A 54,135-nucleotide genomic window follows, 5' to 3' on the forward strand; every position below is an offset into this window, starting at 1 on the left:
CTAAACGAAATAATATTCCTAGAAAATCACTGGATTATCGAACACCTTTGGAAGTATTTTTGAGTTACGTAAGTATTGATGATCTGTCTAACTTAATTTGACAATTAAGAATATTATTTATTTATTTATTTATCATAGTATTCTTTTTATAGAGGTGATTAGATGAAAAAGAATAGTGCTTGGTTAAAACCTTGGAAAATTATGTTGGTTGTTCTCGCTTTTTTTGCTAGTTCCTTTATTGCAAAAATGGTCTTTTCTTTATTTTTTGTACACATGTAATAACTTTGAGCCGCCCATAATCCTTATCCAAAGAACGCTTTCTTTTAATGAGGCCGTAAAGTATTCAAATGGTTTGGTGTATCCTTAGCAGTCTTTTTTTTATTCTCGCTTTCGCTACTTACGAAGTTGACAAGAAGAAGTAAACAGATTACATCAGCAAAAGGTAACTCTTGAGTTGCCTTTTTATTTTTTCAGATCAGAATAGTTAATTGCGATGATCATCTCTTTTAATAGAAAAATATTTGGTGAATCGACTATTTTCATTTGAACTTACTTTCATCCGATAACAACATCTAACAGACTACAAGATTTGTTCAGAATATTCAGACTAAAGTATCGATTATTGCTTTATCCTTATGGATGTTATTATGACAAAAATACACGAATAAAAATGGCTCAACCGCCTATATATTTCAAACTTATTTGAGAACTGATCCAGTGACTGGAAAATAAAAAAAAGACAACTCATCGAGGTTTCAAAACTCGGCAAGAAGCTACAGCTTGATTGGTCTCATTTAACTCTATAAACAATATATGCGACTATCATTTTCGATAGTAATGTACCATTTGATCATTTTTTCAATTGACATTCATCTTCAAAAAAAGAGATGTCCCCAGCGAAGGAAAACATCTCTAAATCGTTGGTAAACCAACGTTCTAACCTTGTTAGAATTATTCCGCAGCGTTCGCGTCTTTGAGACCGTATTGATAGCTTTCAGAAATTCTGATGATAACTGATACAACTTAATACTGTGTCTACGACCTTTTACTAGATTTAAATTAACCTAAAAAATGCCATTAAAGCTTACTCGGTATGGTCAAAAAATCATTGTCAGTATATTGAATCTCTATCGGAATTATATTTTCGATAGATTTTTTTAGACCTAGTTGTATGCAGTAAATTTTTAAAGAGCTTCAAAATCCTTTGACAGAAATGGATTGAGCAATGTTCCAATAGGTACTTTTTAATGAATCTCAGCACGTTTTAGAGTTCTTATACCTCAAGACATACAAAACATACGTGAATCAGGTCTACATTGAAATAACTAAAGTTTGAAAAATATATTATATACCATCACACATCTCAAGTAACCCGTTCAAAAAGCTAATTTTTTATCTAATAACGGGCTGAACTTCCTGACAAACTGTTAGTACGCACGGTTATACTACAAAAATAGTTTATCATACTTTCATTAAACAGAATTTCCATAGCATCAATTAAAAAGGGAATTAAACTTAATTTTTGCCTACTTAAGTTACAGTTTCAATGTCTTCCTTCTTTTGCTAGGCTAATTTTGAGGTGATAAAGATGTACAAAAATAACTTGAAGAATTTAATGTCGGAAAAAAACATTAGTAATCACAAACTAGCAAAGGAAACTTCACTATCTCGTCAGACTATTAGCAAAATTAAAAATAATGAATTTCATGATATTTCTGTTAATGTATTGACTGAACTGCTAGAATATTTTGACGTGTCTTTTGATGAATTTGGAACAATTTATTCTCGTGAAGAATGTTTGCAAGCATTAATACCTGATAGAGGTTTTACTAGTGGAAATTTAGATTTATTAGAATCTTTACTATCTAAAAATCTTCATATTTCTTGCAAGTATCACCCTTATTCCTCCAAACAATGTTTAAATATTTATTCCAAAGGATATTTCAAAAAATTTTCTTTTTCAGGAAATATGCGAATCAATACCACTTTATATGGACTAACATTTGAAATAACAGATTTTGATTTATATAGATTAAGCAATAATTTTGTGTTCAATGATTTTTATGAGCTCTATAAAAAATTCATTATTCAATTGGAGCATTATGCATTAACTTTAGGATTCACTCAAATTGTTATAAACGTTAGCTCTTATACTGATAATGATTTAGAAATACACATAGAGCCTAGAACAGTAAATTCAAAAGATTTAGAATTTTTGGTAAATAGTTATAGATATTCTACTAGAGAAAACGAATTAATTAAAACATCAGTCATTAAGCAATTAGGCTATATAGAGCATAGTTATACTGAATCCCACAGAAAAAGAAAATATGAGATAGAGAAGATAGACAATTATGTAGATCGTTTAACCCATCTAACCTTTTTTGAGAAAGAGTTAAAACGTATCTCTATATTTTCAGAGAAAAATATATCTTTTAATCATGGTTCAAAAAAATTTATCAAACCATTAAATTCTGAAATTATCCCCAAAGAAAAACTCGAAAAAGATAATAAACGGCGATTGGAATGGTTATGATAGCATTTCTTTTAGCGTTTCTCTATGCTATACTCATTTTGGCAACTTGCCCCCAAAGGGGGTGTGTTCTATTGGAAAAACTACTATCGTTGGTTATTGCGCCTATCTTTGTAGGTTTAGTTATTCAACTAATTTCTCATTGGTTGGATGAGAAAGACAATGACTAAGAGCAAGTTGCTTCTAACCCACACATTCGAAGTCGCAACGAATGTAAAAGAAAACCACTCTATTCGCAGTAGAGTGGTTTTTGTGTTCCATTGGTAAAATTACTATCGCTTCGCACCATCATATTAACAAAAATAATGTGGAAAATCAAATTTATTTGATTAAAAATTTGTCCTTCCTATTTACAACATCTATCTCGTTTGTTTTCACAAACGGTGGGTATATTACGCTAAGGCACTCCGAGAACTAGTTTAGATACTTGCTATTTTGTAAGTTTATCGAGGCACAAAAAAAACTACATGCCCAGTAGAATAAGTCAGCAGCGACGTTAGGAGAACATAGTGGCTGGTGACCTATTTTATAGTATTGTATGGGTAAATCCGGGTATTTTTTAAAGCATATATTGATAGCTTTCAGAAATCTTGGTGATATAACTTAATACTGTATCTATCACTCTTTTACAAAATCTAAAGTAGCTACAAAATACCAGTAAATTTTACTCGGTATAGTCAAAACGCAAAAAAAGCAGACTATCTGTAAAAGATAGTCTGCTAAACCTTGAATTAACAATGTTTTGATTATTCCGCAGCGTTCGCGTCTTTGAGACCGTATTATCTGTTTCGCTGTGTTCTATTGATTCTTTATGTTAATTATTGATTGATATTACAGTGTTTTTATCGATCTAACTAATTCTAGTAACTCTCTGTTTTTCTTATTAAACGCAATCAAAACGCAATCAAATTCCGCCAGCTTGTCGTACATATAATGAAAGAAAAAAATATACATATAAAACATTCTAGTTAATTATACTCTTGTTCTCTTTACAAAAAGAACAAACGTTCGTATACTCCTTTTAAGGAGTGATTACAGTGAGATTCATTAAACGTGAGAATTTCGGTGATTATATACGACCAGCAAAATTTTGTTTAAAGAATAAACTTTATGGATTTGAAAAAGCATCTCACGAAATTATTATTATAGAAGGAATGGATTATAATTGGTGGATTTATAATAGTGATCGCTACTGCATGGCATTCCCGACCAAGGACATTGATCATGTTTTATTATTTGAAAGAGATTTTCAAGCTCGTCTACCTCTCTCGCATAACGGAGAAAATTATCTTCTAACAGATTTTAAAAAAGCAAAACGTCCTATAAACCCATACACTGGAAAGGTATCTTAATATGAACATAATTAGTCTATATGAACAGGGCTATATTTCTTATTCAGAGTTTGAACAGGAATTTCCTGACAGTATATCTGAATCTCAAGAGTGCGTTTTTGGAACTCGTTGCGTAGAGTTTTATGTAGGCATGACTTTAGGAAAAACAAATACTAGATATTTTATACAACCATATGGAGGCGATCACCATGAAATCATTGAAAGGTGTAGTTTCGAAGATACGAGTGCTGAAAATGTCGAGGACCCCTTTGGTCCGTTTCTCTCTTGACGGTGTGAACTGTCTGATTGCTGCACATAGTTTGAGTTTTCTAGCCGACGTGGATGAAGGAATGCAGATCGTGGTTGCTGGTGAGTATAATGATCGGAAGCAATTTGTTGTGAGGAAGTATTCGGTCATTGGTAAAACGAAGATTATGATTGAATTTGAAGCAATGAAAAAAGACCTTAGCTTGGGCTAGGGTCTTTTTTTGAACTCTTTTTCTTTAGCTCGATAATTAAGTATAGAAAAATCATCAATAATCCGATTATATGTTCCAGCACTATAAGCTCTATCCCAAGGACCATCTGGAACATGTGAAATTGATACTAACTCACTTGCAGATTTTGTCCAATACAATTCAATAACTTCCTTAAGCGTAGCTAAAATATCTTTATAGTTTTCATTCATAGCTATTTTAGCTAGTGCCATGGGAACTGTTATTTCTTGCAGATAAAGAACAGGATCGCTCGCTTCTTCTATCCTATTGCGTCCAAAATCTTTATATAAATGATACACTTCTTCTACCACGGGACCATACTTATAAGCTACAATTTTTTCAGGAAAAAGCTTTCTTTTGGTTTTTTCTAAATAAGTTGCGTAAGTAAAATAAATCAACTTTTGTAATTTTAGATTTGTAACCGGTGATAAAGTCAAGAAAAGTTTCGCGATGTCAATCGCACTAATTTCTTTATCTTTCTTAAGTAGTTGCAAAAAATCATCTGCACTTTTCGCAATATAAACATCCTTAAAAAAAGAATCCTTCTCGTATACACTCTCCCAAGAAACAGAATCAGTAGTTAATTTGTGAATACCAAAATCAATTTTCCCTAACATCTCTTTACTTTTTTCCAAAAAGTTTTGTATAACGGTTTTATCAAGACTATCGTTAGATGAATAATGCCATCCAATTCTTGTCCCGCCTTCATAATAGCTAGCTATTGCAATAAAATGATAAGCCATTAGTCATCTCCCTTTCTTAATATTCCTTCTTTATATTGCTTAGGCCATGTAATATAGCCTCGCTTAGCTTTGTGCTCAGCATGTGATTTTTCATTAGTTTCTGAATGTTTTTTATTCCATATCTGTAATTCCCACGGAAAAAAAAGATTATTACCATTCTTGAAATATAAGTGGGTTCCTACATAGCCTTGCTTACTTCTATTATACCATCTCATTAGAGAGAATTCATCTTCAATGGATTCCATAAATTTTTTGAATTCTTCAGTTTCACAATTAAAATCATCTATAATCAATCGAAAACCCAACAAATCATTTAAGCACTTTTGAAGAGATACTTTGCCATCAGCATGATCTTTACAATAGTAAAAAAGTTTGTTTTGGACGGATTCTTTTTGCTTAAGTCTTATTCTCCCGTCCCACAGTCTGTATTCATGATCAAAGTCAGAGTATGCTATAACAAAATTTAATTTCTCATAGTATTTTTCTATATGCAGAAGAAAATCATCAGATATTTTATTCCCAATTACAACATCTTTTACTTGGATTTTCCTCAAATTCCAGTTATTTTGTTGCATGAAATGTTCTTCAGAAATGGATTTATGTAATCCGTTTATATCCATTATGCTACTTCTAAGAAGCTCAAAATTCATAATTAATCTCCTAAACATATTCTTTAAGAGATTAACACTAATGCAATGTATTGTAAAGGGAATTAATAGCCTACGTTGTTTGAATATAACTACTAGAATCAGCTACAATGAATTTGCAAAACATACTCATGGAGAAGAGTAGTCCAATTAAATGATGATATTTTATGTCGTAACTTAATGATCAAAAAACAATTTCATCTCAATGATTACTCAAACTCAACAAATTTATGACGATTTTCTAATCAATAATATCTATTAAGTAAGAACAATGATAAAATAAATACGAAGAGTACTGGTCGCAGTCCAGAAAAACTTCCCCAAGTTTTCTGTGCCAGTACTCTTCTTAGATTAATGCATGTTGCAGGATAACCTTATGTGAAAAAAAACATTTTTGCAAATGATATGAATTCAAGTTAATTGAAGCCCGCTTATGCGGGCTATTTTTTTACCATGGAAGTTTATTATTGTTCAATGCTCTCTGTAATGCCTTAACCATATCGGATTTCGGACTGATAATACCATCAACTGTCGTTCCTAATGCTTTTTGCATCGCTTTGATTGTTGCTTCACCACATAGACCATCAATTACACCAGAATAATATCCTCTTGCTTTGAGGCCCATCTGGATTGCACGGATCACGTCGGATCCGATCAAAGTAGTATCAAATTCTGCAGAATAGATATTTTGATTGTATTTTTGCTTGTACTGATGACTAATCACTTTATCTCTAGTTGTATTGTAGTATTCTTGCAAACGTAGAGTGACGAGTGGTCCCCATTGTCCATCGATTGCCAATTTGATCATTTGTGTGCTGTTATCAGTATTCACATCTGCATTGCCACTAGCTACAATTCGATAGAAATGGTGCGTTAATCGAGTGCTCATATAAGAATCATGGCTGTCTGTGTGAATTCCATTCCAATAATAGCTGCAATGGATAAAACTCTTATTGCTCAAAAAGATTCCTGTATGCCCTTCTGATCCATGAGAAGCCCCAGGAGTTCCAGCTATAAAGATATCCCCTCTTCTCACTTCTGCACGACTAATTTTCTTGAGCACTGTTCCATTCATGGCAAATAGCGTTTCTGTATTTCCCATTGTTCCGGCCGGTAAGAATCCACCAGCAATCATAGAAAAAAACACTGCAGAAGAACAGTCGTAGCTTTTAGGGCCTAATCGACTTGTCATGGAATAATTGACTCGCCCTTCCTTGCTTGCCATCCATGAAATCATGTTTTCGATACTCATTTTTTATTTCCTCCTTTTGACAATATTTTTTTGCTATAATTTCCTTATCAGTCAGTGGTCGGCTGAAGTAATTGATAAGGAGGTGTGTTTATATGGTCAAGAAATATGATCTTGGCAAGTCATCAGACATGAGAAAGTTTACTCGAGATTTAGACAGAGATATCAAAAAGGAAGTTAAAAAATCAATGCTATCTCAAAAACATGAAATCGAGTGTCCTCATTGTCAAAAAGAAGTTTCAGTTCCAGCAGGACATTCACTATGTCCAAGTTGCGGAGAAGAAATCAACTTAACTTTGAACTTCGACTTCTAAATTAAATTCTTCAATCTTTTTCAATGTCTCTTGTAATTGCTCAGACTGGATTGTTGCCTGTTTGAGCAATTCTTGAAATTCATCAATATTTGTTTTAACCTCTAATGTTACTTCCATGTTTATCCCTCCAAATATTGTATTAAAAAAGAGCAGCCGATTGGCTACTCCTTCTTGTCTGTAAATTCTTGGCCATCGCCGTAATCAACCGTATCGCTTTTTGGTTGATCATAAGTAAGCGCCTGTTGGCTATCCGCGATACCTGTAGTTGTTGGATCATTAACGATACCAATAATCACCAGCACTGCAAATACTGTGTTTACTACAACAATCAGTTTATTGACCAAGTCACCAAAATCGTACTCAAATCCAAATACTGCAGCAATTGCTTGCACTGCTAGTGCTAGTGCTGGAATAACTGCCAACCAAAAAGCCTTACTTTTCAAACGTAATTTCCAATTAATATTGTTCATGTTTATCTACCTCCAAAAAATTTTATTAATTCTAAGACGAATGCGAATACTGCCCCTGCTGACGCACCAATTCCAAGAATCATTTTCCACATATTCGTTTTGTCGAGCATTTTTAGTTCATACTTGCGTTCATCAGACTTTTCATTTCTTTGCAATACTGCACGAAGGATTTCCGCATTTTGTTCGCTTTGCCGTGTGTTTTGCTCACGTAAGAAACGGTTTGATTCATCAACTCGTGCTAGACCTTCATTCATCGATTTTTGCATTTCCAGTGTAACGTCATTAAGACGCCCCAACTCTTTGTCATGCTGTTTTAACCGCTCCTCATGTGCTTGGACCTGCTTTTCTATTTCCACATATGCCACCTACTTCCCTGAAATAAAAAGCAACCGACTATTAAGCCGATTGCTCCTGATACTACATATCCGATTATTTGGTTCCTTCTGGCTTTTTTGCTTCGTCAACAATTTTTGCAACATCTTCTCGTAAAACATCTGGCACACTTTCGATTGTGCGTTTTCCTTCAATTACGTGTGTTGCATATAACATTTTCAACGCTGAAAATTCCATTTTTCACTCCTCCTTTACTTTGAAAAAACATAATCTGATATTTCCATAAAAGCAGTTTGGACCATCTCAGATTCCTCTTGCATAGATTTTACTGTCTGTTTCAACTCTTCATTTTCTTGTTTCAATAAATCTAACTCTGACGGTTGGCTCTCGGAATTTTCATCTACAATAGACTGAATAAATTCGCTCATTTTTTCTGGATCATCATCGAATTCTTCTAAAACAATAGAAAAGAGCTCATCCATTTCCTCTGTGGTTGAACTCTTTTCTTTAATAACATGCTTGATATACAATTCTTTATATTTTTCTTTAGCTGTCATCGTCTGCCTCCTACACGTCTGCCGCTGAAAAGACTCCAGCTATATTGAAAATATCATTTGCATTATTTGTTAAATATCCAAAGTCGCTTCCCGTCCAGCCTAATCGATAGCTAATTGATATTTCACCATTCGTATCGATAGTGACCATGAATATTGTCGTTCCAGCTCCTTTTCCTAAATACTTTACTTGCATTTGAGGTCTAAATCCTACCGGAAGTACACCTACAACATAAGTATTGTTTGCATTTGGTAGTGTACTATTATTTTTAAAGGCTCCACTCACTTGGACCATACGTCCTAATCTGGTTGCGCTAGGAAAATTACCGCTCGATGGACTTGTTGAATATTGGGACCAACCGCTTGCTGCAGGAATTCCTGTTTTTCCTATATTATATAGATCCTGAAAAGTTAGATTACCACCCAGCCCCCGGCTATCGGTCATTGTAAATCTGTAAGGATTTATAGAAAGATACCTATCTGCTTTCATTTTTTGCGACCCGTTAAATACGACAAATTGAAGATCTTCATGGCTGAATTGTGAGAAACCATTATTTTGAATTTCCCCAGTGCTTTTTACATACGTTTGGAAGTCATTTCGGAAGTACCCGCCTGACATAGAAAGCCGGCCTTTTCGCCAAACCGTACTTCCTTCAGCTATTTGATAATCGTAATCAGAATACAATCCATCTCCTTGGATTTCTACTCCGTTTATTATTCCAGCAGTGATTTTGCCTAAATCAGCACTCAATGCATCCAGAGATTCAACTGCTAATGTTGCACTAGCATATTTCTTTTTTTGCCAACCACTCTTGTATGTGTATACCGCAATAATTTTATCACTTGTTGACGATTCAGTTTGAAACCATGTGGCTCCTTCTGTGGTATCGCTAGGCTGAGTAGGTTGCATATAGGCAACGCCCATAATGCCACGATCGCCTTTCGGTCCTGCTGGTCCCTGTGGTCCTTGAGGTCCAGTTGGCCCTGTATCACCTTTATCTCCTTTAATCAAAGACCAGGAGTAATCAGCAGCGTTGGTGCTTTCATTAGCAGTTATTTTGTTGTAGGCTAATCCAATGTAAGTCTTACCTGTTGGACTATCAGACATTCCTGCGCCAGTAGCTGATGTGGCATACTTAATCCACGTATAAAGTGTTTGTCCATTATCTCCTTTGGGTCCCTGCGCTCCATCTGATCCTTTGATCAATGACCAAGTGTAGTCGGCATAGTTTGTCGATTCGGTGGCTGTTGGTTTGTTGTATGCCAATCCGATATAAGCCTTTCCTGTTGGGCTGTCAGACATTCCACTTGTTGGCGTATCTGCATACTTCAACCAAGTGTAATAAGTTTGACCATCAGACCCTTTAGGTCCCTGGATACCTTGATCCCCTTTTTCACCCATTTTTGCTGCAGAATAACCTGATTCATTTGTTCCATCTGTATATGTCCAAGTGGTTTTGGTCCATAAAAAAGATCCTGCTGGTACAGTAGGTATTGATGTAGTCCATCCGGTAGTTGGTTTTACAGTTCCAGAAGTTGAAGATACATATTCAATTTTCGTGCTTGAAATTCCTACGCCATCTTTTCCCGCAATTCCGTCAGTTCCGTTGTTACCATCTTTTGCATTGTATGAAACAGTATAACCAGTTTCTGTTGAAGAATCCGTGTAAGTCCAAGTAGTTTTAGTCCACAAATACTGACCCTTAATTAATGCCGGAACTTGAATTGTCCATCCAGAAGTTGGGGCTGACGTTCCACTTGTAGATTGAGCATAAGTAATATTTGTATCAGAAACTCCAACACCATCTTTCCCTGCGATGCCATCTTTTCCATTTTCTCCGTTCATACCTAAAATTCTTTGCCACGTATAATCAGCAGGATTTGTGGATTGGACATCATCAAATGTTGTGTAAGTTCCTACATATGAAGGATATGCATTGATAAAGTCGTCGCTAGGAGCCGGAGTGTAAATTGTAGGCGATGTGCTAAATTCAATCTTATTGTCTCCGACATTTGGATAAGAGGCTTGAAAGTAGTAAGCACCTGTTGGGACGGTCCAAGAAAATGATTTCTTCCCAGATTCTGCTTTGCGTTCTATATAATTCTTGTCTTTGTCTGCCCAGCGCCAACGGAAACAATATGTTGTACTTGGATCTTCTGTTTGCGTGAAATACAAAACATCTCCGGGCTTTACCGAAATATAGTCTCCCATAAGATTACTATTCGGATCAGGATAGGGCGCTCCAGTCGTATGAATATTTGTATTTTTTATTTCAGTTGAATGGACAATCAAATTTTCATTTGGATATGGAATCGTAAATCGATCGGTACCATCTGGGTTCCAAGAGTAAGCTTGATAAATATGTGCGTCTTGCCCATCTTCGCCTTTGACAAGTTGCCACTTATAGTCTTTTGGATCGTTTGATTCAGTTGCGGTCAATTTGTTTGTAGCTAGTCCAATATAATATTTTCCAGTGGGATCATCGGTCATGTTGGTTCCTTGATAATCATCCGCATACTTTAGCCATGTGTATGTTGCCTGACCATTCTCACCCGGCGGACCAGGAACACCTTCCCCCACAAATTTTACCCAGAGTCCCCGATAATCTGCAGGATTATCACTGGCTGTTGGCACACCTAACACTTGCTTAATCGCAATATAGGTTTTTCCGGCTGGTAAAGCACTGATTCCGTTACCTTCCTCATCATCTGCATAACGTATCCAAACATAAGTAGTGGCTTGCTTTAACTGATCAGCTAACTCTTTAAGCGATTGACTAACTCCGCCATCTTGAATGAGGTAGTCTCCCAATGTAGCTTTATATTCATTAGTAGAATAGCATCTCGTAAGTTCAAGAACTCGAGCGCTCAAGAACAGTTTTTCATTCTCGTCTACTAGATAAATCGTATCGCCTATCTTTACGTTGTCTGGTAAATTTGCGATGTCAGTTTCATAATTGATCGCTGGTTGACTTGCTTTTTCTAGTTCACGTATGACGTTATCACAAAGTGTTTTTTGATCAGTCGTTTCGTAGGCTTTGACACGTTGGATATGTCCGGCATTCGGATTTGGATTATTATTTGATAGTAATCGACTCCATATCTTCACTGACTCCATATCCTGCATGACACCAGTTGTCTTGTTTAACAAGAATCTTCCATTTGGATCTTTGTAGTTATACCCTTTTAAGTTAATTGGTTCATTCTTGCCTTCTGGCGTACCACCAGTTGCCACAATAGCTGTACATAGATCATAGATATTGGCTTTGGTCACAATATTATTGATATCTTTATCCATATACAAGGTAATTCGTTTATCTGCTCCTCTTTTTTTATGAACATCCACGTATCGCTTAACAACTTGTGTTCCTGTAATTTCAAATGAAAAACTCAGTTCTGCATTATCAAACTGAGTAGCTAACGAGAGTAAACGAGCGAGAATCGTCTGACTTTCACTCTCCCATTTTAACGTGCGACTGAGATTACTGATTTCATTGATGCCAATTTCAAAACCAGTATCTCCGGCAAACAGTTTGAAATATTCTGCAAATGTCATCGCTTTGGTTGCACTATATGCATCGACCAATCCATTGATCAGATCCATTCCTGCATCTTCTGCTCGAATGAAATGTTCGCCCACTTTCGGATCATGTTCAATTTCCATGATTGTCATAAAAATTGATTGACCATTTTCATCTTTATACAAAATATAGTTCCCATAGTTGGCCATTGATTTGACTTGATCTCGTTCTTTAGCCGAAAAAATAAGCGTCCCCTCAAACGTTCGAGAGGCAGCGCTTATACTAAGAATATCTTGATCATTAAAAATTGAAATTGGTGCATCAGAACTGGTAGAGGCGATTCCCAATAAATTAAATTTTCGATCTGTAAAGTAAAAATCCATTAGATATATGCCCCCCTTAGTTCTACTTCAAAATCAAAAATATTTGCCCAACTACTAGCAACGGGTAAGAATGTTGTTGTCCCTGGCTCCACCGCAAATCGTTCCCAGGTATTGCCCAATGCATGAAGTTTAAAGTTTTCAAATCCGTTCAAAAATACCTTGCGATTTAAAACATCAATTTCCAAAACATCCCCATCATCAAATAGATTGGGTATATTAGTAAACGTTGTTTCGTTATCCCAATAAAATTTACAATCAGTCCATGTCATATATAGGGCATGCTCATTAGTCGGATCATCGCCCCATTTCTGAAACCAAGTGCAAAGTCCATCAATACCCACACCAGAAATTTCAGGTAAAGTTGCTGAAAAAACCTCCGCTTTTGAGGCAATAATTCCTTCACCGCTAAAAGCCTTCCACTTGGAAAATTTCCATTCCACGGTTGTATCACTCGTTCTTTGAATCTGAATCTCCCAGAAGCGACCAGTCCATTCTTTTCGGTCAAGTGTCAAACGTTTCTGAACTTTATCAAAACAACTGAATTCTACGATAAGCTCTTCTCTGACTCTTGAACTATCACGTATAACACAAGAAACAATACTTCCCAATGAACTATTCTGCAGAGTAAATGTCAAACGTCCGGAAGTAGTCTTAGTAGGTTCGAAGTCAAATCGACTTCTATATGTGAAGTTCCCGGTATCTAGATTGCTTGTATTTTTGGGAATGTCAGTATATAAGGTTGGTCCTGCCCAAACACCATCATGATTCTCTGGCCAGATTGGCATCACAACATCGGCTCTTGTTGTCCAATCAACGTCCCCACCGATTTTGTTTGGCGTATCTGGATTTCCTCCATAGTTTGGGTAATCCGGTTTTGCCTTAGGACTGTTCAACTCAAATTTACTAGCATTATTCCTCATTGGAATACTGATGATTTTATCTGTTCGTTGCCCTTCAATCACATCAAGCTCTTCTGCATTACCAAATTGCAGAATACCGTCGTCTGGATTGACAACACCCACAAGACCATTTTCACCGTTCATAGTTGCCCTGAGAATTGGCCAAGCTTTATATGTTCCGTGATTTGTCACAGCAACATAATCGGCCAATTGAGCGGTTGGTTCGGCAAAATCTGCGAGCTTTTCCCCTAAGTTAAACTGCGGCTTTGAATAAGAAACTGCACTTCCTAATGCTAAACAGGTGATCAGATTTAGTGCCTTGGTATTTGGATTTGAAATAGTAAAATGAATATCTAGATTTTGGAAATTGCCCAAATTTAAAGCGGCAGGTTTCGCTTCATGAGAAGCAAGAACCTTACCGCCTGCATAATCTAATTCTTGAATCACCGCAACCGCACTTTTTGATCCGTTTGTATCTCCTTGCAATGCCTTATCTATTCTTAGTGCTACACGTCCCCAAACCTTGTCTCCTTGTTTCAGCTCAGATAAATTCCGCGTTGTACTGTTGCTATTTTGCATGATATAAAAGCCGTTGTACGTTGTACTTTACTTCACCTTTATCAGCAATAGTGTTTGTATCACTTAGATCAGCACCCAAGATATTATGAGCACCGTTCGTTTCATTTAATCGAGCGGTCCATTGTTTGTAATACTTATCTTTCTTTCGAAATTCCGGATCTAAAACTTGATTCTCTGCACTATCAATCGAGATATTAGAAAATATCCGAGGATTAACATCATAAGAAACGCCATCTGGTACAATCCAATTGATCGTACCCTTACCAGCTCTAACAATATCATCAATTTCGACATCGCCAGTTGGGATTGCATACCAACATTTATCTGGTTCATCACTAAAAATTAATGGTTGAGGTCCTTTTTGAGCAACGATTTCTGCAAGTATGCGCCTTTTTTTGTTTACATTTCCTACTAGTGCGAATCCCATTGGAATTGTTCTTCTACCGATCGATCGATCAACATATTTTTCACCATCAGACCGACCAACTTTTTGTGTTTGATAATCAATTTCTGGCAATAATCCTCTATCGAGAGAGGTAACTATCATATATTTTGTAATATCATAGCCTGCATACGTAACTGTTACCACGCAATCCCCTCCTGATTTCTCTTTTGCCTACGTTGCATCTTCTGAATCTCTTCCCAAGTGAATTTAGCTGTAGCTTTCCCCATTTTTCTGCCTTCTATTTCAACTGTCACAGGTATTTCAAACACGCTTCCATCTGCAGAAGAACTTACTGCTAATTCAGGTGTATATGTCTTACTGGCTAATTGACTTGCCGCTATTGAACTATTTATTCTGCTTGCTTCAAGAACCATCTGGCCTGATGGACTAAACTCATTACTGATTCTTTCAGCCATTCCTGAAACACTTTTTTGTACGTTTTTAAAACTTTCTTTTAAGCTATCATTAAATCCGCCCATAATTGCTTTCCCTGCTGGTATCAACAATTTCTTGTCATAGCTGATTGGCCCTTTATGTTCCTTTATCCAGTCAGCAATACCACCAACAAAATTTTTAACGCCTTCCCATGCTGACTTTAGTCCACCGAGAAACCCATTCATGATTGCTCGTCCAGCTCCACTTAAACTTATATTTTTCAAACTGTTAAATACATTTTTTACACCATTTACAACATTTTTAATACTGCCAGCAACACTTGAAACTACACTCTTCATGCCATTCCAAGCTCCAGAAATACCTGAACGAAGAGAATTACCTGCACTTGAAAGCCCGCTGAAAACGGATCGGATTCTGCTTATAACGCTACCAATGACATTTCCTACAGTTGAAATGACTGATTTAATTCCATTCCATGCAGCACTAATTATACTTTTCAAAACGTTCCCGGAAGCCCCTGCACTTGTAAAGAAAGATTTTACTGAAGTAATAACAGAACCTATACTTTTTCCAACGGTGGAGATAATCGCCTTTATATTATTCCAAGAACCAGTCAAAATTGACTTGAGGGATGTTCCTGCACCACCAAGATTTGCAAAGTAGCCAATAACTGTTCCAACCCATTCTGCAACTTGAGTTAACGCTGGCACACATGCCTTAAAAGCATCTACTAAAAATGAGATTACTGGTGTCAAAAATCCTATAGCAGTAGTTATTGTATCAAATGTAGCAGATACTCCAATCAGGATTCCTTTAAATACACCTCCGAGAAAGGCCCCAACCACTTGTAAAACTGGCATTAATGCATCCGAAAGAACTGCTATCAACGGTTGAGCTGCATTCCACATTTTCACAAAAGAATTGACGACCATATCGATTGCAGGACTGACAATGCTCAACATTGTACTGAACGCATTTGTAATTGCTGGGATAATTGCAGAAATTAAAGCCTGTAATCCACTAAAATCAAGTTTAGTAAATGCCGTAGCAATTGTACTAATAATCGGAGTTATTAATGACACAACAGTTTGAAACAACTGGGGTAGCTGACTAAAAGCTGTTCTAAATGCTTTGATTATAGGGTCAATTGCGTTTCGAACATTTCCCAACAACTTTGACAAACCTCCATCGATCCCAATTCCTAATTGTGATAACAATGCTTCTCCACCTTCGAGAAACCTTGGACCAGCTTCTTGAAACAAGGTAGAAAACACTACTGGCAGACCCTTCAAAATATTTCCGACCATTGGAATGAAGTTATCGAATAAAAACGTTGAGGTGGTTTGTGCTAATGCTTGAAGAGAAGGTATAATATCTTCCCCTAAACTGAGCTTACCTAATACATTAGAAAAAGCCGCCCTCATTGCCGCAAATGAACCACTAAATGTTTCAGATGCTTCTTTAGCTGTTGTTCCAGTAATACCTAGTTCTTCTTGAACTGCATGAATCGCACTATAAACATCACTCAAATTGTTGATATCATATTTAACACCTGTTAGCTTAGTGGCATCAGCAAGAAGTCGTTCCATCTCCGTTTTTGTTCCGCCATATCCGAGTTTCAAGTTATCCAACATAGTATAGTTTTGTTTGGCAAAACCTTGGTAGGCATTCTGAATATCGCCCATATTTGTACCCATTTTATTAGCATTGTCGGACATATCAACCATTGCCATATTTGCTTTTTCAGCTGCCTTTTCAGTATCACCACCCATAGATTGCAATAAACTTGCACTGAAACTTGTGACATTTTCCATATAATCATTTGCTGATAATCCAGCAGTTTTATATGCCTCATTGGCGTACTGCTTGACTTTATCTGCACTGCCCTTGAAAAGAGTCTCAATTCCTCCTAGCGATTGTTGCAAAGCGGCACCCTCTGACAAAGAAGCAGAAATACCTTTAGTTATAAGTTCGCCAATTTTAGCCGCTGCAATAATTCCCCCGATCGTCGCAACTAGCTTACCGCCAATTAAATTTCCAGCACTTTTCCCTGCTGCATCAGCTTCGCCAGACAATTGTTTTGTTATGGATCCGCTGATTCCCTTGGCAGAAGGCATGATTTGTACAAAAGCTTGTCCTAATTCTATCGCCATTATTCTTCACCCCCATTCGTTGAATCTCCAATCAGTTGTTTTCTCATACGAGTAAAATCCTCACCAGAATCAAATATGATTTCTTCTTTCTCACGCGGATTATTTTCGGATAATTTATGTAATATTGACTCAGGCCGATTTACATTTTTTTGTCCATCTTTAGTTTTCGTCCAAAGCAAAAGCCTTAAATTATCACTAATCCCTGCCAAAAGTAGAGTGTCTAGAGGTATTTTTTGTCCACTTAGCTTCATTTTTATTCTGGACGTTTCTCTCAAACCGCAAGAAAAAACAGCTACCATAGAAGCTGGCAGCTGTTTATAATCATAAATTTGATAAGTTTCAGCCAAATCACAAACTAGTGCATCTTCATCTACACTAATCATTCCGGCGAGGATTAAGAGTTTTTTGTTTGTGCTTGGTTTTGAAAAATATCCCCCAATTCTTCTATCATCTTTTCAGCTGGAACAATACCATCTTCATCACGTACATGCTCTTTTAATGCATTGGCTTGCTCTTGTCCAAGCAAAAGTTTTAAGGCTTTGGGAATAAGTGTAGGATTTTCGCCAACTTCGTTAATTACTTCTAAAAGTTCATAATTATCTAATCGTTTTTTTTCGATAGAATACTTAAACCCTGAATTTGTTTCCCCTTTAATCATTGACCTGAACCTCCTGTACTAGCTGCTGGTTTCTGAATGTATTCGAAGTGAGTATTTCCCTCATCATCAGACGGAATAGCAGTAATAGTTGTTTCATAACCTACTGCATCTGCGTCTGTATAAGTAATTTCACCGATTTCTGATACTTTTGCGGTCGGAATAACGATTCTTTTCAAGTTGCCGCCTTTTAGGATCATATCAACAACAATCGCATGTTCTTCTAATTCTTTTGAATTAGCTTTGATCGTAATTCCAGTATCTAAAGTACCGGACACATTTGTTGATCCATAGACTTCTTTAAGTACCTCAACGTTTGTTGCTTCAATCAACGTATACGTAAAAGTGTCTTCTTTTTCGGTTTGTACCGAAGCAACAGTATCCCCTCCCCAAGCTTTAATATTTTCATTTGATGGAGTATTTGAGTTAGTCATACCGTCTTCTGAAATGTAACCCAAAGGTTTAAAAGCAGCATTCAATTCTTCTTTAGCATTCTTGGGTACTGTTGTTCCCAATGGTGCCGAATAAATAGCTCCACCTACCTTGGGTTTAGCTGTTGATACATTTTTTGCATCTGACATTTTATTACCTCCTAATAATGAGTGATATCAAAAACAGCTTGATATCGGTATTCTTTCGTAGTTGTATCCGTATAGTTATAATCACTGTTCAACTTGATTCTGCTAATTTCATCAAGTGTAATCAATTCTTTTAAAACTGCCTTTAATTCAGCATTCAACACAGCTGCTTCATATAATGTTGGTGCATAGCTTTGAAATGCATACGTTGAAGAAGAAATATGATTACTTTCACCACTACCAGTCTTTTCAAATAGAACATAGCTTTCTGGCATCTTCCCTTGTTTTTCTAAAAAAGATGGCACAGACAAATGACTATCAAGAAAATTCTTGATCACAATTTCAATCATTTATCGCACCGCCTTTAAGAGGGTATTATTTTTCATATTGTCTTTTTTTGCTTGGTATGTATCCGCATATACCATCGCATTCGCTCTCGTTTTACCTACATAAATATCTTGTTTGTAACCTTCGCCAGCTCTATTTCTCACACCAGTTGCTTTCTCTTCTAATACACCTTGCATCTGATTGGACTTCATTAGAGCTGCTACTCCACTCCGGTTCAACTTGAATTTCATCTTAGCCATAACGTTCCACCATTACTTTCTTATTCCAATCAAGTGGGATTAAGTCTTCGATACCCTCTGTAGGAAAGCCAAAGGTTTTCCATCGTTTACCAAAGAATTTTACTTCTTTGTCTTCCCAATCATTAGTATCTCCTTTCGGGATTGCTAACGTATATACAGCTTTTTTTCCAGTTAAAGTAAGTTGGTTGACAATATCATCAGTGGAAGTAGGAGTAACTAAGACATTTTCAACATCAATATCTGCTTCTTCGTAGATTGGATTCCCGAATGGATCAGTTCCCGTCTTTGTCAAATCCACCAATTGAATTGTTATTCCTTTCAAAATTGCCATAAGGTTCAATCACTCCCATCTGTTGCCGTCTTAAACCAAGGCGGCTCAATTCGCTGTTTTTAATAAATAAACCGCCACCCGGCACAAGGTACGATCCAGAAACAGAATAACCCAGTGCTCCTTCTGCATACTGGGTCATAGGCTCCTGATCAGTTGATGTCATTAATGTTCTAGCTACAACATCAACAGTTACTGATTTGACAACATTCAAAAAGTAATCTGGTTTCATACTAATCATATTGTCCAAATCTTTACCTACCTTATCAGCTTCCATTCGTAAGGAATCAGAAACGACATCAAGTAATTCAGCAGCACGTGTAATTTCTTCTGGCTTAAGGGCACGCCATAGGTTTGACAAATCATCAATAGTTGCAAAGGCTGCCATGAAATCACTTCCCTTGCATCATCAAATCGTACAATTCTTGTTTTTTAGAGCTAGGGTTATACTTGATGCCAAATGCGTCTAATTCCTGCATGATTTGTTTTTTAGTAATGCCTTCTAATCCAGCCACTTGTTCATCTTTTTCATCGGCTTGTTGTTCTGGAGCATCAACTGGCGTTTTAGTTTCATCAGCATTATTTTCAGTTTCTTCTTCATTAATCGCTTTTGGTTCTTCATCAGTTTTTGGCTCATCTGCAACTAAGACCCAATCGCCACCAGAAACAACACAAGGGCTACTGAAAGTAACCCCTGTTTTTGTGTTTTTATATTCCATTACTGTCCGCCTCCTGCAGGTTTGATCACACGTGCAAAGCTACTTCCATCCATGATTCCCCAGCCTAAATAGGTTTCAGAACGTAAGTATACTTGGTTATAATTTTTCAAATCTTTTCCGCTGCCATCAGGATCACCATATTTGATAACTTCTAGTGGAATTTCTTTTGCATATCCCCATTTGAACATGGAGGCAAAGTCACCAATTATAACCAAGTCATTCCCTCCGTTAGATACTGTGCGATTGATATCAGTTGGGATTCCACGAACAGCTCCCGGATTTGCACCCCAGGCTAATTCTGGAAATTGTTTAACACCGTTCACTTTATAAGATGCTAAGGCAGCTGAAAACTGCGGATCCATCGCCATACCCGAAATTGCACCTTCCGCACCTTGTACCATTGAAGCAGCCGTTTCAATGTTTACATCTGGATCTGCTGCATTAAAGTCAACTGTTTGCGTTACTTTGCTGTCAAAATGATTGGTACCAATGACTGCAGATGCCGTACCGGAACGAGGATTGATGCCATGAAACGCCATCAAATCTAACCCACGTGCTAATTTACGAGCATAACCATCATTGAACGCTTTGACAATATCAATTTTGTCTTCATCTGAAGCATAAATAAATTCATCAGAAATCCGAGCGCCATATTCAACTTTGATTGGTACAATTGTCAATGGTGCAATTGAAATACCACCATGGCTTTTTTGCCCATTTTCTGCAACGATATCAATTTCAGAATCCATAGTGAAAGTGAATTCTTTTTGACCGTTAAATGGAATCGGCTTTTGTTGAGATAAAGCTACTAAAGAACTTTTTCCTTTCACTTTGTTAATAAGGTCTGTAACTAATTCTGGATCAAATAAACTTCCTTTTGATAATGTTGACATAATATTACTCTCCTTCTAAATTAAGATTTTCAATTAGATTTTTATAAGCGCCATCTTTTCCTTCACCTAAATTATTTTCAGTATTTTTCAAAGGTGGCGGCGTTTGTTTCTTACTTACAAAACTCGCTAACCGTTCTGCATCAGCTTTGATACTTTCTTCATCATCTCCAACCAAGCGATCCGCTAAATCAATAGGTAATCCATTTTGCAATGCAATTCTTGTACGCAAATTCACTGTTTCTTTCTCAGCGATTTGTTTATTAAGATCAGCTATTGTTTGCTCATGAGTCTTAGCGGCATTGTTTGTTTCTTCGATTGTGGATTTCAAAGCATCTACTTCTGTTTCTAATACAGCATTACGTGTTTTGATCTTATCGTAATCAGCGAGCTTTCCTTTTTCACGACTCAATCTCTCCTGAATAATTCGGTCCAGTTCCTCTTGTGTTTCAATTGCTTTGAATGTCATAATACAAACTTCCTTTCTCCTGCTTGCCCGGCAGTTCGGTAATTTTGTGTATTAAAAAACGACTACCGCTAAATAGTCGTCTAATACCTTTTTTGTTGTTTTTTCTTAGGCTTCTTAATACTACAAGCCCAATGTGCTAATAATGCACTATCCATTAAACAGATATCTCTATCTTCAAATTGCGATTTATAACCAAATCCACCATTGCTGCCGATATTACGCTTCTCGCTATTCGTTACTACTGAACTTAGAGAAGGTTGATCTTTGTGGCAAATTGTTTGTTGAAATATCCCTTGTTCCCATAATGAATTGGCAGTAATGATTTCGGATACTTTTGGAAGGATTGGCGCTTTGAGTTTAAAATCTTCCATTTCTTTAGTTAGAATATTTTGACCACCGGCACCGTCAATGACCACTGCATTCACGTTAGCGTTTTTTAAGAAATTAATGATCCATTGATTGCCATTCCTTACAGACACACAATCAATTGTTTCAACGAATATTTTTCCCGATAAAGTTTTAACCGCAATACTCATTGCAACATTCTGGCCATCATTCCCATACTTGATACCAACATACAGCGGACCCTTCAATACAGGTAGAGCTGCTACTTTTAACCTTGACCAATCACCAGCAGAAATAGCAGATTTTTGATTGTACTTAGGCCAGTACCCTAAACGCTGTATGTTATGATCGAGTTTGTCATCACCAAGTTCCGCTTCAATCTTTCTTTCGGTCAAATGATAACCTAATGAAGGATTGGAATTGTACCAAGCGTCAACATCATGGATATCTTTCATATCCTCTACTGACCATTCGGCCCATCCAGAATATTTCGATTTACCGAATAGCGTAGTATCGCGATAACCCGTAAAAACAGTTCCACTCGAAACCGGCGTAGGTGGTGTACCACACATAATTGTTTGGGGGTTGTCACTATCAGTAACAGTATATTTTAGGGCTGATTCTTGTTCTTTGGTGTATTCTTGGGCTTCATCAATCACAAGAAGGTCGAATCCCTCACCAAGTCCACCACTAGATGTCCGTGTTCTGAATTGAATTACGCCTCCGGTTTCATACAATTCAATCATTTCTTGCCCTTTGGCTTTAATTGAATTGAAATCTGCGCCTTCGTTTTTTCTTCCCTCGACATACCCCATCATTTCCATGTACTTTTTCATCTTTTTAAAAGACGAATGAGAAGTACTAATTCGATGCGCTGTATGTAAAACACTCTGACCTTTTTCCAGCGCATATATTTCTCGCATATACACGATTTCAGTTTTCCCGTTTCGCCGAGGAATAGAATACCCATATTTTTGATGAATCCATAAGCCGTCTTCATCAACTGCCATGATTGGTGCTAGCAAACTCCGTTGCCATTCATATACTGATAATCCGCTTCGTTCATAGTAGCTAATCGCTTCTTGAGATAGAGTTTCATCAAATGGAATAATTACCGATTGAGTAGGATGTTGATTACCAAATTTCACTTTAGTAGTCATAAACTATCCCCTTTCAATCTCGATCGTGCATGATAACCCTGTCGCTGGGAGATATTGGATCACGCATCCTTTCTCAAATTTATGTTTTTTCTAGCTTGAATTTTCTGATCCTTATGTGGATCAGTCCAAGCTTTTGACCATACATTTTGTTTTCGACCATCGCCCGGATTATATTCAACAATACATTTACACCTTTCGTGCCTTCGGTAAATATCATCTGGTAAATCATAATAATCAAATGATCCAGCTAAACTTCTGCACCAATCACAAGCATGGCCAACTAAGGTTCTGTTGATTCTTGGTCTTAGTCCAGATTTCGCGTGGAAATCTACATTTGCTTTAATAACATCGTCAACAACACTTTGACTAAAATTAACGACTGGTTCCCCTAATACCCACTTAACAGAATCGAAATCTTCTGCTGCAGATATTTTATTTACTAGACCATTTACCCTATCTTGATTGAAATCAGGTTTCTGACCTTTAATTTTAATTGCCGCTTCTTTGTTTAATTGCTCTTGAACATCAATAGCAAAATTTGAAATCAAATCGTAATTATTTTTCAGCGTTTCATTAAGTAACCGATCAGCAATATTAAAATACATTTTCCCGTCAGGAAGAATGTCAATGCTGATATTGCTGCCTAATACATTTGCTAATATTTCTCCAATTTCAATAGCAAACTCATTTACATTTTTATATGTGGCCTTACGATTTCTGAGCAAAGAAAAAGCAGACTTCAACTTCTGGCTGTTGATTGTCTGCTCACTAAATTCATTTTTGATTTTATTAAGTAATGCGGGAACAATGTCGTTATCCATTACTATCGCCACCTTTTATTCCAGTTAAATCTCTAATTATTTCGCTATTGATATAACCTGGAATTGCTTGATTCAATTTAATCGCACCATCTCCAATTAATGTTAACGAGTTGGCATCAGCTTCAAATAATGGTTCCCATTTAGGAATTGTTTTTGCAAACTGATATCTAAAATAAGGGTAGTCATCACGTAAACAAGCAGCAATAAATGCTACGTTCAATATTCCAGATCCTAACGATCGTTGTGCTTTACGTCCAGCTAGCCTTAAGTTTTCATGACTAGCCCGAATCGCTTCAACCGATGACGGATTATCAGAAACAAATCCTAAATCATCCAATGTAAGTCCTGTCTCACCTGCAAATCCAGCAGCTGCAGTTTTTAATTGTTCTGTGAAAGGTGTCATGCTTGAAGTTGTGAACTGTCCCACTGTTGGAACATTGTCGCCTTCTCCAACTGTAAATTCGAGCATCGCTGAAATGGTTGCCTTCCAAGTATCCAATGGTTCTGAATCTTGATCTGTTCCTAAAACATATTTTTGCGGAAATGAGTAAAATTCTGCGGTGATATCTGCACGTTCTAGTGTACGTTTTGCGTATGACTGGTAATACATACCGGATCGTGTAATACGAGAACGACCAAATGGCCGAACTGCATCTGGGCGGTGAATCACAGGCACTAATAACGGATAGTCGAAACTATGTTCGATAGATTCGTCTGGTATATTTTCATCAGCATAATAGTAATAAGTTAAGCCAGGCAGAAAATATGCTTCGATAGATGGCTTTCCATCTTTATCTCTTTCGAGAACTGCATACCCCTCAGTTAGCAAACCAGTAATTGGATCAATTATGCCTGTTGCATTGCTTGCTTCAATAATTTGCAGACGAGGAATATCACCTTCGCCTTTTGAAATATAAACGAATGAACAAGAAGCAATCAACGATGATAAAACCAAGCTATCAAAAAAGACATCCGGGTTATTTGCTTCAAAAATTTCGTTTACTTCAAAATCATCATGTTCAAATTCACGAAAAACTAAACGATCAGCCAAAGCATCCACCCCTTTGGCGCACCACCCTAAAACTGATCGATACCTTTTTCTTATTTCAGGTGGAATTGTGATTCCGAAGCTTGATTCATTCTTCTTCATATCGTATTGTCTATACCTTAAATCAACACGAATTTTATGTGTAGCTAGCTTGTTTCTTAGGTACTCAATGCCATAAATTTCCATTATTTCACTCCTTTCAAAAAGTCGCGCGAGAAAAAATGTACAGTGACGGCGTGAAGTCCGCCCGCAAGGACGGCAGGGGAGGTACGCCCCCTATAATTTCTCGTGTGACGCTTTTGATTTTCTCTTTAATGTTATTTCTCGTTTATGGCTTAACCCTTGTAAGAAAGCCAATCAATGCTTTGTGGAAGATTTCTATTTCCAATTACTTTTGGCTCTTCTTGTTTAGCATTAAACATTTTGTCAGACTTTTGCCTGTTGCAAGTCCAATGGGCTAACTGCAGGTTCTCAATCGCTGACGGATGCCCTCCCTTCGACACTGGAATGAGATGATCAATCACTGGACTCATTGGATCAGGCGCCTTGAGCTTCTTATTGACGGGCTTGCCACAGATACCACAGACATTCTCTGTCTTAAGTATTCTCTTTCTGTTCTTTTCAAAGGCTACCCGATGTGGTCCTTGTTTATCAGCTCTTAGTGCCATTACTATAAACTCTCCTTCTTACTGAGTAAGGGGGAGGGGCAAAATATAACCGCAACACTTCATTGCTAACTTTGAATTTAATGCCATCGGGGTTACGCAAAACAGAATACTTTCCTTTCCTCTTTAATACTTCAAGCTGCATATTCTTTTCACAGTAGATGACACCATCAAGAATTAAATCAGCCAACGCAATCATATTCATCCTCCTTTCTATCTGATTCCATAATAAAAAGACAGCACTAGCGAATTTTGAAAAGAGGGATCACCTCCATCAAATTAATGTGCTGCCTTTTATTTTGCTAAAGAAGAAAGTGCGATAAGGAGATTTCCTCCTTTCGTTTATTGAAATATTGTGAGCAGTCCAATGAACGTATGTCCGTTTCTTCTACGCTATTAATATAATCCATACTAATCAAGTTTAAAACTAGAATTAGTAGTGCAACTTTTGTGCAACTTTTCTCTTTGATCTTGTAAAGATATTTTCATCTTCAATTTACTTTTATTTACAAGAAACTCATCTACGAAATCAATAGCCTTTCTTGACTCAGTGTGTTTCTTTTGTATATAAGACGTGCTGTAGTTCAGATTTTCAGCAATTTTTTCAAGTGTCATGCCTTCAACATATTTTAAATACATAATTTGATTATCTAATCCTTTAAATGACTTTATCAAAAGAGTCATCTCATTTAACTGTTCTTCTAATCGATTGATTTCCTTTTCAATTATTTGTATATTCTCTTCCAAAGAAGCTGCTCTAGAATTCTTTTCAAGGCGGACGTTTGCTAAATCGCCACTGACCCACCGTTCCAATTCCAACTTACTTTTGTTAAGATTCCATTTCATGAAGAGAATCTGCTCTTCCAATTCTTGATAGTTTTTAAGCCATTGAAACCTCACAAACGCCACTCCTTTTATGGTAAAATAATCTTGCGTCGGTCACTTTCCAAAAAGGAAGTGGCTTATTTATTTGCCTTCTCTCTCGTCCATCTTCTTTCCTACAACGACTGCAGCAATCATTAATAAGACGAATCCTGTGAACCCTAACACTGCAACTGTCATAACATATCTCCATATAGTTTAGCTTTAATTTTCTTTAACTGTTTCTTCTTGATTCTGGAGTTCTTTGTCCTACGGTATATTGCGAAATATTTCTTTATTTCTGGGTCATTTGAAACTTTCACTAGCAGTGTCCAATCAATTTGCTTGAACACTTTAGACACAACAGATGCAACTTCTGCGAACAACTCGCCTATCCCTTGAAAGAAGAGGTCTATTCCGTCACTCATTTTTTCAATGCTTGATCTTTTTAATTCCATCTGTCACCCTCCTAACCTAAATGAACTGTTTAATGAACTGTTTACAGAATTTCGGACCTGGCTTGTGATGCTGCTTGGAATTTTGATTTTCATTCCAGGTTCTTTAAAAAATTGAGCTGGAATGCTTACCGAAGTTAGCATTCCTTTACTCAACTGCCTTCCGGTTATATATGATCTTGCAACCTTATACAATTCACCTTCAGGAACAAAGTTAAATTTATAAATTTCAAAAAAGCGGTCATTACTCATTTGAAAGAAATCGAGGGCCAACTTAAATTTTGGGTGACCTTTAAATGTGCCATATTTTTTTATTAAATATGCGCCACGATCATCATCCGCTTTGATTTTATCTTTCTGGTAGTCATTCATAATTTGAGCAGCTCTTGGTCCTGAAACATTTTCAGTAGCCATAATCCATATTTTTTCTAAACAAGTTTTCATGACTTCTTCGTTATTTGAGTTTTTACCATGAAATGCAATTTGGGCTATTTCTGTTAACATTTCTTTATCCTCCGAATTCCTTGAAAATAATTACAGCTCCTTTAATATGTTCAACAGCATCAAGATTCCCTTTAACATAATGGAATCGATGGCTTCCCGGCTCTTGTTTTTCTAACCAATTTCCAGTATAGAGTTCGATTTCTTCTAAGTATTCAATTGTTTCTTCAAATCCATCTGACAGTCCTTTTTTATAGGCATATAATCCGAATCGATAAACTAGATACCCGCAAACTATAAGTAGTATTAAAGTCGATACAATCTCCATCTTTCACCCTCCTGCTTCCATCACATCCCGTGCTAACGGATCATTCTTGATAATTTCATACTTCCTTTGCACTTCTTGTAACTGCTGTTCTAACTGCTCAATTTGCTGTTGTTGACCCACAATTGTATAGGATAACCAACTTAGACCGAGTATGGTTAGCAGTATTATGATGACAGAATGGCTAGTTTTCATCGGCTTGCTCCTGTTCTACCCAACCCCAGTCAACATAATTAAAAATTGCTTGCTTTGCTTCTTTCTCAATAACTTCATTTGTAGCATCATCTTCCACTTCAATTGTTGCATAGATGTCGTTACCTCCATCTGCGTTTAACCAAACATCTATTCTTCTGCTCACTATAAGGCCTCCATTCATTAATCGCTGACGATTGCTGACTTGCACGTTTATATAAAACTACTATTCTTCTTCCTTTAATATGGTAATATAAAAGTATTATTTAGATGAGGTGATCCTGATGAACTTTTTTTACTCTGATACGTATCAAATCTTTCTTAACTCAATTACGGCTATAGGTACGATAGGATCTGTTTTTTTCGCACTCTATTTTTCATTAAAGGAGCTAAGAGAAAGAAAATTACTCTTATTAAGAGATCAAGCATCTAAAATATATGCTTCAAGTAGATCTGCTGAAGATGGTCTTCTTGTGACATTGCATAATGAATCTAACCTACCTATACACAATGTTTTTATCATTTCAGTTTTAAACCAATCAGGTCCTTCTCTTGAAGAACAACTTGGAACTTATAATGATATAAAGTTTTTGGAATTATGTTACCCGACGGAATCCAAGATTTTGATGAAAGACCGCGGTCATTCAATGGGTGGTAAACATGACGTCGTTTTAATATTTTTTACAGACGCTCGGGGTATTGAATGGTCATTAGACAACAAATTTAAACTCAGAGAAGTAAAAAACTATGAAAAAGAAATCATCAATTCTAATCTCGAATTTTATCCACCCTATTAAGGACCTACATAAACGTGGGTTCTTTTTCCATTATTTCGTCGGATAGCTGAATTACATATCATACTCACTAAGTACTCGTTCCCAGTTGATCCAATCAATTAAGCCCCAGGCTTTCGCCTGCACTTCATAACGATATTTTTTGTCATATAAATATTCCAATCTACTTTGAGCTATCTTTGTCAGCTCTGGAATGTCCAATCCCAACTCTTTTGCCTTAATTAGCTCACTAGAAATTTCGTTAATCTCGGCTTTATGTGACTGGATAATGTCCATAATGTTTTCTTTGTTAAGCACTGCTATACCCTCCTTCAGTTGGTTATTTTGGTGGATAACATATTTAGTACCGTTAATAGTTAGTGCTTTTTTTGTTTAATTTGATATAATTTTTGTGAACATAATATAATTTGTATCTAATTAATTTTATCAAGGAGACAACTATGAATTTAAAAGATATTTGGAATTCAATCATTTTCTTCTCACAACAAGTAGACTCCTTAGTTTCCTTATTCTCTTTAATAGTTTCCGTATTGACTTTGATTATGTCTTTTAGAATAAAGTCAAAAATTGAATCTGCTAAAGATGAAGAATACTTGCGCTCCAGGCGAAATCAAATTATTGGTGAAATGGATGGATTTGAAAAGTTCATCAATTCTACTTCATTTGACAAGAACATTGGTTCACAGTTACGAGAATTTTTGATTACCATAGAAGAAACTTACCCTTTTTTAAAAAAGAGAAAGCGGAAGACACTCAAAAATTTGTCTCAAGGGATTAAAGAAAATAACTGGGAACTGACAAGACGACATTTTATTAACTTAAAAACTTATATTGAGAGGTTATAAAAATGAAAAATTCACAAATCATTCAAAAACTTATTGAAGGAACACTTGACCACATCTATGTTTGGCAACCATATAAAAACAATACCTTTAAATTCAAAGCTAAAAGTCTAGAATTAACACAACATTTTAATGCAAAAACTTCATTCATATTAAGTACAAAACAAGGGGTTTTCTTGTTGGCTTCATACAGGGCCATGTCATTCCCAGATGAAATAATTGAAGAAATAGCACTTTATTTTTATCCTAATCAGAAACTAGATCAAAACGAACATATCTCATCTAACTCCTCGAGTTTATTTTCACTCAGAAAAATAATTGAATTAACTTTAGAAAATGTTACGCCAATTATCCTTAACGATGAATCCTTTCCAAACGAAGACAAAAAACATAGTGAACAACTAAATGACTTTTTTAAAGAATAGTTTAATGGCTATTCTTTTTTTTGCTATTCAACTTAATCGTTCTATTTATTTTAAATAAGTTAATTATCAATCCTATCAAGCAAAAAAATGTAATCAAATTTATATACACTTCCATCCCCCAATTCTGTCATCAATTGCGTGAATTACTGACTCCCAAATCTGACTTTTTCAAAGTGATCTAAATAATAAGAATCTCCATCTATGTCAACATAATCGGATAGTATATCCTCATCATCCACATCAACTTTACCTTCATAGCCACCGTTATTCCATTTCTCGTAAGCTTCTTCAATAGTTTCCGCTTCGATATCTATAGATACTTGCTACTTTCTCTCCCAGCTGATATTAAATGTTTTCATCTAATCCTCCATTTCCGCTATTTCTGTCACTTACCTCTTTCTCGAACTATACCCATATCGATTATTTTTTTGAACGTATTCCATTCTTCGAAAGTCATTTCGATGTCGTGCTGCTTTATAGCATTGCTATCCCAAACTGTGAATAATATGGTTTCTGTTCCCACTGTCGCATCTAGTTCATGCGTGTCATTAACATATTCACAAATAACTTTTAACTCTCTGATTTCTGCTGATAATGACATCCTTCCACCTCATTCCGTTATCTCTTCCGATTGTGGAATTATTTCAGATCACTGGACTTAACGAAAACACCGTTGACCATCTTTCCGGTCCGACCTTTGATTTCTTCATATGCTAAATTCAAGCACTCGTATAAATCCATGTCGTTTTGCAAAGCTAAAATAATCAAAGTCACTACAACATCTCCGATGCCGTCACGTAGTGCATCTTGGTCACTTCTAGCTAATGCAGCTGCAACTTCACCAGTTTCTTCTACAACTTTCAGCATTTGTTTACTAGATTCCGCTTCATCCAATCCTTTGTTCCTAGCCCATTGCTCAACTGATTTTATTAACTCATCCATGTTTATTCCTCCAAATTTTAGTTTTACACATATCCACAAAGTTATACACAATATATCGTGGGAACTAATTTTCGCCCACAATATATTGATACATCAATTTCAACTACTGACTAACAGTAATTTTGGTTATTTTGAACACGCCTTGTGCAACCATCGCTTGTTTTTCGACTTCTGATCTACTGTAGCCATGCAAATACATCACCGCATTGCGACCTTTCCAATCCACATAGTCAATCTTGTACATTTGAACTTTCACTAGATCACCTTCTCTTTTTAGTATCGATGCCTTAAATCTTTCGAATCATTTTTTTGTTTTCAATGACTGTCCGTCCCAGATAGTAATCGATCAAGTGATCATCCCACGTTTCAGTAGACACGATTCTTACAATGCATGACTTGGATAGTCTTTTTTCGATTATCGCGACAAATTGTGATTGCCAAGGTTCTCTTCCGCAACATAGCCAAGTTTCATTTTTCTGCATGACTGTATTCACCACTAAACGAATCCAAAACGTAACTGTACGGGACAAATTTTTTATCTCCTAGCAGCAAGTAATACTTTCCAGATTTTGAAATAAGAAACGTTTTTCTCTCTGCCTGCTCATTATCAAAGCAAGTTCCTAAATATTGCTCAGAGTTTTTGCTATTGACAACAAAACGTTCAAGCTGCCAGTCTCGAACTTCACAGAACATTTCAAAGCCTATTCGAGCTGTTCTAAAATCATCAATCGGATTTGACATGGCTTACCACCTACTTTTGTTCAGAAAATCAATGAAACCAGGAGTCGGAACCTGATATTCCTTTAGTTCTTCCTCCAACAAGTATTGACGACCATACTTTTCTTTCATGTTTTGCCAATCGCTCCAAGGAACAAAACCAACAGTTTTTTTGATCATGCAGCAAACACCAGTCATCGCTCCAAACTCGCTGTGTATGTCTAAACAAATTGCTTGGTGTTCTGTGATCACTCTTTTATTGATTCTGTCCTTTGTAGTCATCTTTGCTTCAAAAACAATCGCTTGCCCGTTTATAAGAGTACCTTTGTAATCGGGTTGGGCTTTACCAATCGGGAAAACTGTCATACTGCCATCGCTATTAATTTTTTTTACTCGAAAAGGTTCTGGTGTTTTCTCGATCATCGCAATACCTTTGTTTTTGTAATACAAGCATGCTTGGTCAATCAAATTTTCAAATAATCTTCCTTGGTCATTGCTTTGTCTATTTCTCCAATTTGTGGAATACATCGCTTCGACCTTCTTTCTTTACTTGATCAATTAAATTCCTCAAAAAGCTATCTCGATCATTTTCTCCGTATTGCCGGATAGAACGGTCATAAATACGCTTATATTTTTCTTTGTCTGCTAAAGAGCTATATCTTTCACTTGTAGCCATCCCAAAAAAGAAAGCCCCATCTAATCTATCTATTTCTAATCTAGTAGCAAACTTTATACATCTATCATCAGAAAACAATTCTGAACGTTTCGCGCTCGCTAAAAATTGCCCTCTTGTTTCCGGATTAATATTGATCATCAACATCATTTCTTGCATCATAAAAATTCTGTCAGTGTTGTCATAACAAGCCACTAAATAATTCTTTGTTTTCAAAAGTCCTTTCCTCCCTTTACTATCCATCATCGTTTCTGAATAGCTCTACTTTGAAATACCATCCACGATCTTCATCATAGATTTTTAAAATGTCACCCAGAATGCGATACCCTGGAAACCTTTTTAGAATTTCTTCTGCTCCATCATCGTTGGCCAAACCTAATTTATTCAGTTTTCTAAACGACCAATAATTATCATTTGTAGTTTCGGCTGGTTCTTTTAGATTGCGACTCTTTGACCATCGCTTTTGACCTTTCTTCCACTGGCGGTTTTCCCACTTTTCTTGACCAGTTAAGTAATTGACTAATCCTTGCATGCCATCAGAATCATATTGAATAGTTTGAACTTGCCTTCTTCCTAAAGGTTGTTTCTTCTTCCCTCGTCCTTTAGACCATATTTGCTCAATATCATCCCTTGATGGTCCGTGATTCAAAACGATATGATGGTGGATTCGAGTGATATATCCTACTTCCTCATCATATTGATAAGAAGTGAACCACATATATTTGAGCTCATAACCTTCTTTTGCGTATAAGCGCTTCAATTTCTTTAATGTATTATCTTGATCGCGTTTTGCATCAGCTGGTTTTTCTGGTAGAAATTGATTGGAGTAAGTAAAGGTTGCATAGTAATCACGTTCCCCAAAGTTTGCATATAGAAACAATGCAGCTTTCCTCTTGCTTTGTGCTTGATTCCATCTTGCTTGAGATAGACCAGTTACTTTCTTTCTGCGCCCTCTTGGCTCCTTACACTTTCTTTCTTGTTCAAATGTTCTGCTATATAGCCGAATTTCTTTGTATGGACCAGCTTCTACTCTCCGCTCTCTAACAAACGATTTCCTCATGACACACCTCAGCTATTTCTCTTTGTCCGTTAAGTTAGTATCTATTACAAGGACGATAAAACGCCTAAATATCAGCGTTTTTTTGCAAAAAATATCTGAGAATGGTATAATCATCTTGTCAGAGATATTGTTATACCAAACTCAGGGTCGCCTTTATGGCGGCTTTTTTATTTGTTCTGAAAACTGAAATAATACTTTTTCTTCGATAGGCTTACCCAGATGAACTACATGATGATACAAGGTTCTTCCTCTAAGTTGAAAAAGCTCCACCTTGCCTTGAGCAGTCTTAGCCTCTATCGTATACACTCGACCTTCTTCTCTTTTCATGAGTCTTGCACGCAAAACTACTGCTGGAAGCTTTTCTAAAAAGGCAATTGCTTTTGATAGCATGTTCATCCCCTGCCCTTCATTCGTCCTCAAAGAGATTGATTTGACCAGAATTATTCACATCAATTGGATAAACCACTGGATCTAACTCGCGTTTAGGTAATCCATGATTTGACTCGCCACTAATCGTTATTCCTCGATGATCGCTAGTAATCTGAATTGCCAGTTTTAACGAAATTGTACGTTTTGCTTCCATGTCTTTTTGTGTATCTTGTAAATCAGCAGTGATTGTTTTAACTTCTGCATCAAGTAAACTTGAAACTTTAGCCATCAATTTATCTGCCAACGTCAACGCTAATTTATCGTTATGCATAGTGAATACCTCCTTTACTAATCAAATCAGGTAGCAGTTTAGGTAAAGCAACTTGAAGTTTTTCAAATTGTTCATCAGAAACAATGAAGTACATCACAATGGATGGGATTTCATCGCTATCAAATGAACGGTCCTCTACTTCGCAAGTCGATTCAAATTTATTCCAGATAATCGATTTGATTTTTTGTACATATGGTTTCACATACATTCTGTTTGTTGTAAAAACAATCTCTCTTTCTTTGAACATCTCTCTATCCTCCAATCATTAGTAAAAACACAATAAACAGCAGAACACCGTTCAGAATCAAACTTGCATATCCAATTGCTTGTAATTGCCTTGCTTTATAAAGCGGGTCACTGTGAAGCGCTGCTAGCCATTTTTTGTTCATATACTCACCTCTTTCACAATTGGCGATTTATTCTATTTCGATAAAGCAATTCTTGGTACTGTTTTAGCTCCTTACTTGTGATCTCATGTTGTCGATCACTTAGTATGTCTTTTTTATCGTGAAGAAGCTGTTGGAGATCTTTCACTTTTTCTTTCACTAAACTGTTGATCAATAATTCTTGATTAAGCGAATACTTCATTGATTCCTCCTGTTTCTACATGCTGGCGGGCATTAAATTTTCTTGGAGTTTAAGAATCTTTTGATATCTTCCCGATCGAACCTTGTTTCTTTGCCAAATGGGATTTGAGGCAATCCCTCAATAATCCATTCATTCAATCGTTCTTCACCAATTCTAAGAATCTGCCGAACTTGCTTTCTCGTTGGATATGGTGGAAGTTCGTTGGCTTTGATTGATTCATTAACGTTTTGCATGACTTTAGCAGCAATTACAGCTGCTAAGTCATCTCCAAAACTTTCTGGTATTTCGATAGGTGCTGAAATTATTGGCATATAATTCAACCCGCTTTCTCTTTTTTAAGATTCCGGAAAGTATAACTTAAAGTTGACATATTCCCAAAAAAAATATGGTCATCTGGTATACCATATATTTTTGATAACTTCTTCGCTAAGCTTATAGGCACATCTGTAGCATCCTTTTCATATTCAGCAAGCCTTTGTCTTGTAATTAATATTCCAAATTTGTCCTTTAAAATAGATACAACTTCGTCTTGTTTCAAATCTGAGTTTACTCTTGCAGCTTTCAATGTGATTTGTAACATGAAGCTCACCTCCTTGCCACCATGATAATCTAACTTAAAGTTATAGTCAAGAGGAAATAATAACTTTCGTATAACTTAATGTTGATTTATATAACTTAATGTTATAAAATATCGTTATAGAAATCAGGAGGAATCATTATGGAAGAGAATATAATAGGAAAGCAGATAAGTTTCTTAAGGAACAAATACAAAATGACACAAGAAGATTTAGCGACAAGAATTGGAGTTAGCAAGCAAACTGTTTCAAACTGGGAAACAGGTTTAAAAACTCCCAGGATGGGTGCTATACAAAATTTATCTGATCTTTTCCATGTCTCAAAAAGCTTCATCATAGAAGGTAATGAAGAAACTGATTCTCCTGAAGAAATAATGAATGTGTACTCACAATTGGATTCAAAAAGAAAACAGGAAGTGATCAATTTCGCAACATTTAAACTTTTTGAGCAAAAAAGGGAAGAAGAGAACGGGATATACACAATCGCCGCTCATTCTGAAAATCCTGAAAGAAAAGTTTCTCAGAAAGAGTTAGATAGTATTAAAGATTTTCTAGATGAACTAGATAATAAATTCGATAATAAATTTAAATAAATCTTTTTAGGATAGTAGGGTTGGGCATGGATGACTATGAGATTTTAATAGAAAGAATTTCACAAGAAATACCCGTGATTGAGGGGGCTGTTGAATCAGGAACAGGATTTACAGCTCTGTATAGAAACGGGAGGATTTATTTAGAGAAAAATATTACTAACCGGAAGAAAAAAGTTGTATTGGCTGAGGAATACGGACATTATAAAAGAACCGTAGGAAACATTCTTGATTATAAAGCTTCTGGTGCATGGAAAGAGGAGTGGAAGGCTAGAAGATATGGTATTGAGATGCTCATTACCTTAGATGACTTGTTAAGTTGCGCTCTAAATGGTTGCAATAATAAATACGAATGTAGTGAATACCTAAATGTCACCGCAGAATTTTTAGAGGATGCTCTTTTACATTATTATAATAAATACGGAACAAAGCACTATCATCGCAATTACATTTTTACTTTTGACAGCGAATCTATTTTCGTTGAACCCATGAAAATATTTTGCTAAAAAAATAAAGCTCTTAGAAGCTCCAACTTCTAAAAGCCCTTACCTCATTTCTGAGACAGTACAAATATATTATATCAAAGAATCGAGGAATAAGAAATGGCAAAAAGAGTTAGAGGCGAAGATGGTAAAATGTATAAGGTGAACAAACCCTTTTACAAAAAGGTATGGTTCTGGATTTTAGTGGTTATTATAGTTGCTGCTGTTGGCGGATCACTTGGCGGCAATAAAGATAATCAATCTGCAAATGGCGGAGAGAAAGTTTCTTCTTCAAAATCTAAAAAAGACGAGCAAACATCTGAATCCTCCACTGTCAAAGAAGATAAATTCTACTCAGTTGGGGACACAGTAAAAGTTGGCGATGTTGAATATACGTTAACTAATGTTGAATTGACTGATGAAAGAAATCAATTTGATGATTCTAATCCTGCTGCGGTTGTTAAGATTAGCTACACTATTAAAAACAACAGCGATTCCGATATTCCTGTTGGTGCTGATTTAGAAGTGTATGGTCCAGATGATAAGAAAGCTGAATCTTATCCAAACGATAACACAATGGATTCTGTTGCTTCTGGCAAACAAATGGATTGTGTACAGCATTTTAGCTTGAACAGTACCGGCGATATCGAAATTCACTTTGCTCCACTAATCTCACTCGAAAAAGCTGCAATCTTTAAAGCAACTATCTAACAAAAAAAGCATCCCTCTCCCCGACCAAAGTTTGAGTGGATGCATACGCAAATAATAAGCTTATTTGTCATGCTTATTATACCAAATTGAAAGGAGTGATGCCACTCGTTCGACATGCTGGCGGGCAAGAAAGGACGATAATATATTTATGGCGAAAATAAAGAAATATAAAAAGAAGAATGGTGAAATTGCCTATAAATTTCATGTTTACCTTGGTAAAGACCCATTAACTGGTAAAGAAATAAAAACTAATCGTAGTGGTTTTAAAACAAGACAAGCGGCAAATCTTGCTTTATCTCGATTGCTTCTAAAATCAAAAAGCGCTGATTTTATTTTTGATAGTAACCTTCACTTTGAAAAAGTAGCAGAAATGTGGTTAGAACAGTATAAGAATACTGTGAAAGCAAGTACACTTACTGCTCAAAAAGTTGCTCTAAAGAAGCATATCATACCTCATTTCGGAAAAATTCCGATCAACAAGATAACTATCCCTTATTGTCAGGCTAAAGTAAATCATTGGTTCAGCTATTACAAAAAGTTCAATAATTTGATTATGATTACTTCTCAAATCTTTCAGTATGCTATTAGTGTACGCTTGCTTACTAATAACCCAATGAATGGTGTAATTCGTCCAAAAAGACAAATGGGTATTGATCAAGAGGATTACGCAGCGCCCTACTACAGCCAAAAACAATTGATTATTTTTCTAGATAAAGCAAAAGAACAGTTGCCTTTTTCTGAATTCCTGATGTTTAGAATTCTAGCATTTACCGGACTTAGGAAAGGTGAGCTACATGCATTACGTTGGAAAGATATAAGCTTTGGTCAAGGAACCTTATCTGTTAAACAGACGGTTGCTACTTCTGATGGTTGGAAATTAATTTTTCAAACCCCTAAGACCAGAAAAAGTGTCAGAGAGTTATCTTTGGATGATGAGACACTCAAACTTCTGAAACGTTGGAAATTACAGCAAAAAGAGCTCTTCTTCAAACTAGGGATAAAACATGATAGTGAAGAACAATTACTTTTTACCTCAGAAGAAAACAAAGTTTTATATCTAGATTTTTTAAATCATCGACTAACAAAAATTCTTAAAGATAATAATTTAGATCATATGACAGTTCATGGATTTCGTCACACTCATTGCAGTCTCCTACTTGAATCTGGTGTACCTATCAAAGAAGTTCAAGAGCGAATGGGTCATACAGATATAAAAACAACAATGAATGTGTATGCTCATGTAACTGATAAAAAGCGGGAAGAGACTGGTAATCGCTTTGCACAATTCATGACGAATTAAGTTTAAATAATATCGCAACAAGAAACGCAACATGCACAAAAAAAGAGATGCCCCCGACTAAGGAAAACATCTCTAAATCGTTGATAAACCAACGTTCTAACCTTGTTAGAATTATTCCGCAGCGTTCGCGTCTTTGAGACCGTATTTTTTGTTGAAACGGTCCACACGTCCATCTGCTTGTGTGAATTTTTGACGTCCAGTGTAGAATGGATGTGAATCAGATGTTACTTCGACACGGATCAATGGATACGTGTTGCCATCTTCCCACTCAACAGTTTCTTGTGAATTCTTTGTTGAACCTGATAAGAATTTGAAACCAGTAGTTGAGTCCATGAATACAACTGGATGATAATCTGGATGGATATCTTGTTTCATTTCTTCTTCTCTCCTTTGCCCTGGTCCATTTGCTGTACCAGAGTTGATTTGTCGATTTTACAACATGACTATCTTACCATGTTTCGTTTTTCGATGCAATTATCTTTTTAGATTTCTTTTTGGCCGTTTATCGCCAAAATGTACGTCATGAAAAGCAGACAAGAAATCCGCATTGGTTTTTGTTTTTCTTAAAAACTGTAGGAATTGTTCCGTGAATTCTAATGAATCACCAGTCATATTATTGCGCAAGCGCCAAGTCTCTTCTAATTGTTCGCTGCTCATCAAGAGCTCTTCTTTTCTGGTACCGGATTTCTTGATATCGATGGCTGGGAAAATACGACGCTCGGCTAAACTGCGAGAGAGCTGCAGTTCCATGTTTCCGGTTCCTTTGAACTCTTCGTAGATGACATCATCCATTCGGCTGCCGGTATCAACTAACGCAGTGGCTAAAATCGTCAGACTGCCACCTTCTTCGATATTCCGAGCAGCTCCGAAAAATTTCTTCGGTTTGTATAATGCGGCTGGATCGATCCCGCCACTCAATGTACGGCCGCTTGGTGGCACGACTAAGTTATAGGCACGCGCTAAACGCGTGATACTATCCATCAGTATCACAACATCACGCTTGTCTTCAACTAAACGCATGGCACGCTCCAAAACCAATTCAGAGACCCGAGTATGGTTGCTAGGCTGCAGATCAAAGGTCGAAGAAACAACATCTCCTTTGACACTTCGTTCCAAATCCGTCACTTCTTCCGGGCGTTCATCAATCAATAAGACGATCAACTCTACATCCGGGTGATTGTCAGTGATCCCGTTAGCGATTTCTTTCAAGATACTAGTCTTCCCGGCTTTCGGCGGGGCAACGATCAATCCCCGTTGACCAAAGCCAACCGGCGCCAGCATGTCGATCATCCGTGTTGACAGACGACCAGGGGTAGTTTCCAATTTCAAATGACGATTCGGATAAAGCGGCGTCAATGCAGGGAAGTGCGGCCGTTCTTTTGCTTCTTCCGGATCTTTGCCATTCACAGATTCTACATGCATCAAACCATAATAACGTTCTGACTCTTTTGGCGGTCTCGCTTTCCCCGCTACTTTGTCGCCATTTCGCAAACTGAAGCGGCGAATCTGAGAAGAAGAAATATAGATATCTTCTGCACTGGGGCCATAATTGATTGGACGCAAAAAGCCATAACCTTCCTGTCCAACGATATCAAGGATACCTTCCATATAAAAGAAACCCTGTTTTTCTGCTTGGGCCCGAATAACAGCCAGTGATAATTCTTTTTTGTTCATCTGGCTGTAATAAGGAATTCGAAATTCTTTGGCAAACGTGTAGATTTCTTTTAGCGTTTTGTTCTCCAGTTCTGCCATTGTTAGATAGTCGCTCATAGTTACTCCTCTACCATTTGAATGTCAGCCCCTAAGGCTGTAAGTTTATCGATTATATGATCATATCCCCGTAAAATATATTCGACATTGAAGACTGTGGTGGTTCCCGTAGCCATCAGTCCAGCAATCACTAAACAAGCTCCTGCTCGCAAGTCTGATGCAACGACTTCTGCGCCATGAAGCTGGCTCGGTCCGTTGAGCAAGATCAAATTGCCTTCCGTTGTTGCTTGCGCACCCATCCGTGCAAGTTCTGGTATGTGATTGACACGTTTTGCATAGATTGTATCCAAAATTTCTGACGTGCCATTTGCTTTCAAAAGTAAGGGAGTGATCGGTTGTTGCAAGTCGGTAGCAAAACCAGGGTATGGGTATGTTTTTACATTGGCTGGCTTTAAATCTTTCGATGGATAAACATAGATTTCATCTTCACTGATATCCATGCGCACACCAATTTCTTCTAATTTAGCGATGTAGCTTTCAAGATGCTCATAAATGACATTTTTGATGGTGATTCCTTCACCGGCTGCTGCCGCCAAAGAAAGATAAGTGCCTGCTTCAATCCGATCGGGAATGATCGAATGGCGGCAACCGTGTAATTCTTGGACGCCTTCAATGCGGATCTCGTTGGTGCCTGCCCCACGGATCTTGGCTCCCATGTTGTTCAGCAAAGTTGCCACATCAATGATCTCAGGTTCGCGAGCGGCATTTTCGATGATCGTCTTGCCTTTAGCTTTGACAGCTGCCAACATGACATTGATCGTCGCTCCGATAGATACCATATCCAAGAAAATCCGTTCTCCGGCAAGCCCCTCTTCACTTGTACGCAAATACATCGCGCCATGCTCATTCGTAACCGTAGCCCCTAACGCCTCGAATCCCTTGATATGCAGATCGATCGGACGAGGACCTAGGAAACAGCCGCCAGGTAAGCCCACGACTCCTTCACCGAACTTGCCTAATAATGCGCCCATGAAATAATAAGAAGCGCGTAAACTATTGATTTTGCCGCTTGGCATCGGAATCGAAACGATCTCGGTTGGATCGATCGTCAGTGTGTTTTCTTCAAAGTGCGTTTGAACACCCATAATTTCTAAAATTTCAATCAATGAGTGCACGTCTTGAATATCCGGCACCCCTTCTAATACGACAGGAGAATCAGCCAAAATCGCCGCAGGAATCAACGCTACTGCACTATTTTTTGCCCCGCTGATCGTCACTTCTCCTTTTAAGGGACGATTGCCTTGAATGACAATTTTTTTCATCTATATCCACCTATACTTTAGAGTTTGTGTGTATCATGCCAATTTTAGCATAGAACAGACAAAGAAAAAAGCAGGATTTCCCCACAAAAAAAGAACGATCACTTGTGATCGTTCTTTTGAACTGAAAGAATTAAGCTTTACCAGCTGAACCGAACCAGTCAATGTGTTCTTCTGCATCTTTGATGATTGCAGCTTTACCTGGTGCCAATAGTTTACGAGGGTCAAAACCTTTACCTTCTTGGTCTTTACCAGCTTCGATATATTCACGTGTTGCTTTTGCGAATGACAATTGGAATTCAGTATTTACGTTTACTTTAGAAACACCCATTGAAATTGCTTTTTCGATTTGTTCTTGAGGAATACCAGAACCACCGTGTAATACTAAAGGAACATCAGAACCTACAGCATCAGCGATTGCTTGTAAGTGGTCAAAAGCAAGTCCTTGCCAGTTTTCTGGGTATTGTCCATGAATGTTACCAATTCCGCAAGCTAGGTAATCAATACCAGTTGCAACCATTTGTTTACATTCTTCGATGTCTGCTAATTCACCAGCTCCGATGATGCCATCTTCTTCACCACCGATTGAACCAACTTCACATTCAACAGAAACGCCTTTAGCATGTGCTTTTTCAACAACTTCTTTAGCCAATTTCAAGTTTTCTTCGAATGGTAAATGAGAACCATCGAACATAACTGAAGTATAGCCAACTTCGATACATTCCATTGCTGCATCGTAGTCACCATGGTCTAAGTGAATCGCAACTGGAACAGTGATGTTCATTGATTCAACTAGATCACAGATAAGATCTTTAGCAAGTTTGTATCCGCCCATGTATTTTGCAGCACCCATAGAAGTTTGAATAAGAACTGGCGCTTTTTTCGCTTCAGCAGCTTCTAAAATCGCTTGAGTCCACTCTAAGTTATTTGTATTGAATCCACCTACTGCATATCCACCTTGACGAGCAGCTTTTAAGAATTCAGCTCCTGATACTACTGGCATAAAAAATTCCTCCTAAGTTTTAAAAAACTTTATTTGTTAAGCAATGCTTAACCGACACTGCTATTTTAGCAAACATTTGCAGTATTTGCTACTAAAAGATGTAATTCTCTTTTCAATAAAAGATTGCACAAATTAAAAATTCTTTGCTTTTCATTTTCTTTTCTGAAAAAACTTTGTGAAACTAGCCTCTCGTCTTACATTTGTTTGCATACAATAACAAGAATACTTCTGAAAATTCGAGAAAAAATTCACGAACTTTTTCAACAATTTATCATTTTCCCGCTGACGATATGGATTGCCTATCGGACAAAAAAAGACTATTTGTTTTTGAGCATATGAATAGCTCTGGCAGGTGGAGTATACTATCATGAAAAAAAGGAGGGATAGAATGAAAAAAACAGTAGTGGGATTTATAGCGTTGTTGGGTATATTCTTTTTAGCAAGTTGCGGAGCAAATGGAGCGAGTCAAAAAACCAAGACATTCACGAATGAACAAAACGGAGTTCAAATGGAGTTGGTCTTCAATTACGAAGGTGACGAAGTGAAAAAGCAAACCGCCAACAATATCATGCCTTATTCTTCTGTTGGCGTATCTACGAAAGAGGAAGCAAAACAATTATTGGATCCGATCGCCAAACAGTATCAGGCAATCAAGGGTATCGATTATTCGCTTGATTACGGAGAAGATGCAGCAACCGAATCATTGACGATCGATTACAGTAATTTAGACTACGATGCGGCAAAGCAATTGCCAGGGGTCACATTTGAAGGTGATACTTCAAATGGCATCAGCATGGAACGAACGGAAAAAATGTTACTAGACCAAGGGTATACCTTGAAAAAATAAACTATTCCTTTGAGAAACGAGCGAATGTGGAATGGTCCTAGAAAGATCATCCCTACTGGCCCCTGAAAAAGGGGCTTTTTTAATGAAAACCAGTTTTCCTCCATTTCTTCTTAACGGAAGAAATGGGGGAGCTGTTCTTCGTATGTTTCTTTTACTTTTTTACTTCTTTGAACGAGTCCATGCATCCCATACTCTCAAAGGGGTAGTGCCATTTGCTTTGGTAATCCACTTTTCTTGCCTGCTCCGTTTTGAGACCAGCTTTTTTTATCTTTTTTCCTAGAAAAATGTTCCACCTGCCATAGACCAAGAAAAGACGTCCACGATTTCACTCGAATTGTCTCATCGTAGACGTCTTTCTTCTTTGATTGTTATTCTTTTGTGTTCAATGAAGAAATATGCTGATCAATCATCTGCTTTAGCCCATTTACTTCTTCATAAAGTAAATTGAACTCTTTGGCCAACTCACTCATAATATCTGCACTCATTAACAAGTCCTCGGCGTGACTCAATAACAACGACATCCAAACTTTATCACCTTGTGCTTCTTGCTGTACCAATTGCCGATGAGCAATATGCGCTTTGTGATAATGACTCTTGCCGCTTTCAATCGCAGATAGGGCCTCTTTTGTTTGCTCTTTTCGCATTTGTTGAATACTTTCGAAAAAGCAACTTCTTGCCATCCCAGCTTCGGAAATAATTTGAAAACAAATTTGTTCTTTTTCTTCCATCTTACTCTCCTATCAATTCCAGCGCTTGTTCTAGTGCTTTTTGTCCGTCCATCATACCGTAAGTTCGCATATCAATAGAAGCTGTTGGGCAAGCCACTAACCCTTGAACTTCTGCTAAACGATAAGAAACCTGTGGACCTAATAACACACAATCTGCATCTTTAGCCACACTAGCTACCGATTCGATTGAAAATGCGTCAATCGATACTGGAATAGCTTTTTTTTGAGCTGCTTGTTTCATATTATTTACTAAGACACCAGTAGACATTCCACCAGCACAAACTAAAACGATCTTTTTCATCTTAAATCCCCCACTTAATTTTAATTTATAGGCTGTCAGTACTTGCTATGCTTGCGCAATTTTTCCTTCTTCTGCCAGTGCTGCTTTATCTTGCCAGCGCATGAAAGGAATATAAATCAGCACACATAACACAAATTGGATCAGCTGAGCGATAATCCCTTGCCAGCCATTCGTTAAGAAACCGCCAAAAATGATTGGAAATCCTGTTGGGATATTGACGCCATTATGATAAGGCATAAAGCCAACAATCGTTAATAAATAAGCTGATAAAACAGAAACAGCTGGTGTTACCATAAGTGGTATCAACATCCTTATGTTCATCACCTGCGGAATCCCAAATTTGATTGGCTCTGAGATTCCAAACATAGAAGGAATCAATCCAATTTTCCCAACAGCTTTGAGCTGTTCTGATTTGCAACTGAAAATGGCTAATAAAGCTACTGCAAAGGAACGAGCGCCGCGATTGTTGAGTATAAAACCAATGGTAAACAAATGTGGCAATGGTTGACCAGCACTATAGGCAGCCAAGTTGTCTAGCATAGGTTGATAAAAGACCAGCATCAACACTGGATAGACTGCCAATACACCATGGATACCGAAAAACCATAGGAATTCAATAAATGCCACAATAATCATGCAAGCAAACACATTGGCACCCAACAAGGTTAGCGGTGCTTGAACCCACGTGTAGATCATATCTGTTAACGTTCCATATGGAGTAGCTGCTATTGCAACATAAATAATTCCCATGATCGTGGAAACAATCACTCCAGGAACGATTGCAGCAAAGGACTTATTGACAATTGGTGGGACTGAGTCTGGCATTTTGATTGTCAGATTCTTTTCCACACATAGAATATAAATCCTTGCACCTAGTATCCCGCCGAACATTGCAACGAACATTCCACTAGAACCCAGCGTCGAAAACTCGATCACTTTGGTCTCTTCGAATGTTGCGATGGGACTTAAAATCAAGAATGAAACTAAACTCATAATGCCAGCGTTTAATTGATCTGCATTCAAATGTTCCGCCAGTTTATAGCCAACTAAGAAGGCAACATAGACGGAAATGACATCGATGGTCATCGCATTGATTTGTGTCAACAATGATTTAAGACCTATTTGATCCATTATTTGTTGTGTATTGCCAATATCGATGGCATTGATTAAAGAAGCAATCGAACTGATCATCATAATCGGCATTAACCCCATCATGGCATTAGAGATCGCTTTCATATAAACATTATTTTGCACCTTAATTGCTCCCGCCAACACCTTATTCTTAAACGTATTCATAATATCCTCCTATCCTTAATTTTGTAAGTATTTTTCTCTTAACAAGCGGATTTTTTGTTGGGAAAAACCAAGTTTGTTGACCACATAGTCCTCAACTCCACCATAAGCACCGATTCGGGCCAATGCATTCTGCAAAAAATGACGATCAGCTTCTTTAAAATAGCGCATCGCCTGAACAAAATCGGGATTATCGGTCTCTTGAAGCAACCGCTGCAGGCTTTTCTCATTTTTTTCTTTTTTGTATACATTGGTTAAGAGATAGTCATGCATCACATCTGCTTCACTGACGCCAAGTAGTAATTGAATGAGAGCGACGCCATAACCAGTGCGATCTTTCCCTCCACGGCAATGTTGGACGATTGCCCCCTCTTCAGCTAAGTGAATTTCTAAGACTTCTCTATAAACGTCTTGACACTGTTTATTTTCAACAAATTCTTCATTCTGACGGATCATTAATTCTTTTGCCAGAGCCGCCGTCATTTTTTGGGGAGAAAGTGCACTTTCTTCATCATGTTCAGAAGAAGCTAGGGCAGCAATATCCGCAATGGGTGTCAAATAAAGAATCTCTGCATTACCGATCGGTCGATCTTCATTATTCAGTCTTTCCTTTTTATTTCGATAATCAATGATCTTACTGATTCCAAGTTGTACTAACTTTTCTTGATCTGCAGCTGTAATCTTGCTTAATTCATCAGAACGATAGAGTCGCCCACGTATGAGACGCTTTCCTTCTTTGTTACGGTAGCCGCCAAAATCGCGAAAATTGTATGCTCCTGATAGTTTGATTTTTTTGTCTGTCATAATCTACTCCTTTAAGTGATGGATAAATGTGATGAAGTCATTCGTCGCAATCAGTTCGTTCACTTTCTCAGATGATGTACATATTTTGATCAAATGATCGTTTAGCGACTTAGCCTTTAAATGGTCTTGCTCAGCAATGACTAGTAAGAAGACCAAACGAACCGATTGTTTATACCAAAATATTGGTTTCTTCAAATGGGCAACAGCAATCACTGTTTCCGATCCAATCAATACATTGGGGTGTGGAAAAGCAACCATCGGCAAGAAATCGGTTCCAAAAAAAGCTTCTCGTTCAAATACCAAAGCTTCAAAATTATTTGGCATCTGATATTGTTCGTTAATGCAATGACATAAAAAATGCAGCACTTCTTCTTTTGTTTCAAAGTCTTGGTCACAAATAAACAGCGGTTCCTTAAAGAAGGTCAAAAGTTTTTCAACGGTAAAAACAGTCGACAGTGCATCAGCTATTTTTTTGATCATTTCAGGCCGCATAAAATAGTCAAAACTCATTACAGGAATGGTTCCTTCATAAGGTAGATCGATCGATGAAAAGATAAAATCAAAGTCTTGTTCTTTTAGGAACTGAGCAAATTCATATTGATTACAAACCGTTACTTCTTTAATGTAATTTCGGAAATAGAATTCAAACTTTTCTTTTAAAAATGCATTGGCTGCTCTCCCCAGATCGTTTACAACTAAAATATACTTACGCTGCGTTTGTGAACTCTTCTTATTCAGGGCGACATCAAAGTGCATGGCTAAATAGCTAAGTTCATGATCGCTGATACGCTTATTGAAATGCGCAACGATTACTTGTCCAGCAATAATAGCTAAGTCGTATCCTACATTGCAATGGACTTTTACGTCATCTAACAGCGGGTTTTTCAGCTCAATTCCTAATTCGATTCGATCAATCAAAGGAACAAAGTGAAGCATCAGCATCGTCTGTAAGTCCAAATCTTGACTGAAGTCAATTTGTCTTCGGTTTTTGATTTTTTTTAGAACTTGCCTCACTAAGTCCGAAACTTCCTCTGAGACAACGTTTTTTTCATTTTTGGGAATGACCCGTTTCCCCACGATCTGACCAAGCACATAGTTTCGCTCACATTCTGTAAAAAGAACACTGCATTCTTCTTCGATCCGCTTGACGATTCGCTTGCCTAATAATGATTGTTCAGCATTGGTTCTTCCTCCAATAGGCAGATTGCGATCCAAGTAGCGGCCGCTTTGCATTCGCATTACAGCGATTGCTAGGTGATTGACTAAGTTCGTCACTATAGCTTCTGAAATCGGATAGGCTTTTTGAGAAAACTCAGCTAAAATGATTGCTTGAATCTGTCGATGCAACTGCGATGGCGTCCCTTCACTAGAAGGTAATTGATGCAGTTGTTTAAGGTGTGTCTTTTGCAGATAATTGCTTGCCATAAAGCGACGTAAGTCGAATTCACTGCCGCAAAGCTTCATGCCGTAGTAAGGCTTTGTTTGGATGGATAAATTATAATGGCTTAAAATCCGTCGCAGTTTTTTGAGTTCTTGAGATAACTTGCTTTGTGAGATAAATAAGCGTTCACATAATAATTCTGACTTGATGTATTCGTCTTCTTGGACGAAGTACTCAATGATTTGTGTCACAAAATCTTCTTGAGGTGTGTTTTCTAAGCTACGTTGAAATAATTCATGATTGATTATTTGTAAAAACAAGCCACTTCCTTTCTTCCCTTGAATCACACAGCCATAAAGCGATTGGCTTTGATTGATTTTCTCCACATATCTTCGAACTGTTTTCGTACTGACACCTACTTTTGCAGCGATCTCTTTGGTTGTCATAAACCCGTCTTGCTCTGAAAGAGCCCTGATCAACAATAAGCTTATTTTTTCCATCTTTCTCTCCCTCATTAATTAGTTTAGAGTCTATTGTAGTCAACCTCCATAGGTATATGGTCCCTTTTATTAGGGTCAATTTCTACAAGAAGTTTTATCTTTAATAGTTAGGAGTAGCTGAAAAGGCGTATCACTTCGGATGCTACTAAAAAAAGCACTAGCACTGGCTAGAACGGAAACGCCCTTCAAAAGTTAACCCAAAAAACTAACTTTTGAAGGGTGTTTTATGAGAACGTTCCTTTATAAATGGTTCGAGTGATCCTGACTACATTTCCCCTACATTTATTTAGAGCGTACTCTTATGCTTAAAAAAAAGGCTGTAGGCCTCCCTTTTCCGGGACATTGCCTACAGCCTGAAACCAGCTCAACAGCTGGTTTTTAATCTGGTACTATATGTGTTACCCACGATTGTCTAATGATGCACCAACAAATGCTTTGATCAATCGTTGTGGACGTGTTGGTCGTGAAATCAATTCGGGATGGAATTGGCAACCCACAAAGAATTTATTTTCTGGAATCTCAACGATTTCAACTAAGCGATTGTCTGGTGAGACACCTGAGAAGACCATACCTTCTGCTTCAAAGATTTCGCGGTATTTATTATTGAATTCATAACGGTGACGATGACGTTCTTGTACGACTTCTTCTCCTTCATAGGCTGCAGCTGTTTTCGTTCCTTTTTTGACTTTACATGGATACAAGCCTAAACGTAGCGTACCGCCTAAGTTTTCAATATTTTCTTGATCTGCCATCAAATCAATGATGTTGTTTGCTGTATCGGGATCAGTTTCTGCCGAATTCGCATTTTCTAACCCAACGACATTGCGGGCAAACTCCACGCAGGCCATTTGCATTCCCAGACAAATCCCTAGGAATGGGACATCATTTTCACGAGCATACCGAATCGCTTCGATCTTGCCTTCGATTCCACGATCGCCAAAACCACCTGGAACTAAGATACCGTCTGCATCCTGTAAGTATTCGGCAACATTGTCTTTCGTTAACTCATGGGCTTTGATCCAATCGATCGTAATGTCGGCATCATAAGCAAAACCAGAATGTTTCAATGCTTCAACAACAGACAGATACGCATCTGGCAATTCCACATATTTCCCTACCAATGCAATGCGGACTTTCTTTTTCAAGTTCAATACTTTTTCCTCTAATGCTTGCCATTCTGTCATATCAGCTACTGGCGCATTCAATTTCAAGTGATCACAAACGATTTGATCCATTCCTTGTGCTTGTAAAGCCAATGGGATCGAATAGAGTGTTTCTACGTCTCGGGATTCGATAACCGCTTCAGGTGCAACATCACAAAATTGGGCCAATTTGTTTTTTGTTGATTGGGACACAGGTTGTTCAGTCCGAACCACTAGGATATTTGGTTGGATACCCAATCCTCGCAACTCTTTTACACTGTGTTGCGTTGGTTTGGTTTTCATTTCACCCGCTGCCTTTAAGTAAGGAATCAACGTTGTATGAATGTACATCACATTGTCCGAACCAACGTCAGCTTTCATTTGGCGCAACGCTTCTAGAAACGGCAACGACTCGATGTCGCCAACGGTTCCGCCGACCTCAGTGATGATGACATCTGAATCGGTCATTTTTGCTGCCCGCATGATTTTTTCTTTGATTTCATTGGTGATGTGCGGAATTACTTGGACAGTTGCTCCTAAGTATTCCCCTTTACGTTCTTTGCGCAAAACTTCTGAATAGATTTTTCCAGTCGTTACATTTGAGTATTTGTTCAAGTTGATGTCGATGAAACGTTCATAATGGCCTAAGTCCAAATCTGTTTCTGCACCATCATCGGTCACGAATACCTCACCATGTTGGTATGGGCTCATCGTTCCTGGATCAACATTGATGTAAGGATCAAACTTTTGGATCGTTACTTTTAAGCCACGATTCTTCAATAAGCGTCCTAGTGATGCTGCCACAATACCTTTACCGATCGAAGAAACCACACCGCCGGTTACAAAAATATATTTTGTCATAAACTGAAAAACTCCTTTTAAACTATTTTGCAGGAAAAGCACTTAGAAAATAAGAAAAGCTCCCTATCCATAAATGAATAGGGAGCGAAAATTCTAAATCACTTTCTGACTCTTTTTCAAGAGTGCCCAAACAGAATGATACAATCTTGCCTAGCAAAAGTCAAGCAAACTTTTCTCGAATCCTTTCTGGATGCGGATACATCGAAAAATCGCTGATTTCGATGAACATTCACAAATCGCTAAACTTCTTTCTTACTTTCTTAATGGATTCTTTGGGTCTGCTTGTCATAATGATTCTTGTAGAGGAAGCTCGGTGCTTTACTTGTTTTGTTACAAATGATCAGAAATCGTTTTCTTATCATTTTTGCGAAAACAAGGTGCAGGTTCGATTCCTGTCTTCTACTTTGAATAGATAACAGAACAAAACCGCTAGATTGGTTTTCTCTAGCGGTTTCTTTTTTTGTATCGGTTGTCACAGACGCTTCAATAGATTCTAAGGACCATCTTCCAATGACTTATTCGTTTGTTGCCTCTGCAGATCGAACGACTAGTACTTGATTAGTACAATTCAAGGTACTGCTCGCGTTCCCACTCAGAAACTGTTTGACGGAAAGCGGCCCATTCCAAACGTTTGGCTTCCACAAAGTTCGCAAAAATGTGTTTGCCCAATGCATCGATCATCACGTCATCTTTACGCAATTCTTTGATCGCATTGTGGATCGTTGATGGCAGGTCTTCGATTTGTGCTTCTGCACGTTCTTCTTCATTCATCACATAAATGTTGCGGTCCACTGCAGGCGGCGGTGTCAACTCACGACGGATACCATCTAAACCGGCTTGCAGCAAGACAGCCATTGCCAAATACGGATTAGCGGATGGATCAACGGAGCGCAATTCTAACCGGGTGGACAAGCCGCGAGATTCAGGAACACGAATCAGTGGTGAACGGTTGCGTCCTGACCAAGCAACATAAACCGGTGCTTCGTAACCTGGGACCAGACGTTTGTAAGAATTGACTGTTGGGTTGCAGACTGCTGTATAAGCACGGGCATGTTCAATCAAACCGGCTAGGAAATGATACGCCGTTTGGCTCAATTGCATTGGTCCTTCTTCATCAAAGAAGACATTTTCTTTTCCATTGAACAAGGACATATTGCAGTGCATACCTGACCCATTGATGCCATATAATGGTTTTGGCATAAATGTCGCATGCAAGCCGTGTTTGCGGGCAATCGTTTTGACAACTAATTTGAAAGTTTGGATGTTATCGCACGCTTCTACCGCATCGGCATATTTAAAGTCGATTTCGTGCTGGCCTGGTGCTACTTCGTGGTGGGAGGCTTCCACTTCAAAACCAAGGCTTTCTAATTCTAATACGATATCGCGGCGGCAGTTCTCACCTAAATCAGTCGGTGCAAAATCAAAATAGCCGCCTTTGTCATTTAGGTCTGTTGTGATCTCGCCATCTTCATCTAATTTGAAAAGGAAAAATTCCGGTTCAGGCCCAAGATTGAAAGAAGTAAAACCTAGTGATTCCATATCTGATAGTGCCCGTTTTAAATTGCCGCGAGGATCGCCAGCAAATGGCGTGCCATCAGGGTTGTAGATATCACAAATCAAACGAGCGACTTTGCCATGCTCACTTTCCCATGGGAAAATCATCCAAGTAGATAAATCTGGGTAAAGGTACATATCACTTTCTTCAATCCGTACGAATCCTTCAATGGAGGAGCCATCGAACATCATTTTGTTCTCAAGTACTTTTTCCAATTGGCTAACTGGTACTTCTACATTTTTGATCGTTCCCAAGATGTCAGTAAACATCAAGCGCAAGAAACGTACATTCTCGTCTTTAACGATTTGTTTGATATCTTCGGCTGTTCTTTCAATTTTCGGCATAATATCCCTTCCTTTGACCTTTATTCTTTCGTGCCACAACATTGATCTACATTAGCGGACCTTTTTGTTGGAATGGCTGTTGTTGATTCAGACCACCTTGCGCTAGGAGTTCGTCATAAAAGATTCGACGAACATCTTCGTCAGTCAGTGGCGGTTTGTTCTTTGCTTCTTGTTCTTTGGCAATTTTCATCTCGTACACACGTTTGATCCCAGCCATATTCAAACCATCTGACAGATAGTCTTTGATTTCTAATAGCGTATCGATATCATTTAATGAATACATGCGTCGATTACCATCACTGCGTTCTGGATGGATCAGTTCTTGTTCTTCATAGTAACGAATTTGACGAGCCGTCAGATCCGTTAGTTTCATCACTGTTCCAATCGGAAAGACAGACATCGAACGCCGCAACTCTTTTTCCCGCATAACGTGGCGCCTCCCTCATTTAGATGATCCTGCATAACTTAATTGAAACTATACCAATTGTTTTTTCCACTGTCAACCCTTCATGTAAGAAAAAGTGACATAGACATTTATTTTTTTCTGTTTGGCAGAACAATCACTAGAAAATCATCCTTTTACTGGTTGAATGAAAAAAATTTCCAATGGTAATAACTGAAAAAAAACTGCGTGCAGGTATTAGAATTCCCTACACACAGCTCGACCACTTCATTTCCTGAGCGTTACTCTTCAATTGTTGGATAGATCCCGGCAGAACCTGGCAATGCAAAACCTTTTAGGTGATAGGTTTGATCTTCCTCGTCAAAGTCATTGGTAAGCAAGAGTGTTTCCCGCTTCAAACGGTTCAATCGCTTGCCTTCATTGGCAGCTAAAACGGTTTGATAAGGCTGCATGATTTGCATGAGTTCCATTTTAATTGCTTGGATCAGTTGTTCTTTCCCTTTACTGCTCTTGGCAGAAATCAAAACATTGGGGAACAGCGTCGGCACAAATTGTTCTGGATCAATGCGATCAGCTTTATTATAGATCGTCAGAACTGGGACTTGCGTCAATGATAGTTCTTCCATCAATGCTAAAACTGTTTTTTCTTGCTGTTGCCGATCATGAGAACCAGCATCAACCACATGCAGCAGCAGATCCATATTTTGACTCTCTTCTAATGTAGAATGAAAGGCATCGATCAATTGTGTCGGCAGTTCTTGAATAAAGCCGACAGTATCGGTAACGGTCACTTCCAATCCTTCCGGCAACCGCCAACGCTTTGTCAAAGGATCTAACGTCGCAAACAGTTGGTCTTGCTCATAGGTATCCGCACTAGTCAATAAATTCAAAATCGTTGATTTCCCAGCATTGGTATACCCGATCAAACCGATCTGAAAGACTTGACTGTCGCGGCGTTTCTGACGGGTACGATCACGATGAGCAGCGACTTCCTTCAACTCTCGTTTAATGATCGTGATCCGATTACGGATATGGCGTCGATCCGTCTCCAGTTTGGTTTCTCCTGGTCCTCTCGTTCCAATACCGCCCCCCAGACGGGACATATTTTTCCCTTGTCCGATCAATCGAGGCAGCAAATAATCTAATTGTGCCAGCTCTACTTGCAGTTTTCCTTCTTTTGAACGAGCGCGCATAGCAAAGATATCTAAAATCAATTGGACACGATCAATAACTGGCGCCCCTAATTCTTCACCAATCAACTGGCTTTGTCGGGGTGTCAATTCATGATTGAAAATCACCAAATCAGCTTCATGGGCATCCACTAACTGTTGCAGTTCCGCCAATTTTCCTTTTCCGATCACTGTTTGCCGATCAACTTGCGGCCGTTTTTGGATCAGTGAAAAAATCACCTCTCCGTTTGCTGTTTTGGTCAAACTTTTCAATTCATTCATTGAGGACGCAAAGGTCGAATAATTTCGTTCTGTTTCTACGCCAACAAGGATTACGCGTTCTTGTGTCATTCCTTCTCCTCCAACCATTGGTCGATCGCTTTTTCGATCGAAGATACGTCCTCAGGATGCTGGACAAGATCGACCCATCTAGGAGCGAGACGATTCTTGAACCAAGTCAGTTGCCGTTTGGCGTACCTGCGAGACTGTTGTTTGATTTGTGCGACCGTTTCTTCTAATGAACATGTACCGGCAAAATAAGGGGCAAATTCTTTGTACCCGATTCCTTTTGCTGCTTGGGTCTCAGGATGGATCAGCACCTGTTGTGCTTCCGCAACCAAACCTGCTGCCACCATTTGATCGACTCGCTGATCAATACGCTGATACAACAACTGTCGGTCTGTGGAAAGCCCAACCATAAAATAATCGTATACCGCTTCCGGTGCAGTAGTCGGGGCTGCAATGCTTATTCCCGTTGTTTCCAAGACTTCCAACGCGCGGATCACTTTAC

Annotated in this window: 75 protein-coding genes and 1 pseudogene (1 of these 76 only partly in view); 14 read left to right on the top strand and 62 right to left on the bottom strand. The window is 37.7% G+C overall.

Going from position 1 to position 54,135, the window contains the following annotated elements; genetic code table 11:
- The 5 genes and pseudogenes from ACTFWY_RS13545 to ACTFWY_RS13565 all read left to right on the top strand — a co-directional run.
- A pseudogene (locus tag ACTFWY_RS13545) lies at positions 1 to 101 on the top strand (IS30 family transposase); the annotation flags it as partial.
- 1,487 nt (positions 102 to 1,588) lie between these two features.
- Positions 1,589 to 2,536 (top strand): helix-turn-helix domain-containing protein, encoded by a 948-nt coding sequence (locus ACTFWY_RS13550; protein WP_439927108.1) that lies wholly within the window; start codon positions 1,589 to 1,591, stop codon positions 2,534 to 2,536.
- Positions 2,533 to 2,703, top strand: a complete 171-nt coding sequence (locus ACTFWY_RS13555; RefSeq protein ID WP_376716430.1) for a type I toxin-antitoxin system Fst family toxin — start codon at positions 2,533 to 2,535, stop codon at positions 2,701 to 2,703. The genes ACTFWY_RS13550 and ACTFWY_RS13555 overlap by 4 nt, the downstream gene beginning before the upstream one ends.
- Positions 2,704 to 3,570: 867 nt before the next feature.
- On the top strand, positions 3,571 to 3,885 hold the full coding sequence (locus ACTFWY_RS13560) for a hypothetical protein (RefSeq protein ID WP_423121594.1): 315 nt from the start codon (positions 3,571 to 3,573) through the stop codon (positions 3,883 to 3,885).
- A 188-nt stretch (positions 3,886 to 4,073) separates the two neighbouring features.
- The gene (locus tag ACTFWY_RS13565; protein WP_423121595.1) at positions 4,074 to 4,343 is read left to right on the top strand and encodes a hypothetical protein; all 270 of its coding nucleotides are present in this window, start codon (positions 4,074 to 4,076) and stop codon (positions 4,341 to 4,343) included.
- Here ACTFWY_RS13565 and ACTFWY_RS13570 read toward each other — a convergent pair.
- The 3 genes from ACTFWY_RS13570 to ACTFWY_RS13580 form a co-directional block, all read right to left on the bottom strand.
- Positions 4,340 to 5,104, bottom strand: a complete 765-nt coding sequence (locus ACTFWY_RS13570) for a Panacea domain-containing protein (protein ID WP_423121596.1) — start codon at positions 5,102 to 5,104, stop codon at positions 4,340 to 4,342. The two genes, ACTFWY_RS13565 and ACTFWY_RS13570, sit on opposite strands and share 4 nt — an antisense overlap.
- Complete coding sequence (locus ACTFWY_RS13575; RefSeq protein WP_423121597.1) at positions 5,104 to 5,754, bottom strand: hypothetical protein; 651 nt, start codon at positions 5,752 to 5,754, stop codon at positions 5,104 to 5,106. Before ACTFWY_RS13575 ends, ACTFWY_RS13570 begins: the two co-directional genes overlap by 1 nt.
- 445 nt (positions 5,755 to 6,199) lie before the next feature.
- Positions 6,200 to 7,003 (bottom strand): C40 family peptidase, encoded by an 804-nt coding sequence (locus ACTFWY_RS13580; protein ID WP_423121598.1) that lies wholly within the window; start codon positions 7,001 to 7,003, stop codon positions 6,200 to 6,202.
- 92 nt (positions 7,004 to 7,095) lie between these two features.
- On the opposite strand from ACTFWY_RS13580, the gene ACTFWY_RS13585 reads away from it, so the two are divergent.
- Positions 7,096 to 7,314, top strand: a complete 219-nt coding sequence (locus ACTFWY_RS13585) for a hypothetical protein (protein ID WP_081132349.1) — start codon at positions 7,096 to 7,098, stop codon at positions 7,312 to 7,314.
- On the opposite strand, the gene ACTFWY_RS13590 is transcribed toward ACTFWY_RS13585, so the two are convergent.
- From ACTFWY_RS13590 to ACTFWY_RS13735, 30 genes are all read right to left on the bottom strand, one after another.
- Positions 7,291 to 7,431: a hypothetical protein gene (locus ACTFWY_RS13590; RefSeq protein WP_179135094.1), complete on the bottom strand. Its 141-nt coding sequence runs from the start codon at positions 7,429 to 7,431 to the stop codon at positions 7,291 to 7,293. The genes ACTFWY_RS13585 and ACTFWY_RS13590 overlap by 24 nt on opposite strands.
- Positions 7,432 to 7,475: 44 nt before the next feature.
- Entirely contained in the window at positions 7,476 to 7,784 is a 309-nt protein-coding gene (locus ACTFWY_RS13595) for a phage holin (RefSeq protein ID WP_086269401.1), read from the bottom strand.
- A 2-nt stretch (positions 7,785 to 7,786) separates the two neighbouring features.
- A complete protein-coding gene (locus tag ACTFWY_RS13600; RefSeq protein ID WP_131731835.1) occupies positions 7,787 to 8,140 on the bottom strand; it encodes a hypothetical protein in 354 nt (117 codons plus the stop codon).
- A gap of 73 nt (positions 8,141 to 8,213) precedes the next feature.
- A complete protein-coding gene (locus tag ACTFWY_RS13605; RefSeq protein ID WP_187361774.1) occupies positions 8,214 to 8,354 on the bottom strand; it encodes a CD1375 family protein in 141 nt (46 codons plus the stop codon).
- Positions 8,355 to 8,368: 14 nt separating this feature from the next.
- The gene (locus ACTFWY_RS13610; RefSeq protein WP_131731836.1) at positions 8,369 to 8,674 is read right to left on the bottom strand and encodes a hypothetical protein; all 306 of its coding nucleotides are present in this window, start codon (positions 8,672 to 8,674) and stop codon (positions 8,369 to 8,371) included.
- 10 nt (positions 8,675 to 8,684) lie between these two features.
- Positions 8,685 to 12,575 (bottom strand): phage tail spike protein, encoded by a 3,891-nt coding sequence (locus tag ACTFWY_RS13615; RefSeq protein WP_439927105.1) that lies wholly within the window; start codon positions 12,573 to 12,575, stop codon positions 8,685 to 8,687.
- Positions 12,575 to 14,053 carry a hypothetical protein gene (locus ACTFWY_RS13620; protein ID WP_439927103.1) on the bottom strand — a complete coding sequence of 493 codons (1,479 nt, stop codon included), beginning with the start codon at positions 14,051 to 14,053 and terminating at the stop codon, positions 12,575 to 12,577. The genes ACTFWY_RS13615 and ACTFWY_RS13620 overlap by 1 nt, the downstream gene beginning before the upstream one ends.
- A complete protein-coding gene (locus ACTFWY_RS13625) occupies positions 14,043 to 14,642 on the bottom strand; it encodes a distal tail protein Dit (protein ID WP_439927102.1) in 600 nt (199 codons plus the stop codon). Before ACTFWY_RS13625 ends, ACTFWY_RS13620 begins: the two co-directional genes overlap by 11 nt.
- A complete protein-coding gene (locus ACTFWY_RS13630; protein WP_196774965.1) occupies positions 14,636 to 17,047 on the bottom strand; it encodes a phage tail protein in 2,412 nt (803 codons plus the stop codon). Before ACTFWY_RS13630 ends, ACTFWY_RS13625 begins: the two co-directional genes overlap by 7 nt.
- The gene (locus ACTFWY_RS13635) at positions 17,047 to 17,430 is read right to left on the bottom strand and encodes a DUF5361 domain-containing protein (protein WP_041120504.1); all 384 of its coding nucleotides are present in this window, start codon (positions 17,428 to 17,430) and stop codon (positions 17,047 to 17,049) included. The genes ACTFWY_RS13630 and ACTFWY_RS13635 overlap by 1 nt, the downstream gene beginning before the upstream one ends.
- An 11-nt stretch (positions 17,431 to 17,441) precedes the next feature.
- A complete protein-coding gene (locus ACTFWY_RS13640) occupies positions 17,442 to 17,705 on the bottom strand; it encodes a hypothetical protein (protein WP_041120505.1) in 264 nt (87 codons plus the stop codon).
- Entirely contained in the window at positions 17,702 to 18,283 is a 582-nt protein-coding gene (locus ACTFWY_RS13645) for a phage tail protein (RefSeq protein ID WP_131731839.1), read from the bottom strand. The genes ACTFWY_RS13640 and ACTFWY_RS13645 overlap by 4 nt, the downstream gene beginning before the upstream one ends.
- 11 nt (positions 18,284 to 18,294) lie before the next feature.
- On the bottom strand, positions 18,295 to 18,630 hold the full coding sequence (locus ACTFWY_RS13650) for a hypothetical protein (RefSeq protein ID WP_131731840.1): 336 nt from the start codon (positions 18,628 to 18,630) through the stop codon (positions 18,295 to 18,297).
- Positions 18,631 to 18,867: a hypothetical protein gene (locus ACTFWY_RS13655; RefSeq protein WP_041120510.1), complete on the bottom strand. Its 237-nt coding sequence runs from the start codon at positions 18,865 to 18,867 to the stop codon at positions 18,631 to 18,633.
- Positions 18,860 to 19,198 carry a hypothetical protein gene (locus ACTFWY_RS13660; protein ID WP_131731841.1) on the bottom strand — a complete coding sequence of 113 codons (339 nt, stop codon included), beginning with the start codon at positions 19,196 to 19,198 and terminating at the stop codon, positions 18,860 to 18,862. The genes ACTFWY_RS13655 and ACTFWY_RS13660 overlap by 8 nt, the downstream gene beginning before the upstream one ends.
- A complete protein-coding gene (locus tag ACTFWY_RS13665) occupies positions 19,140 to 19,583 on the bottom strand; it encodes a phage Gp19/Gp15/Gp42 family protein (protein WP_131731842.1) in 444 nt (147 codons plus the stop codon). Before ACTFWY_RS13665 ends, ACTFWY_RS13660 begins: the two co-directional genes overlap by 59 nt.
- A gap of 4 nt (positions 19,584 to 19,587) precedes the next feature.
- Positions 19,588 to 19,914 (bottom strand): hypothetical protein, encoded by a 327-nt coding sequence (locus ACTFWY_RS13670; RefSeq protein WP_131731843.1) that lies wholly within the window; start codon positions 19,912 to 19,914, stop codon positions 19,588 to 19,590.
- On the bottom strand, positions 19,914 to 20,807 hold the full coding sequence (locus ACTFWY_RS13675) for a phage major capsid protein (protein ID WP_131731844.1): 894 nt from the start codon (positions 20,805 to 20,807) through the stop codon (positions 19,914 to 19,916). The genes ACTFWY_RS13670 and ACTFWY_RS13675 overlap by 1 nt, the downstream gene beginning before the upstream one ends.
- 4 nt (positions 20,808 to 20,811) lie before the next feature.
- On the bottom strand, positions 20,812 to 21,273 hold the full coding sequence (locus tag ACTFWY_RS13680) for a capsid assembly scaffolding protein Gp46 family protein (RefSeq protein WP_131731845.1): 462 nt from the start codon (positions 21,271 to 21,273) through the stop codon (positions 20,812 to 20,814).
- A gap of 80 nt (positions 21,274 to 21,353) precedes the next feature.
- A complete protein-coding gene (locus tag ACTFWY_RS13685) occupies positions 21,354 to 22,778 on the bottom strand; it encodes a terminase (RefSeq protein ID WP_131731846.1) in 1,425 nt (474 codons plus the stop codon).
- Positions 22,779 to 22,837: 59 nt separating this feature from the next.
- Positions 22,838 to 23,599 (bottom strand): hypothetical protein, encoded by a 762-nt coding sequence (locus ACTFWY_RS13690; RefSeq protein ID WP_131731847.1) that lies wholly within the window; start codon positions 23,597 to 23,599, stop codon positions 22,838 to 22,840.
- Positions 23,592 to 24,833 (bottom strand): phage portal protein, encoded by a 1,242-nt coding sequence (locus ACTFWY_RS13695; RefSeq protein ID WP_131731848.1) that lies wholly within the window; start codon positions 24,831 to 24,833, stop codon positions 23,592 to 23,594. Before ACTFWY_RS13695 ends, ACTFWY_RS13690 begins: the two co-directional genes overlap by 8 nt.
- Before the next feature lie 149 nt (positions 24,834 to 24,982).
- Positions 24,983 to 25,315, bottom strand: a complete 333-nt coding sequence (locus tag ACTFWY_RS13700; protein WP_131731849.1) for an HNH endonuclease — start codon at positions 25,313 to 25,315, stop codon at positions 24,983 to 24,985.
- Positions 25,299 to 25,511: a hypothetical protein gene (locus ACTFWY_RS13705; RefSeq protein ID WP_137264784.1), complete on the bottom strand. Its 213-nt coding sequence runs from the start codon at positions 25,509 to 25,511 to the stop codon at positions 25,299 to 25,301. Before ACTFWY_RS13705 ends, ACTFWY_RS13700 begins: the two co-directional genes overlap by 17 nt.
- A gap of 212 nt (positions 25,512 to 25,723) precedes the next feature.
- A complete protein-coding gene (locus tag ACTFWY_RS13710) occupies positions 25,724 to 26,212 on the bottom strand; it encodes a hypothetical protein (RefSeq protein ID WP_137264783.1) in 489 nt (162 codons plus the stop codon).
- A 158-nt stretch (positions 26,213 to 26,370) separates the two neighbouring features.
- Positions 26,371 to 26,631 carry a hypothetical protein gene (locus ACTFWY_RS13715; RefSeq protein WP_137264782.1) on the bottom strand — a complete coding sequence of 87 codons (261 nt, stop codon included), beginning with the start codon at positions 26,629 to 26,631 and terminating at the stop codon, positions 26,371 to 26,373.
- 3 nt (positions 26,632 to 26,634) lie between these two features.
- A complete protein-coding gene (locus ACTFWY_RS13720; RefSeq protein WP_155853340.1) occupies positions 26,635 to 27,132 on the bottom strand; it encodes a hypothetical protein in 498 nt (165 codons plus the stop codon).
- Positions 27,133 to 27,136: 4 nt separating this feature from the next.
- Positions 27,137 to 27,397: a hypothetical protein gene (locus ACTFWY_RS13725; RefSeq protein ID WP_137264780.1), complete on the bottom strand. Its 261-nt coding sequence runs from the start codon at positions 27,395 to 27,397 to the stop codon at positions 27,137 to 27,139.
- A 3-nt stretch (positions 27,398 to 27,400) separates the two neighbouring features.
- The gene (locus tag ACTFWY_RS13730) at positions 27,401 to 27,589 is read right to left on the bottom strand and encodes a hypothetical protein (protein WP_137264779.1); all 189 of its coding nucleotides are present in this window, start codon (positions 27,587 to 27,589) and stop codon (positions 27,401 to 27,403) included.
- Positions 27,579 to 27,752, bottom strand: a complete 174-nt coding sequence (locus ACTFWY_RS13735) for a hypothetical protein (protein WP_155853339.1) — start codon at positions 27,750 to 27,752, stop codon at positions 27,579 to 27,581. The genes ACTFWY_RS13730 and ACTFWY_RS13735 overlap by 11 nt, the downstream gene beginning before the upstream one ends.
- Before the next feature lie 118 nt (positions 27,753 to 27,870).
- On the opposite strand from ACTFWY_RS13735, the gene ACTFWY_RS13740 reads away from it, so the two are divergent.
- Complete coding sequence (locus ACTFWY_RS13740; RefSeq protein WP_137264778.1) at positions 27,871 to 28,383, top strand: hypothetical protein; 513 nt, start codon at positions 27,871 to 27,873, stop codon at positions 28,381 to 28,383.
- A 51-nt stretch (positions 28,384 to 28,434) separates the two neighbouring features.
- Here ACTFWY_RS13740 and ACTFWY_RS13745 read toward each other — a convergent pair whose 3' ends face one another.
- Positions 28,435 to 28,677 carry a hypothetical protein gene (locus ACTFWY_RS13745; protein ID WP_081131761.1) on the bottom strand — a complete coding sequence of 81 codons (243 nt, stop codon included), beginning with the start codon at positions 28,675 to 28,677 and terminating at the stop codon, positions 28,435 to 28,437.
- Positions 28,678 to 28,820: 143 nt separating this feature from the next.
- On the opposite strand from ACTFWY_RS13745, the gene ACTFWY_RS13750 reads away from it, so the two are divergent.
- Both ACTFWY_RS13750 and ACTFWY_RS13755 read left to right on the top strand, forming a co-directional pair.
- Positions 28,821 to 29,225: a hypothetical protein gene (locus ACTFWY_RS13750; RefSeq protein ID WP_134874622.1), complete on the top strand. Its 405-nt coding sequence runs from the start codon at positions 28,821 to 28,823 to the stop codon at positions 29,223 to 29,225.
- A 2-nt stretch (positions 29,226 to 29,227) separates the two neighbouring features.
- Positions 29,228 to 29,647 carry a hypothetical protein gene (locus ACTFWY_RS13755; RefSeq protein WP_021149562.1) on the top strand — a complete coding sequence of 140 codons (420 nt, stop codon included), beginning with the start codon at positions 29,228 to 29,230 and terminating at the stop codon, positions 29,645 to 29,647.
- 385 nt (positions 29,648 to 30,032) lie between these two features.
- Here ACTFWY_RS13755 and ACTFWY_RS13760 read toward each other — a convergent pair whose 3' ends face one another.
- The 14 genes from ACTFWY_RS13760 to ACTFWY_RS13825 form a co-directional block, all read right to left on the bottom strand.
- A complete protein-coding gene (locus tag ACTFWY_RS13760; RefSeq protein ID WP_137264777.1) occupies positions 30,033 to 30,248 on the bottom strand; it encodes a hypothetical protein in 216 nt (71 codons plus the stop codon).
- A 38-nt stretch (positions 30,249 to 30,286) separates the two neighbouring features.
- Positions 30,287 to 30,589, bottom strand: coding sequence for a MazG-like family protein (locus ACTFWY_RS13765; RefSeq protein ID WP_137264776.1), 303 nt, complete (start codon positions 30,587 to 30,589; stop codon positions 30,287 to 30,289).
- Positions 30,590 to 30,692: 103 nt separating this feature from the next.
- Positions 30,693 to 30,845, bottom strand: a complete 153-nt coding sequence (locus tag ACTFWY_RS13770; RefSeq protein WP_155853337.1) for a hypothetical protein — start codon at positions 30,843 to 30,845, stop codon at positions 30,693 to 30,695.
- Between the two features lie 212 nt (positions 30,846 to 31,057).
- The gene (locus ACTFWY_RS13775; RefSeq protein ID WP_137264774.1) at positions 31,058 to 31,330 is read right to left on the bottom strand and encodes a hypothetical protein; all 273 of its coding nucleotides are present in this window, start codon (positions 31,328 to 31,330) and stop codon (positions 31,058 to 31,060) included.
- Positions 31,331 to 31,333: 3 nt separating this feature from the next.
- Positions 31,334 to 31,834, bottom strand: coding sequence for a Holliday junction resolvase RecU (locus tag ACTFWY_RS13780; protein ID WP_137264773.1), 501 nt, complete (start codon positions 31,832 to 31,834; stop codon positions 31,334 to 31,336).
- Positions 31,809 to 32,195, bottom strand: a complete 387-nt coding sequence (locus ACTFWY_RS13785; protein WP_137264772.1) for a hypothetical protein — start codon at positions 32,193 to 32,195, stop codon at positions 31,809 to 31,811. Before ACTFWY_RS13785 ends, ACTFWY_RS13780 begins: the two co-directional genes overlap by 26 nt.
- Positions 32,196 to 32,214: 19 nt before the next feature.
- Complete coding sequence (locus ACTFWY_RS13790; RefSeq protein WP_165483308.1) at positions 32,215 to 33,039, bottom strand: rolling circle replication-associated protein; 825 nt, start codon at positions 33,037 to 33,039, stop codon at positions 32,215 to 32,217.
- 153 nt (positions 33,040 to 33,192) lie between these two features.
- On the bottom strand, positions 33,193 to 33,435 hold the full coding sequence (locus ACTFWY_RS13795; protein ID WP_231130302.1) for a hypothetical protein: 243 nt from the start codon (positions 33,433 to 33,435) through the stop codon (positions 33,193 to 33,195).
- 10 nt (positions 33,436 to 33,445) lie between these two features.
- Positions 33,446 to 33,739, bottom strand: a complete 294-nt coding sequence (locus ACTFWY_RS13800) for a hypothetical protein (RefSeq protein ID WP_137264771.1) — start codon at positions 33,737 to 33,739, stop codon at positions 33,446 to 33,448.
- Positions 33,732 to 33,986 (bottom strand): hypothetical protein, encoded by a 255-nt coding sequence (locus tag ACTFWY_RS13805; protein WP_137264770.1) that lies wholly within the window; start codon positions 33,984 to 33,986, stop codon positions 33,732 to 33,734. Before ACTFWY_RS13805 ends, ACTFWY_RS13800 begins: the two co-directional genes overlap by 8 nt.
- A gap of 4 nt (positions 33,987 to 33,990) precedes the next feature.
- Positions 33,991 to 34,128: a hypothetical protein gene (locus ACTFWY_RS13810; protein ID WP_174784185.1), complete on the bottom strand. Its 138-nt coding sequence runs from the start codon at positions 34,126 to 34,128 to the stop codon at positions 33,991 to 33,993.
- A gap of 13 nt (positions 34,129 to 34,141) precedes the next feature.
- On the bottom strand, positions 34,142 to 34,327 hold the full coding sequence (locus tag ACTFWY_RS13815; RefSeq protein ID WP_137264769.1) for a hypothetical protein: 186 nt from the start codon (positions 34,325 to 34,327) through the stop codon (positions 34,142 to 34,144).
- A 32-nt stretch (positions 34,328 to 34,359) separates the two neighbouring features.
- Positions 34,360 to 34,638 (bottom strand): helix-turn-helix domain-containing protein, encoded by a 279-nt coding sequence (locus ACTFWY_RS13820; protein WP_131731870.1) that lies wholly within the window; start codon positions 34,636 to 34,638, stop codon positions 34,360 to 34,362.
- Positions 34,639 to 34,643: 5 nt separating this feature from the next.
- A complete protein-coding gene (locus ACTFWY_RS13825) occupies positions 34,644 to 34,907 on the bottom strand; it encodes an XRE family transcriptional regulator (protein ID WP_439927099.1) in 264 nt (87 codons plus the stop codon).
- A gap of 138 nt (positions 34,908 to 35,045) precedes the next feature.
- Here ACTFWY_RS13825 and ACTFWY_RS13830 point away from each other — a divergent pair, with 138 nt between their 5' ends.
- The 4 genes from ACTFWY_RS13830 (at position 35,046) to ACTFWY_RS13845 (ending at position 37,985) form a co-directional block, all read left to right on the top strand.
- Positions 35,046 to 35,495 carry a helix-turn-helix domain-containing protein gene (locus ACTFWY_RS13830; protein ID WP_423121672.1) on the top strand — a complete coding sequence of 150 codons (450 nt, stop codon included), beginning with the start codon at positions 35,046 to 35,048 and terminating at the stop codon, positions 35,493 to 35,495.
- A 26-nt stretch (positions 35,496 to 35,521) separates the two neighbouring features.
- Complete coding sequence (locus ACTFWY_RS13835; protein WP_137264767.1) at positions 35,522 to 35,998, top strand: ImmA/IrrE family metallo-endopeptidase; 477 nt, start codon at positions 35,522 to 35,524, stop codon at positions 35,996 to 35,998.
- Positions 35,999 to 36,094: 96 nt separating this feature from the next.
- Entirely contained in the window at positions 36,095 to 36,685 is a 591-nt protein-coding gene (locus tag ACTFWY_RS13840) for a DUF5067 domain-containing protein (RefSeq protein WP_137264766.1), read from the top strand.
- 148 nt (positions 36,686 to 36,833) lie between these two features.
- Positions 36,834 to 37,985, top strand: coding sequence for a tyrosine-type recombinase/integrase (locus ACTFWY_RS13845; protein ID WP_155853335.1), 1,152 nt, complete (start codon positions 36,834 to 36,836; stop codon positions 37,983 to 37,985).
- Between the two features lie 111 nt (positions 37,986 to 38,096).
- Here ACTFWY_RS13845 and ACTFWY_RS13850 read toward each other — a convergent pair whose 3' ends face one another.
- From ACTFWY_RS13850 to ACTFWY_RS13865, 4 genes are all read right to left on the bottom strand, one after another.
- On the bottom strand, positions 38,097 to 38,360 hold the full coding sequence (locus ACTFWY_RS13850; RefSeq protein ID WP_005228304.1) for a type B 50S ribosomal protein L31: 264 nt from the start codon (positions 38,358 to 38,360) through the stop codon (positions 38,097 to 38,099).
- Positions 38,361 to 38,459: 99 nt separating this feature from the next.
- The gene (rho, locus tag ACTFWY_RS13855) at positions 38,460 to 39,755 is read right to left on the bottom strand and encodes a transcription termination factor Rho (protein WP_003127377.1); all 1,296 of its coding nucleotides are present in this window, start codon (positions 39,753 to 39,755) and stop codon (positions 38,460 to 38,462) included.
- 2 nt (positions 39,756 to 39,757) lie between these two features.
- Positions 39,758 to 41,017 carry a UDP-N-acetylglucosamine 1-carboxyvinyltransferase gene (locus ACTFWY_RS13860; RefSeq protein ID WP_138371562.1) on the bottom strand — a complete coding sequence of 420 codons (1,260 nt, stop codon included), beginning with the start codon at positions 41,015 to 41,017 and terminating at the stop codon, positions 39,758 to 39,760.
- A 130-nt stretch (positions 41,018 to 41,147) separates the two neighbouring features.
- The gene (locus ACTFWY_RS13865) at positions 41,148 to 42,017 is read right to left on the bottom strand and encodes a class II fructose-bisphosphate aldolase (RefSeq protein ID WP_003127374.1); all 870 of its coding nucleotides are present in this window, start codon (positions 42,015 to 42,017) and stop codon (positions 41,148 to 41,150) included.
- 388 nt (positions 42,018 to 42,405) lie between these two features.
- Between ACTFWY_RS13865 and ACTFWY_RS13870 the strand changes: the two genes are divergently transcribed.
- A complete protein-coding gene (locus ACTFWY_RS13870; RefSeq protein WP_003127373.1) occupies positions 42,406 to 42,864 on the top strand; it encodes a YehR family lipoprotein in 459 nt (152 codons plus the stop codon).
- A gap of 368 nt (positions 42,865 to 43,232) precedes the next feature.
- Here ACTFWY_RS13870 and ACTFWY_RS13875 read toward each other — a convergent pair whose 3' ends face one another.
- The 10 genes from ACTFWY_RS13875 to miaA form a co-directional block, all read right to left on the bottom strand.
- Positions 43,233 to 43,592 carry a PTS lactose/cellobiose transporter subunit IIA gene (locus ACTFWY_RS13875; RefSeq protein ID WP_003127372.1) on the bottom strand — a complete coding sequence of 120 codons (360 nt, stop codon included), beginning with the start codon at positions 43,590 to 43,592 and terminating at the stop codon, positions 43,233 to 43,235.
- A gap of 1 nt (position 43,593) precedes the next feature.
- Positions 43,594 to 43,893 (bottom strand): PTS sugar transporter subunit IIB, encoded by a 300-nt coding sequence (locus ACTFWY_RS13880; RefSeq protein ID WP_003127371.1) that lies wholly within the window; start codon positions 43,891 to 43,893, stop codon positions 43,594 to 43,596.
- A gap of 45 nt (positions 43,894 to 43,938) precedes the next feature.
- Positions 43,939 to 45,189, bottom strand: a complete 1,251-nt coding sequence (locus tag ACTFWY_RS13885) for a PTS sugar transporter subunit IIC (RefSeq protein ID WP_081132078.1) — start codon at positions 45,187 to 45,189, stop codon at positions 43,939 to 43,941.
- Between the two features lie 15 nt (positions 45,190 to 45,204).
- Positions 45,205 to 45,990 (bottom strand): tyrosine-protein phosphatase, encoded by a 786-nt coding sequence (locus ACTFWY_RS13890; RefSeq protein ID WP_081132079.1) that lies wholly within the window; start codon positions 45,988 to 45,990, stop codon positions 45,205 to 45,207.
- A gap of 3 nt (positions 45,991 to 45,993) precedes the next feature.
- Complete coding sequence (locus ACTFWY_RS13895) at positions 45,994 to 47,871, bottom strand: BglG family transcription antiterminator (protein WP_195957464.1); 1,878 nt, start codon at positions 47,869 to 47,871, stop codon at positions 45,994 to 45,996.
- Positions 47,872 to 48,269: 398 nt separating this feature from the next.
- Complete coding sequence (locus tag ACTFWY_RS13900; protein WP_003127367.1) at positions 48,270 to 49,874, bottom strand: CTP synthase; 1,605 nt, start codon at positions 49,872 to 49,874, stop codon at positions 48,270 to 48,272.
- Positions 49,875 to 50,432: 558 nt separating this feature from the next.
- Positions 50,433 to 51,773, bottom strand: a complete 1,341-nt coding sequence (gene glnA / locus ACTFWY_RS13905) for a type I glutamate--ammonia ligase (RefSeq protein ID WP_005471630.1) — start codon at positions 51,771 to 51,773, stop codon at positions 50,433 to 50,435.
- Between the two features lie 46 nt (positions 51,774 to 51,819).
- Positions 51,820 to 52,200, bottom strand: coding sequence for a MerR family transcriptional regulator (locus ACTFWY_RS13910; protein WP_003127364.1), 381 nt, complete (start codon positions 52,198 to 52,200; stop codon positions 51,820 to 51,822).
- 257 nt (positions 52,201 to 52,457) lie between these two features.
- On the bottom strand, positions 52,458 to 53,696 hold the full coding sequence (gene hflX, locus ACTFWY_RS13915; RefSeq protein ID WP_081132081.1) for a GTPase HflX: 1,239 nt from the start codon (positions 53,694 to 53,696) through the stop codon (positions 52,458 to 52,460).
- A protein-coding gene (gene miaA, locus ACTFWY_RS13920; protein ID WP_423121670.1) for a tRNA (adenosine(37)-N6)-dimethylallyltransferase MiaA crosses the window boundary here: on the bottom strand, positions 53,693 to 54,135 show its 3' portion. The gene runs 478 nt beyond the window's last position; 443 of the gene's 921 nt are visible here — the last part of the coding sequence; the start codon falls outside the window, past its right edge; the stop codon is at positions 53,693 to 53,695. Before miaA ends, hflX begins: the two co-directional genes overlap by 4 nt.

The sequence above is a fragment of the Enterococcus sp. 125944 genome (genome assembly GCF_051909435.1).
GTDB classification, from domain to species: domain Bacteria; phylum Bacillota; class Bacilli; order Lactobacillales; family Enterococcaceae; genus Enterococcus_D; species Enterococcus_D gallinarum.

Coding starts and splice junctions, on each gene's coding strand:
- ACTFWY_RS13660 (WP_131731841.1), bottom strand. CDS start 19,198: ATGGCAATTTTGAAAGGAATAACAATTCAATTGGTGGATTTGACAAAG.
- ACTFWY_RS13635 (WP_041120504.1), bottom strand. CDS start 17,430: ATGATTAGTGTAGATGAAGATGCACTAGTTTGTGATTTGGCTGAAACT.
- ACTFWY_RS13795 (WP_231130302.1), bottom strand. CDS start 33,435: ATGAACATGCTATCAAAAGCAATTGCCTTTTTAGAAAAGCTTCCAGCA.
- ACTFWY_RS13805 (WP_137264770.1), bottom strand. CDS start 33,986: ATGTTCAAAGAAAGAGAGATTGTTTTTACAACAAACAGAATGTATGTG.
- ACTFWY_RS13670 (WP_131731843.1), bottom strand. CDS start 19,914: ATGGAATATAAAAACACAAAAACAGGGGTTACTTTCAGTAGCCCTTGT.
- ACTFWY_RS13700 (WP_131731849.1), bottom strand. CDS start 25,315: ATGGCACTAAGAGCTGATAAACAAGGACCACATCGGGTAGCCTTTGAA.
- ACTFWY_RS13725 (WP_137264780.1), bottom strand. CDS start 27,397: ATGGAGATTGTATCGACTTTAATACTACTTATAGTTTGCGGGTATCTA.
- ACTFWY_RS13780 (WP_137264773.1), bottom strand. CDS start 31,834: ATGTATTCCACAAATTGGAGAAATAGACAAAGCAATGACCAAGGAAGA.
- ACTFWY_RS13585 (WP_081132349.1), top strand. CDS start 7,096: ATGGTCAAGAAATATGATCTTGGCAAGTCATCAGACATGAGAAAGTTT.
- ACTFWY_RS13680 (WP_131731845.1), bottom strand. CDS start 21,273: ATGACATTCAAAGCAATTGAAACACAAGAGGAACTGGACCGAATTATT.
- ACTFWY_RS13705 (WP_137264784.1), bottom strand. CDS start 25,511: ATGATTGCGTTGGCTGATTTAATTCTTGATGGTGTCATCTACTGTGAA.
- ACTFWY_RS13685 (WP_131731846.1), bottom strand. CDS start 22,778: ATGACTACTAAAGTGAAATTTGGTAATCAACATCCTACTCAATCGGTA.
- ACTFWY_RS13570 (WP_423121596.1), bottom strand. CDS start 5,104: ATGGCTTATCATTTTATTGCAATAGCTAGCTATTATGAAGGCGGGACA.
- ACTFWY_RS13655 (WP_041120510.1), bottom strand. CDS start 18,867: ATGGCTAAGATGAAATTCAAGTTGAACCGGAGTGGAGTAGCAGCTCTA.
- ACTFWY_RS13865 (WP_003127374.1), bottom strand. CDS start 42,017: ATGCCAGTAGTATCAGGAGCTGAATTCTTAAAAGCTGCTCGTCAAGGT.
- hflX (WP_081132081.1), bottom strand. CDS start 53,696: ATGACACAAGAACGCGTAATCCTTGTTGGCGTAGAAACAGAACGAAAT.
- ACTFWY_RS13675 (WP_131731844.1), bottom strand. CDS start 20,807: ATGTCAACATTATCAAAAGGAAGTTTATTTGATCCAGAATTAGTTACA.
- ACTFWY_RS13895 (WP_195957464.1), bottom strand. CDS start 47,871: ATGGAAAAAATAAGCTTATTGTTGATCAGGGCTCTTTCAGAGCAAGAC.
- ACTFWY_RS13610 (WP_131731836.1), bottom strand. CDS start 8,674: ATGACAGCTAAAGAAAAATATAAAGAATTGTATATCAAGCATGTTATT.
- ACTFWY_RS13555 (WP_376716430.1), top strand. CDS start 2,533: ATGATAGCATTTCTTTTAGCGTTTCTCTATGCTATACTCATTTTGGCA.
- ACTFWY_RS13890 (WP_081132079.1), bottom strand. CDS start 45,990: ATGACAGACAAAAAAATCAAACTATCAGGAGCATACAATTTTCGCGAT.
- ACTFWY_RS13620 (WP_439927103.1), bottom strand. CDS start 14,053: ATGCAAAATAGCAACAGTACAACGCGGAATTTATCTGAGCTGAAACAA.
- ACTFWY_RS13840 (WP_137264766.1), top strand. CDS start 36,095: ATGGCAAAAAGAGTTAGAGGCGAAGATGGTAAAATGTATAAGGTGAAC.
- ACTFWY_RS13580 (WP_423121598.1), bottom strand. CDS start 7,003: ATGAGTATCGAAAACATGATTTCATGGATGGCAAGCAAGGAAGGGCGA.
- ACTFWY_RS13875 (WP_003127372.1), bottom strand. CDS start 43,592: ATGGAAGAAAAAGAACAAATTTGTTTTCAAATTATTTCCGAAGCTGGG.
- ACTFWY_RS13720 (WP_155853340.1), bottom strand. CDS start 27,132: ATGTTAACAGAAATAGCCCAAATTGCATTTCATGGTAAAAACTCAAAT.
- ACTFWY_RS13605 (WP_187361774.1), bottom strand. CDS start 8,354: ATGGAATTTTCAGCGTTGAAAATGTTATATGCAACACACGTAATTGAA.
- ACTFWY_RS13730 (WP_137264779.1), bottom strand. CDS start 27,589: ATGAAAACTAGCCATTCTGTCATCATAATACTGCTAACCATACTCGGT.
- ACTFWY_RS13590 (WP_179135094.1), bottom strand. CDS start 7,431: ATGGAAGTAACATTAGAGGTTAAAACAAATATTGATGAATTTCAAGAA.
- ACTFWY_RS13665 (WP_131731842.1), bottom strand. CDS start 19,583: ATGGCAGCCTTTGCAACTATTGATGATTTGTCAAACCTATGGCGTGCC.
- ACTFWY_RS13750 (WP_134874622.1), top strand. CDS start 28,821: ATGAATTTAAAAGATATTTGGAATTCAATCATTTTCTTCTCACAACAA.
- ACTFWY_RS13615 (WP_439927105.1), bottom strand. CDS start 12,575: ATGGATTTTTACTTTACAGATCGAAAATTTAATTTATTGGGAATCGCC.
- ACTFWY_RS13800 (WP_137264771.1), bottom strand. CDS start 33,739: ATGCATAACGATAAATTAGCGTTGACGTTGGCAGATAAATTGATGGCT.
- ACTFWY_RS13765 (WP_137264776.1), bottom strand. CDS start 30,589: ATGGATGAGTTAATAAAATCAGTTGAGCAATGGGCTAGGAACAAAGGA.
- rho (WP_003127377.1), bottom strand. CDS start 39,755: ATGAGCGACTATCTAACAATGGCAGAACTGGAGAACAAAACGCTAAAA.
- ACTFWY_RS13845 (WP_155853335.1), top strand. CDS start 36,834: ATGGCGAAAATAAAGAAATATAAAAAGAAGAATGGTGAAATTGCCTAT.
- ACTFWY_RS13910 (WP_003127364.1), bottom strand. CDS start 52,200: ATGCGGGAAAAAGAGTTGCGGCGTTCGATGTCTGTCTTTCCGATTGGA.
- ACTFWY_RS13760 (WP_137264777.1), bottom strand. CDS start 30,248: ATGTCATTATCAGCAGAAATCAGAGAGTTAAAAGTTATTTGTGAATAT.
- ACTFWY_RS13860 (WP_138371562.1), bottom strand. CDS start 41,017: ATGAAAAAAATTGTCATTCAAGGCAATCGTCCCTTAAAAGGAGAAGTG.
- ACTFWY_RS13850 (WP_005228304.1), bottom strand. CDS start 38,360: ATGAAACAAGATATCCATCCAGATTATCATCCAGTTGTATTCATGGAC.
- ACTFWY_RS13640 (WP_041120505.1), bottom strand. CDS start 17,705: ATGATTAAAGGGGAAACAAATTCAGGGTTTAAGTATTCTATCGAAAAA.
- ACTFWY_RS13825 (WP_439927099.1), bottom strand. CDS start 34,907: ATGTTACAAATCACATTGAAAGCTGCAAGAGTAAACTCAGATTTGAAA.
- ACTFWY_RS13790 (WP_165483308.1), bottom strand. CDS start 33,039: ATGAGGAAATCGTTTGTTAGAGAGCGGAGAGTAGAAGCTGGTCCATAC.
- ACTFWY_RS13630 (WP_196774965.1), bottom strand. CDS start 17,047: ATGGCGATAGAATTAGGACAAGCTTTTGTACAAATCATGCCTTCTGCC.
- ACTFWY_RS13645 (WP_131731839.1), bottom strand. CDS start 18,283: ATGTCAGATGCAAAAAATGTATCAACAGCTAAACCCAAGGTAGGTGGA.
- ACTFWY_RS13900 (WP_003127367.1), bottom strand. CDS start 49,874: ATGACAAAATATATTTTTGTAACCGGCGGTGTGGTTTCTTCGATCGGT.
- ACTFWY_RS13815 (WP_137264769.1), bottom strand. CDS start 34,327: ATGAAGTATTCGCTTAATCAAGAATTATTGATCAACAGTTTAGTGAAA.
- ACTFWY_RS13810 (WP_174784185.1), bottom strand. CDS start 34,128: ATGAACAAAAAATGGCTAGCAGCGCTTCACAGTGACCCGCTTTATAAA.
- ACTFWY_RS13575 (WP_423121597.1), bottom strand. CDS start 5,754: ATGAATTTTGAGCTTCTTAGAAGTAGCATAATGGATATAAACGGATTA.
- ACTFWY_RS13690 (WP_131731847.1), bottom strand. CDS start 23,599: ATGGATAACGACATTGTTCCCGCATTACTTAATAAAATCAAAAATGAA.
- ACTFWY_RS13880 (WP_003127371.1), bottom strand. CDS start 43,893: ATGAAAAAGATCGTTTTAGTTTGTGCTGGTGGAATGTCTACTGGTGTC.
- ACTFWY_RS13775 (WP_137264774.1), bottom strand. CDS start 31,330: ATGTCAAATCCGATTGATGATTTTAGAACAGCTCGAATAGGCTTTGAA.
- ACTFWY_RS13695 (WP_131731848.1), bottom strand. CDS start 24,833: ATGGAAATTTATGGCATTGAGTACCTAAGAAACAAGCTAGCTACACAT.
- ACTFWY_RS13650 (WP_131731840.1), bottom strand. CDS start 18,630: ATGATTGAAATTGTGATCAAGAATTTTCTTGATAGTCATTTGTCTGTG.
- ACTFWY_RS13830 (WP_423121672.1), top strand. CDS start 35,046: ATGGAAGAGAATATAATAGGAAAGCAGATAAGTTTCTTAAGGAACAAA.
- ACTFWY_RS13565 (WP_423121595.1), top strand. CDS start 4,074: ATGAAATCATTGAAAGGTGTAGTTTCGAAGATACGAGTGCTGAAAATG.
- ACTFWY_RS13885 (WP_081132078.1), bottom strand. CDS start 45,189: ATGAATACGTTTAAGAATAAGGTGTTGGCGGGAGCAATTAAGGTGCAA.
- ACTFWY_RS13595 (WP_086269401.1), bottom strand. CDS start 7,784: ATGAACAATATTAATTGGAAATTACGTTTGAAAAGTAAGGCTTTTTGG.
- ACTFWY_RS13755 (WP_021149562.1), top strand. CDS start 29,228: ATGAAAAATTCACAAATCATTCAAAAACTTATTGAAGGAACACTTGAC.
- ACTFWY_RS13870 (WP_003127373.1), top strand. CDS start 42,406: ATGAAAAAAACAGTAGTGGGATTTATAGCGTTGTTGGGTATATTCTTT.
- ACTFWY_RS13820 (WP_131731870.1), bottom strand. CDS start 34,638: ATGCCAATAATTTCAGCACCTATCGAAATACCAGAAAGTTTTGGAGAT.
- ACTFWY_RS13715 (WP_137264782.1), bottom strand. CDS start 26,631: ATGGAATTAAAAAGATCAAGCATTGAAAAAATGAGTGACGGAATAGAC.
- ACTFWY_RS13550 (WP_439927108.1), top strand. CDS start 1,589: ATGTACAAAAATAACTTGAAGAATTTAATGTCGGAAAAAAACATTAGT.
- ACTFWY_RS13740 (WP_137264778.1), top strand. CDS start 27,871: ATGAACTTTTTTTACTCTGATACGTATCAAATCTTTCTTAACTCAATT.
- ACTFWY_RS13835 (WP_137264767.1), top strand. CDS start 35,522: ATGGATGACTATGAGATTTTAATAGAAAGAATTTCACAAGAAATACCC.
- glnA (WP_005471630.1), bottom strand. CDS start 51,773: ATGCCGAAAATTGAAAGAACAGCCGAAGATATCAAACAAATCGTTAAA.